This window comes from Neorhizobium sp. DAR64860/K0K1, assembly GCF_050500205.1.
GTDB lineage: Bacteria > Pseudomonadota > Alphaproteobacteria > Rhizobiales > Rhizobiaceae > Neorhizobium > Neorhizobium soli.
Genome location: NZ_CP191459.1, coordinates 3,057,207 through 3,112,393 on the forward strand (window position 1 = coordinate 3,057,207; position 55,187 = coordinate 3,112,393).

59 protein-coding genes and 1 tRNA gene (2 of these 60 cut by a window edge) are annotated in these 55,187 nt (G+C 60.4%); 31 read left to right on the top strand and 29 right to left on the bottom strand.

Features of this window, described 5'->3' with window-relative positions; all coding sequences use genetic code 11:
- The 7 genes from ACQY1J_RS19360 to ACQY1J_RS19390 form a co-directional block, all read left to right on the top strand.
- Positions 1-1,051: the 3' portion of an imelysin family protein gene (locus ACQY1J_RS19360; protein ID WP_430250600.1), read on the top strand. It extends 56 nt beyond the left edge of the window; the window shows 1,051 of its 1,107 coding nt (coding positions 57-1,107); its start codon lies beyond the left edge, outside the window; it ends in the stop codon at positions 1,049-1,051.
- A gap of 3 nt (positions 1,052-1,054) precedes the next feature.
- Positions 1,055-2,140, top strand: a complete 1,086-nt coding sequence (locus ACQY1J_RS19365) for a DUF1513 domain-containing protein (protein WP_430250601.1) — start codon at positions 1,055-1,057, stop codon at positions 2,138-2,140.
- Positions 2,141-2,177: 37 nt separating this feature from the next.
- Complete coding sequence (locus tag ACQY1J_RS19370; RefSeq protein ID WP_430250602.1) at positions 2,178-2,630, top strand: TspO/MBR family protein; 453 nt, start codon at positions 2,178-2,180, stop codon at positions 2,628-2,630.
- A 70-nt stretch (positions 2,631-2,700) separates the two neighbouring features.
- The gene (locus tag ACQY1J_RS19375; protein WP_062454073.1) at positions 2,701-3,150 is read left to right on the top strand and encodes a PaaI family thioesterase; all 450 of its coding nucleotides are present in this window, start codon (positions 2,701-2,703) and stop codon (positions 3,148-3,150) included.
- On the top strand, positions 3,147-3,785 hold the full coding sequence (locus tag ACQY1J_RS19380; protein WP_430250603.1) for a 5'-methylthioadenosine/S-adenosylhomocysteine nucleosidase: 639 nt from the start codon (positions 3,147-3,149) through the stop codon (positions 3,783-3,785). Before ACQY1J_RS19375 ends, ACQY1J_RS19380 begins: the two co-directional genes overlap by 4 nt.
- Before the next feature lie 40 nt (positions 3,786-3,825).
- The gene (guaA, locus tag ACQY1J_RS19385; protein ID WP_430250604.1) at positions 3,826-5,415 is read left to right on the top strand and encodes a glutamine-hydrolyzing GMP synthase; all 1,590 of its coding nucleotides are present in this window, start codon (positions 3,826-3,828) and stop codon (positions 5,413-5,415) included.
- Positions 5,416-5,480: 65 nt separating this feature from the next.
- Positions 5,481-6,071, top strand: a complete 591-nt coding sequence (locus ACQY1J_RS19390; protein WP_174195475.1) for a YqaA family protein — start codon at positions 5,481-5,483, stop codon at positions 6,069-6,071.
- A gap of 256 nt (positions 6,072-6,327) precedes the next feature.
- Here ACQY1J_RS19390 and ACQY1J_RS19395 read toward each other — a convergent pair whose 3' ends face one another.
- Positions 6,328-6,492: a hypothetical protein gene (locus ACQY1J_RS19395; RefSeq protein WP_092663836.1), complete on the bottom strand. Its 165-nt coding sequence runs from the start codon at positions 6,490-6,492 to the stop codon at positions 6,328-6,330.
- 170 nt (positions 6,493-6,662) lie between these two features.
- On the opposite strand from ACQY1J_RS19395, the gene ACQY1J_RS19400 reads away from it, so the two are divergent.
- From ACQY1J_RS19400 to ACQY1J_RS19410, 3 genes are all read left to right on the top strand, one after another.
- Complete coding sequence (locus ACQY1J_RS19400) at positions 6,663-7,016, top strand: ArsC family reductase (RefSeq protein ID WP_113166936.1); 354 nt, start codon at positions 6,663-6,665, stop codon at positions 7,014-7,016.
- 5 nt (positions 7,017-7,021) lie between these two features.
- Complete coding sequence (gene ybaK / locus ACQY1J_RS19405) at positions 7,022-7,495, top strand: Cys-tRNA(Pro) deacylase (protein ID WP_430250605.1); 474 nt, start codon at positions 7,022-7,024, stop codon at positions 7,493-7,495.
- Positions 7,496-7,587: 92 nt separating this feature from the next.
- Positions 7,588-8,841 (top strand): aminopeptidase, encoded by a 1,254-nt coding sequence (locus ACQY1J_RS19410; RefSeq protein ID WP_430250606.1) that lies wholly within the window; start codon positions 7,588-7,590, stop codon positions 8,839-8,841.
- 43 nt (positions 8,842-8,884) lie between these two features.
- Here the strand turns inward: ACQY1J_RS19410 and ACQY1J_RS19415 are convergent, their stop codons facing one another.
- The 3 genes from ACQY1J_RS19415 to ACQY1J_RS19425 form a co-directional block, all read right to left on the bottom strand.
- Positions 8,885-9,220 carry a hypothetical protein gene (locus ACQY1J_RS19415; RefSeq protein ID WP_430250607.1) on the bottom strand — a complete coding sequence of 112 codons (336 nt, stop codon included), beginning with the start codon at positions 9,218-9,220 and terminating at the stop codon, positions 8,885-8,887.
- A gap of 123 nt (positions 9,221-9,343) precedes the next feature.
- Complete coding sequence (xseA, locus tag ACQY1J_RS19420; RefSeq protein ID WP_430250608.1) at positions 9,344-10,957, bottom strand: exodeoxyribonuclease VII large subunit; 1,614 nt, start codon at positions 10,955-10,957, stop codon at positions 9,344-9,346.
- Between the two features lie 71 nt (positions 10,958-11,028).
- A complete protein-coding gene (locus ACQY1J_RS19425; protein WP_430250609.1) occupies positions 11,029-12,834 on the bottom strand; it encodes a hypothetical protein in 1,806 nt (601 codons plus the stop codon).
- 152 nt (positions 12,835-12,986) lie between these two features.
- Here ACQY1J_RS19425 and ACQY1J_RS19430 point away from each other — a divergent pair, with 152 nt between their 5' ends.
- Together ACQY1J_RS19430 and ACQY1J_RS19435 are read left to right on the top strand one after the other, a co-directional pair.
- Positions 12,987-13,997: a glycosyltransferase gene (locus ACQY1J_RS19430; protein ID WP_430250610.1), complete on the top strand. Its 1,011-nt coding sequence runs from the start codon at positions 12,987-12,989 to the stop codon at positions 13,995-13,997.
- Positions 13,994-14,374 carry a GtrA family protein gene (locus ACQY1J_RS19435; protein WP_062454083.1) on the top strand — a complete coding sequence of 127 codons (381 nt, stop codon included), beginning with the start codon at positions 13,994-13,996 and terminating at the stop codon, positions 14,372-14,374. Before ACQY1J_RS19430 ends, ACQY1J_RS19435 begins: the two co-directional genes overlap by 4 nt.
- Before the next feature lies 1 nt (position 14,375).
- On the opposite strand, the gene ACQY1J_RS19440 is transcribed toward ACQY1J_RS19435, so the two are convergent.
- A complete protein-coding gene (locus tag ACQY1J_RS19440; RefSeq protein ID WP_430250611.1) occupies positions 14,376-15,362 on the bottom strand; it encodes a Gfo/Idh/MocA family protein in 987 nt (328 codons plus the stop codon).
- 192 nt (positions 15,363-15,554) lie between these two features.
- Here ACQY1J_RS19440 and ACQY1J_RS19445 point away from each other — a divergent pair, with 192 nt between their 5' ends.
- Genes ACQY1J_RS19445 through ACQY1J_RS19455 form a run of 3 tightly spaced genes read left to right on the top strand, consistent with a single transcriptional unit; the run spans position 15,555 to position 17,816 of the window.
- Positions 15,555-16,505, top strand: coding sequence for an aldo/keto reductase (locus ACQY1J_RS19445; RefSeq protein WP_430250612.1), 951 nt, complete (start codon positions 15,555-15,557; stop codon positions 16,503-16,505).
- Between the two features lie 36 nt (positions 16,506-16,541).
- The gene (locus ACQY1J_RS19450; RefSeq protein WP_430250613.1) at positions 16,542-17,537 is read left to right on the top strand and encodes an aldo/keto reductase; all 996 of its coding nucleotides are present in this window, start codon (positions 16,542-16,544) and stop codon (positions 17,535-17,537) included.
- Between the two features lie 54 nt (positions 17,538-17,591).
- Entirely contained in the window at positions 17,592-17,816 is a 225-nt protein-coding gene (locus ACQY1J_RS19455) for a DUF3072 domain-containing protein (RefSeq protein WP_062454087.1), read from the top strand.
- 107 nt (positions 17,817-17,923) lie between these two features.
- Here ACQY1J_RS19455 and ACQY1J_RS19460 read toward each other — a convergent pair whose 3' ends face one another.
- A complete protein-coding gene (locus ACQY1J_RS19460; protein ID WP_430250614.1) occupies positions 17,924-18,541 on the bottom strand; it encodes a hypothetical protein in 618 nt (205 codons plus the stop codon).
- Between ACQY1J_RS19460 and ACQY1J_RS19465 the strand changes: the two genes are divergently transcribed.
- Entirely contained in the window at positions 18,534-18,764 is a 231-nt protein-coding gene (locus ACQY1J_RS19465; protein WP_197978149.1) for a hypothetical protein, read from the top strand. The two genes, ACQY1J_RS19460 and ACQY1J_RS19465, sit on opposite strands and share 8 nt — an antisense overlap.
- Here ACQY1J_RS19465 and pheT read toward each other — a convergent pair.
- The 6 genes from pheT to infC all read right to left on the bottom strand — a co-directional run bounded on the left by pheT (position 18,761) and on the right by infC (position 24,272).
- Positions 18,761-21,196, bottom strand: coding sequence for a phenylalanine--tRNA ligase subunit beta (gene pheT, locus ACQY1J_RS19470; protein ID WP_430250615.1), 2,436 nt, complete (start codon positions 21,194-21,196; stop codon positions 18,761-18,763). The genes ACQY1J_RS19465 and pheT overlap by 4 nt on opposite strands.
- Positions 21,193-21,636, bottom strand: coding sequence for a GFA family protein (locus ACQY1J_RS19475; protein ID WP_430250616.1), 444 nt, complete (start codon positions 21,634-21,636; stop codon positions 21,193-21,195). Before ACQY1J_RS19475 ends, pheT begins: the two co-directional genes overlap by 4 nt.
- Positions 21,637-21,664: 28 nt before the next feature.
- Positions 21,665-22,747, bottom strand: a complete 1,083-nt coding sequence (pheS, locus tag ACQY1J_RS19480; RefSeq protein ID WP_062454092.1) for a phenylalanine--tRNA ligase subunit alpha — start codon at positions 22,745-22,747, stop codon at positions 21,665-21,667.
- A gap of 140 nt (positions 22,748-22,887) precedes the next feature.
- Positions 22,888-23,292, bottom strand: coding sequence for a 50S ribosomal protein L20 (gene rplT, locus ACQY1J_RS19485; RefSeq protein ID WP_062454093.1), 405 nt, complete (start codon positions 23,290-23,292; stop codon positions 22,888-22,890).
- Positions 23,293-23,334: 42 nt separating this feature from the next.
- On the bottom strand, positions 23,335-23,538 hold the full coding sequence (gene rpmI, locus ACQY1J_RS19490; protein WP_046793986.1) for a 50S ribosomal protein L35: 204 nt from the start codon (positions 23,536-23,538) through the stop codon (positions 23,335-23,337).
- A 197-nt stretch (positions 23,539-23,735) separates the two neighbouring features.
- On the bottom strand, positions 23,736-24,272 hold the full coding sequence (gene infC / locus ACQY1J_RS19495) for a translation initiation factor IF-3 (RefSeq protein ID WP_062454094.1): 537 nt from the start codon (positions 24,270-24,272) through the stop codon (positions 23,736-23,738).
- Between the two features lie 219 nt (positions 24,273-24,491).
- Between infC and ACQY1J_RS19500 the strand changes: the two genes are divergently transcribed.
- Positions 24,492-25,292 carry an alpha/beta hydrolase gene (locus ACQY1J_RS19500; protein ID WP_062454095.1) on the top strand — a complete coding sequence of 267 codons (801 nt, stop codon included), beginning with the start codon at positions 24,492-24,494 and terminating at the stop codon, positions 25,290-25,292.
- A gap of 135 nt (positions 25,293-25,427) precedes the next feature.
- Positions 25,428-26,042: a transglutaminase-like cysteine peptidase gene (locus ACQY1J_RS19505; protein ID WP_062454096.1), complete on the top strand. Its 615-nt coding sequence runs from the start codon at positions 25,428-25,430 to the stop codon at positions 26,040-26,042.
- Positions 26,043-26,167: 125 nt separating this feature from the next.
- Here ACQY1J_RS19505 and mbfA read toward each other — a convergent pair whose 3' ends face one another.
- Positions 26,168-27,151, bottom strand: a complete 984-nt coding sequence (gene mbfA / locus ACQY1J_RS19510; RefSeq protein WP_174195456.1) for an iron exporter MbfA — start codon at positions 27,149-27,151, stop codon at positions 26,168-26,170.
- A 254-nt stretch (positions 27,152-27,405) separates the two neighbouring features.
- Between mbfA and ACQY1J_RS19515 the strand changes: the two genes are divergently transcribed.
- Together ACQY1J_RS19515 and ACQY1J_RS19520 are read left to right on the top strand one after the other, a co-directional pair.
- Complete coding sequence (locus ACQY1J_RS19515) at positions 27,406-28,512, top strand: TRAP transporter substrate-binding protein (protein ID WP_430252010.1); 1,107 nt, start codon at positions 27,406-27,408, stop codon at positions 28,510-28,512.
- 161 nt (positions 28,513-28,673) lie between these two features.
- Positions 28,674-29,774: a TRAP transporter substrate-binding protein gene (locus ACQY1J_RS19520; protein WP_113109343.1), complete on the top strand. Its 1,101-nt coding sequence runs from the start codon at positions 28,674-28,676 to the stop codon at positions 29,772-29,774.
- Between the two features lie 93 nt (positions 29,775-29,867).
- On the opposite strand, the gene ACQY1J_RS19525 is transcribed toward ACQY1J_RS19520, so the two are convergent.
- Positions 29,868-30,035, bottom strand: coding sequence for a hypothetical protein (locus ACQY1J_RS19525; RefSeq protein WP_430250617.1), 168 nt, complete (start codon positions 30,033-30,035; stop codon positions 29,868-29,870).
- Between the two features lie 143 nt (positions 30,036-30,178).
- On the opposite strand from ACQY1J_RS19525, the gene ACQY1J_RS19530 reads away from it, so the two are divergent.
- Both ACQY1J_RS19530 and ACQY1J_RS19535 read left to right on the top strand, forming a co-directional pair.
- Positions 30,179-30,796, top strand: coding sequence for a TetR/AcrR family transcriptional regulator (locus ACQY1J_RS19530; RefSeq protein WP_430250618.1), 618 nt, complete (start codon positions 30,179-30,181; stop codon positions 30,794-30,796).
- A 47-nt stretch (positions 30,797-30,843) separates the two neighbouring features.
- Positions 30,844-32,085: an MFS transporter gene (locus ACQY1J_RS19535; RefSeq protein WP_430250619.1), complete on the top strand. Its 1,242-nt coding sequence runs from the start codon at positions 30,844-30,846 to the stop codon at positions 32,083-32,085.
- A 40-nt stretch (positions 32,086-32,125) separates the two neighbouring features.
- On the opposite strand, the gene ACQY1J_RS19540 is transcribed toward ACQY1J_RS19535, so the two are convergent.
- Entirely contained in the window at positions 32,126-32,647 is a 522-nt protein-coding gene (locus ACQY1J_RS19540) for a GNAT family N-acetyltransferase (RefSeq protein ID WP_062578715.1), read from the bottom strand.
- Positions 32,648-32,665: 18 nt separating this feature from the next.
- Complete coding sequence (locus ACQY1J_RS19545; protein ID WP_430250620.1) at positions 32,666-33,241, bottom strand: helix-turn-helix domain-containing protein; 576 nt, start codon at positions 33,239-33,241, stop codon at positions 32,666-32,668.
- Between the two features lie 176 nt (positions 33,242-33,417).
- Between ACQY1J_RS19545 and ACQY1J_RS19550 the strand changes: the two genes are divergently transcribed.
- The 3 genes from ACQY1J_RS19550 (at position 33,418) to ACQY1J_RS19560 (ending at position 39,727) form a co-directional block, all read left to right on the top strand.
- Entirely contained in the window at positions 33,418-34,665 is a 1,248-nt protein-coding gene (locus ACQY1J_RS19550; protein WP_430250621.1) for an MFS transporter, read from the top strand.
- Positions 34,666-34,737: 72 nt separating this feature from the next.
- Positions 34,738-36,561, top strand: a complete 1,824-nt coding sequence (gene lepA, locus ACQY1J_RS19555) for a translation elongation factor 4 (RefSeq protein ID WP_062454104.1) — start codon at positions 34,738-34,740, stop codon at positions 36,559-36,561.
- A gap of 220 nt (positions 36,562-36,781) precedes the next feature.
- Positions 36,782-39,727 carry a PAS domain-containing protein gene (locus ACQY1J_RS19560; protein WP_430250622.1) on the top strand — a complete coding sequence of 982 codons (2,946 nt, stop codon included), beginning with the start codon at positions 36,782-36,784 and terminating at the stop codon, positions 39,725-39,727.
- 52 nt (positions 39,728-39,779) lie between these two features.
- Here ACQY1J_RS19560 and ACQY1J_RS19565 read toward each other — a convergent pair whose 3' ends face one another.
- The 3 genes from ACQY1J_RS19565 to ACQY1J_RS19575 all read right to left on the bottom strand — a co-directional run bounded on the left by ACQY1J_RS19565 (position 39,780) and on the right by ACQY1J_RS19575 (position 40,795).
- Complete coding sequence (locus ACQY1J_RS19565; protein ID WP_062454106.1) at positions 39,780-40,031, bottom strand: hypothetical protein; 252 nt, start codon at positions 40,029-40,031, stop codon at positions 39,780-39,782.
- Positions 40,032-40,186: 155 nt separating this feature from the next.
- A complete protein-coding gene (locus ACQY1J_RS19570) occupies positions 40,187-40,480 on the bottom strand; it encodes a hypothetical protein (protein ID WP_062454107.1) in 294 nt (97 codons plus the stop codon).
- A gap of 126 nt (positions 40,481-40,606) precedes the next feature.
- Entirely contained in the window at positions 40,607-40,795 is a 189-nt protein-coding gene (locus tag ACQY1J_RS19575) for a YegP family protein (protein WP_062454108.1), read from the bottom strand.
- 77 nt (positions 40,796-40,872) lie between these two features.
- On the opposite strand from ACQY1J_RS19575, the gene ACQY1J_RS19580 reads away from it, so the two are divergent.
- The 5 genes from ACQY1J_RS19580 to ACQY1J_RS19600 all read left to right on the top strand — a co-directional run bounded on the left by ACQY1J_RS19580 (position 40,873) and on the right by ACQY1J_RS19600 (position 44,427).
- Positions 40,873-41,754, top strand: a complete 882-nt coding sequence (locus ACQY1J_RS19580; protein ID WP_430252012.1) for an NAD(P)-dependent oxidoreductase — start codon at positions 40,873-40,875, stop codon at positions 41,752-41,754.
- Between the two features lie 16 nt (positions 41,755-41,770).
- Positions 41,771-42,082, top strand: coding sequence for a SelT/SelW/SelH family protein (locus ACQY1J_RS19585; RefSeq protein WP_062454110.1), 312 nt, complete (start codon positions 41,771-41,773; stop codon positions 42,080-42,082).
- A 91-nt stretch (positions 42,083-42,173) separates the two neighbouring features.
- A tRNA-Leu gene (locus tag ACQY1J_RS19590) sits at positions 42,174-42,260 on the top strand.
- A 405-nt stretch (positions 42,261-42,665) separates the two neighbouring features.
- Positions 42,666-43,526 (top strand): hypothetical protein, encoded by an 861-nt coding sequence (locus ACQY1J_RS19595; RefSeq protein ID WP_430250623.1) that lies wholly within the window; start codon positions 42,666-42,668, stop codon positions 43,524-43,526.
- Between the two features lie 52 nt (positions 43,527-43,578).
- Positions 43,579-44,427, top strand: coding sequence for a hypothetical protein (locus ACQY1J_RS19600; RefSeq protein WP_430250624.1), 849 nt, complete (start codon positions 43,579-43,581; stop codon positions 44,425-44,427).
- Between the two features lie 65 nt (positions 44,428-44,492).
- Here ACQY1J_RS19600 and ACQY1J_RS19605 read toward each other — a convergent pair whose 3' ends face one another.
- The 4 genes from ACQY1J_RS19605 to ACQY1J_RS19620 form a co-directional block, all read right to left on the bottom strand.
- Positions 44,493-44,861 (bottom strand): hypothetical protein, encoded by a 369-nt coding sequence (locus ACQY1J_RS19605; RefSeq protein WP_062454111.1) that lies wholly within the window; start codon positions 44,859-44,861, stop codon positions 44,493-44,495.
- A 103-nt stretch (positions 44,862-44,964) separates the two neighbouring features.
- Positions 44,965-45,813 carry an NlpC/P60 family protein gene (locus tag ACQY1J_RS19610; RefSeq protein ID WP_430250625.1) on the bottom strand — a complete coding sequence of 283 codons (849 nt, stop codon included), beginning with the start codon at positions 45,811-45,813 and terminating at the stop codon, positions 44,965-44,967.
- Positions 45,814-45,861: 48 nt separating this feature from the next.
- Complete coding sequence (locus ACQY1J_RS19615) at positions 45,862-46,215, bottom strand: MarR family transcriptional regulator (RefSeq protein WP_184654226.1); 354 nt, start codon at positions 46,213-46,215, stop codon at positions 45,862-45,864.
- Between the two features lie 73 nt (positions 46,216-46,288).
- Positions 46,289-47,683 (bottom strand): leucyl aminopeptidase family protein, encoded by a 1,395-nt coding sequence (locus ACQY1J_RS19620; protein ID WP_430250626.1) that lies wholly within the window; start codon positions 47,681-47,683, stop codon positions 46,289-46,291.
- Positions 47,684-47,838: 155 nt separating this feature from the next.
- Between ACQY1J_RS19620 and ACQY1J_RS19625 the strand changes: the two genes are divergently transcribed.
- Complete coding sequence (locus tag ACQY1J_RS19625) at positions 47,839-48,690, top strand: tetratricopeptide repeat protein (RefSeq protein WP_162734904.1); 852 nt, start codon at positions 47,839-47,841, stop codon at positions 48,688-48,690.
- A 100-nt stretch (positions 48,691-48,790) separates the two neighbouring features.
- Here the strand turns inward: ACQY1J_RS19625 and ACQY1J_RS19630 are convergent, their stop codons facing one another.
- The 6 genes in view from ACQY1J_RS19630 to ACQY1J_RS19655 are tightly spaced (at most 48 nt apart) and all read right to left on the bottom strand, a layout consistent with a single transcriptional unit that may run on beyond the window.
- A complete protein-coding gene (locus tag ACQY1J_RS19630) occupies positions 48,791-49,729 on the bottom strand; it encodes a type II secretion system F family protein (protein ID WP_062580105.1) in 939 nt (312 codons plus the stop codon).
- Positions 49,730-49,777: 48 nt separating this feature from the next.
- A complete protein-coding gene (locus ACQY1J_RS19635) occupies positions 49,778-50,791 on the bottom strand; it encodes a type II secretion system F family protein (protein ID WP_430250627.1) in 1,014 nt (337 codons plus the stop codon).
- A 35-nt stretch (positions 50,792-50,826) separates the two neighbouring features.
- The gene (locus ACQY1J_RS19640) at positions 50,827-52,323 is read right to left on the bottom strand and encodes a CpaF family protein (RefSeq protein WP_062454118.1); all 1,497 of its coding nucleotides are present in this window, start codon (positions 52,321-52,323) and stop codon (positions 50,827-50,829) included.
- A gap of 27 nt (positions 52,324-52,350) precedes the next feature.
- The gene (locus tag ACQY1J_RS19645) at positions 52,351-53,640 is read right to left on the bottom strand and encodes a CtpF protein (protein ID WP_113109332.1); all 1,290 of its coding nucleotides are present in this window, start codon (positions 53,638-53,640) and stop codon (positions 52,351-52,353) included.
- Between the two features lie 25 nt (positions 53,641-53,665).
- The gene (locus ACQY1J_RS19650; RefSeq protein WP_062578688.1) at positions 53,666-54,382 is read right to left on the bottom strand and encodes a CpaD family pilus assembly protein; all 717 of its coding nucleotides are present in this window, start codon (positions 54,380-54,382) and stop codon (positions 53,666-53,668) included.
- Between the two features lie 13 nt (positions 54,383-54,395).
- Positions 54,396-55,187: the 3' portion of a type II and III secretion system protein family protein gene (locus ACQY1J_RS19655; RefSeq protein WP_184654230.1), read on the bottom strand. The gene runs 765 nt beyond the window's last position; the window shows 792 of its 1,557 coding nt (coding positions 766-1,557); its start codon lies beyond the right edge, outside the window; its stop codon occupies positions 54,396-54,398.

The following is a 55,187-nucleotide window of genomic DNA, read 5'->3' on the forward strand; positions in this document are numbered from 1 at the left end:
ACAGGATGCCGACAGCGTTCCGGCAGTCGAGCTTCCGGCAGCTTCCGTCACGAAAGTGATGACTGCGGCGGTCAACGGCTTTATCCGACCGGGCTATGATGCCTTCGAGACCTCAGCGCAGGATATGGCCGACAAGAGTGCTGCGCTCTGCAAGGCGCCTTCGGTCGCCAATCTCAATGTCGTCAAAACCGCATTCCGCGAACTCGTCGTCAGCTGGGGGTCGATCGAGATCGTCCGCACCGGACCGATCATCGAGCAGAACCGGTTCGAGCGGGTTCTGTTTTATCCCGACCGCAAGAGCACCGGGCTGAAGCAGGTGCAGGCTGTGCTTGCCAAGAAGGACGAGACCGCGACGGACCCGACGACGCTTGCCTCCAAAAGTGTTGCGACGCAGGGTCTCGGGGCACTCGAATATCTGCTTTACGGCACCAATGCCGATAGCGATCTGCTGGCGGCCGAGAATGCATTTCGCTGCCGATATGCCGCCGCAGCCGCGCAGAACGTTGCCAATGTCGCAAAGGAAGTGGCCGGTATCTGGGACGCGCCGGATGGCATCGCCAAGACGTGGGAACAGCCGGGACCCGACAATCCAGCCTTTCGCACAGGCGGCGAGGCGATAACCGCATTGCTCGGTATTCTGGTCCATGGCGCGGAGGCCGTGCGCGACCAGCGGATCGAGACATTCTACAAAGGTGCCGGCAAGGCGACGTTTCCGAAACAGGCGCTATTCTGGCGTTCGCAAAACACCTGGGACAGCCTGCACGGCAATCTTGATGGATTGTCAAAGCTGCTCGCCACGTCGGGCATGGTCGAGCTGCTGCAGGAAAAGGACCGACCGGTCGTCGCGGCAACGCAGGCCAGATTGCAGTCGATGATCGCCACGGCCCGCACCGTCATGCCCAATATCGAAGTGGCGGTCGAAAACCCCAGCGAACAGGCGAAGCTTCAATCGCTTCTCGACGGCGGCAAGGACGTGATCGCCAAGCTGAACGACGGTTATGGCGGCGCGATCGGGCTTTCCTCCGGCTTCTCGTTTGCAGACGGCGACTAGGCCATGACCTGGCGCGGCGAAACGATCGATCGACGCGGCTTCCTGAAGGCCGCCGGCATCGCCTTTACCGCGGCCCTTAACCCGGGCTCGCTGATGGCGCTGGAACGGGCGGACGCGGTTTACGCGGCGGGTTTTCGCGCACCCGACGGGTCGTTCGGCATTGCGACCGTCTCGGAGCGCGGCGAGATCATCGACCGTGTGGCGCTTCCCGCGCGGGCGCATGGCATGGCCTTCAGTGCTACGACCGGTCGAACCGTTGCCTTTGCCCGACGGCCGGGCACGTTCGCCATGGTGTTCGATGCAGCACGCCGGGCAGAGCCTGTCATGATCACGGCGCCGGAGGGGCGACACTTCTACGGGCACGGGCATTTTTCGCCCGACGGCACCAGGCTTTACGCGAGCGAGAACGATTTCGACGGCAATCGCGGCATGATCGGCGTCTACGATGGAAGCGACGGCTTCCGCCGCATCGGCGAATTCGATGCCCATGGTGTTGGCACCCACGACATGACCGTCTCCGACGACGGATCGATGCTGGTCATTGCCAATGGCGGTATCGAGACGCATCCGGATTTCGGCCGCACCAAGCTCAATCTCGACCGCATGGAGCCATCACTGGTGCTGCTGGATGCAAGATCCGGCGCGCTGATCCAGAAACACCTGATGCCGCCGTCGCTATCCCAGCTTTCCACCCGGCATCTGGATATTGCCGACAGTGGCCGGATCTGGTTTGCCTGCCAGTGGGAGGGTGCCCGCAACGCATCGCCGCCGCTTGCCGGATGGTTTTCGAAGGGCGAAGACATCGCATTCCTCGACCTGCCCGAACAGACGACGGTCCGGCTTGGCAATTATGTGGGCGCGATTGCAGTCAATCGTCGCGAGGCGCTGGTCGGCCTGACATCGCCGGTCGGCGGTGCGGCGGTGACGCTGGATGCAAGGACCGGCAAGGTGCTCAAGGAAGAGACGGTGCGGGAGGCTGCGGGCGTGGCAGCGGCCGCGCATGGCACCGCGGTCTCGACCTATGACGGGCGTTTCAACGAGACAAGAAGCCGGATAGCCTGGGATCAGCATATCGTTCGCATCGGATGATCTTTCCGGCCGCTCCAACCGCTCTATCTGGAGGCTCATGCGCAAACCTATCGTCTTCGGTCTCTTCATCATCGCGTCGGTCGCCGTCGGCGTGATCAGCGGCGTCAGCAACATTCCCGGCGAGTGGTACCAACAGCTGAACAAGCCGTTCTTCAATCCGCCGAACTGGATCTTCGGACCGGTCTGGACGGTTCTCTACGGCATGATCGGCGCAGCGCTTGCCTCGACATGGTACGACCAGAACAACACTCGAAGGCTTGTCGTGTTTGCGGTTCAGGCCGTGTTGAACCTGCTTTGGTCTCCGGCCTTTTTCGGAATGCAGAACCCGGTTCTCGGCCTCACCATCATCGTACCGATGCTGGTCTTCATCCTGCTGTTCATTGCGATGAGCTGGCGGCCAAACCGCACGGCCGCGCTCCTATTCGTGCCCTATGCGCTGTGGGTCGCGTTTGCGACGATGCTCAACCTCTCGATCGTGATGCTCAACTGACGAGCTGAGACCAAAGCGGCTTGCCGATGCCGGCCCGGCATGGCACCTTGCCTCGATCAAAGGGGCAGGCATGAGCATTCTCGAAACAGGCGATTTTCGCGAGCGTATTCGCCAGAGTTTTGACCGGCAGGGCGCAATGGCAATGCTCGATGCGGAGCTCACCCGGGTCGAGCAGGCGATGATCGAGATCGAGCTGCCCTATAGCGAGAAGCTGACCCAACAGCATGGCTTTCTGCATGCCGGCGTGATTTCCGCGGCCCTCGACACAGCCTGCACCTATGCCGCCTACACGACGATTGCGCCTGACGCCTCGATCCTCACCATCGAGTTCAAGGTGAACCTGTTGTCGCCGGGACGTGGAGAGCGGTTTCTGTTTCGCGGCGAAATTACCAAGCCGGGGTCAACGATCATCGTCGCGGACGGGCGGGGCTATGCGATCAGTGACGGGCCGGCAAAACTCATTGCGTCCATGACCGCATCGATGATGGTCATCCGCGGCAGGCAGGATATCGTCGGATGAATTTCGAACTTAAGGCAGTTTCTGGCAGGCAGATCATGTTCGTCATGGCCGTCGATGCCGAATATGGTCCGCATCTCAAAACCCGTATCAAGCCGCTGATGACCGGCGTCGGCCCGGTGGAGGCGGCGGCCGTCTTGTCGCGCGCGCTGACACGGCTGGAGGCGGAAAGCCGGTTGCCGGATCTGGTCGTCTCACTCGGGTCCGCCGGATCGCGCAGTCTCGAGCAGACGGAGGTCTACCAGGTATCCTCCGTTGCCTATCGCGACATGGACGCCTCCCCGCTTGGTTTCGAGAAGGGACGCACACCGTTTCTCGATCACCCGGCGATCGTTCCGATGCCGCTTCGCATCCCCGGCATTGCGGAAGCGTCGCTTTCGACGGGCGGCAATATCGTTTCGGGATCAGCTTATGATCTCGTGGCCGCCGACATGGTGGACATGGAGACCTTTGCCGTGCTGCGATGCTGCCAGGTTTTCGGTCTTCCACTGATCGGTCTGCGGGGCATTTCCGACGGCAAGGCGGAGCTGAAGCATGTCGACAACTGGACGGAATATCTCCATGTCATCGACGAGAAGCTTGCAGAGGCCATCGACCGGCTTGAAAACGCCCTTGAAAGCGGCGATTTGGCGCTCTGAAGCAGTTGCACAAAAGCCAGTTTTTCTCTAAAGGCTCGCCATGACCCAGACAACGCCCTTGGTAGCTCATCCCGACAGCATACTCATCATCGATTTCGGCAGCCAGGTGACGCAGCTGATCGCGCGCCGCGTGCGCGAAGCGGGTGTGTATTGCGAGATCCACCCGTTTCAAAGTGCAGCGGACGCCTTCGACAAGCTTGCGCCGAAGGGCGTGATCTTTTCCGGCGGCCCGGCATCGGTCACGACAGAGGGAAGCCCGCGCGCACCGCAGGCTGTGTTCGACAGCGGCGTTCCAATCCTCGGCATCTGCTATGGCCAGCAGACGCTGGCAACCCAGCTCGGCGGCGTCGTCGAGGGTGGCCATGCCGCGGAATTCGGTCGTGCGGACGTCGAGATCAAGAAATCCAGCCCGCTGTTTGATGGGTTCTGGGAACAGGGCGGCCGCTATCCCGTGTGGATGAGCCACGGCGACCGCGTCACGCAGTTGCCCGATGGCTTCGAAGTCATCGCCACATCCGAAAACGCACCGTTCGCGATCGCTGCCGACGAGAGCCGTCGCTACTACACGACGATGTTCCATCCGGAAGTGGTGCACACGCCTGATGGCGCCAAGCTCTTGTCCAATTTCGTGCACAAGATCGTCGGCCTCAAATCCGACTGGACCATGGCGGCCTACAAGGCCGAGATGATCCGCAAGATCCAGGAACAGGTGGGCACCGAGCGCGTCATCTGCGGCCTGTCCGGCGGCGTTGATTCATCCGTTGCCGCTATCCTGATCCACGAAGCGATCGGCGACCAGCTGACCTGCATCTATGTCGACCACGGCCTGATGCGCCAGGGCGAGACCGAACAGGTCGTCGGCATGTTCCGCGACGCCTACAATATCCCGCTTGTTGCCGTGGATGCATCCGACCTGTTCCTGACGCAGCTTGCCGGCGTTTCCGACCCTGAAGTCAAGCGCAAGACGATCGGCCGCCTGTTCATCGAGGTTTTCGAGTCGGAAGCCGCCAAGATCGCCTCCGACGGCAAGGGTGCGCCGCGCTTCCTTGCCCAGGGCACGCTCTATCCTGACGTCATCGAGAGCGTTTCGTTCTCCGGCGGCCCGTCGGTCACCATCAAGAGCCACCACAATGTTGGCGGCCTTCCTGAGCGCATGAACATGCAGCTGGTGGAGCCACTGCGCGAACTGTTCAAGGACGAAGTTCGCGCGCTGGGTCGTGAACTCGGCCTGCCGGAAAGCTTTATCGGCCGCCACCCGTTCCCGGGTCCAGGCCTTGCCATCCGCTGCCCCGGTGCGGTTACCCGCGAAAAGCTCGATATCCTGCGCAAGGCGGATGCGATCTATCTCGACGAAATCCGCAAGGCCGGTCTCTACGACACGATCTGGCAGGCATTCGCCGTGCTGCTGCCGGTGCAGACAGTGGGCGTCATGGGCGACTACCGCACCTACGACTTCGTCTGCGCACTGCGCGCCGTGACCTCGGTCGATGGCATGACCGCCGACTTCTACCCCTACGACATGAACTTCCTCGGTCGTGCGGCCACCCGCATCATCAACGAAGTGCGCGGCATCAACCGCGTTGTCTACGACGTGACCAGCAAGCCGCCCGGCACGATCGAGTGGGAATAGGCCTTTAGTGACCGGCCGCATCACTCAGCGGCCTGTCACCTCCCAATCCCTTCCCGGATATCCCTATGCTCCGCAGCCTCTATGACTGGACGATGGCGCTCAGCGCCCGCAAGTCCGCAAGCGTGTGGCTTGCAGTCATCGCTTTCGTGGAAAGCTCGGTCTTTCTGGTGCCGGCGGATGTGCTGTTTCTGCCCATGGCGCTTGCAAGGCCCGAGCGCGCCTGGCGCTACGCCCTGATCGCCACGACATTTTCGGTGCTGGGTGGCATTGCCGGCTGGTGGATCGGGTATTTCGCGTTCGATGCGATCGCCGTGCCGATTCTCGAATTCTGGGGCAAGCTCGATACGTTCAACGAGCTGAAATCCGGCATCACCTATGAGACGATCCTGCTGATGCTGGTCACCTCAGGCTTTGCGCATCTGCCGCCGATCAAGGTGGTCACGATCCTGTCCGGTGCCGTGCATGTCAATATTTGGCTGTTCATCGCAGCGGCCGTGGTGACCCGCGGTGCCCGCTTCTTTCTTCTGGCATGGCTCCTGCGTCGCCATGGCGAGAGCATCCGGCATTTCATCGAGAAGCGGCTCGGGAAGCTGGCGCTGATAGGCGCCGTCGTGCTGATCGCCGTCTATTGCGCCTACAAGATGCTGATGAGCTGAGTTGGCGCGACGCCAGCTACGGCTATGCGATCAGGCAGTGTGTGCAGGCCTGGCCTACTACAATTATTTCTGCGGGGAAGTTTTTGGCTTGATCGCCTTTCGGCTTGCGAAACAAGCCATGCATTAAGCGGGATGGTGACCTGCTCTGGCTAAAGGGCTCCGCCGGGTCATATCATCAGTGCTTATCGTGTGGCGAAGGATACCGCCACACATGTCCGGCAGGAGCTTTCCCGCCGGGCGGTCTTTGGAAGTATGATTAGCGAACCTTGCGGAAAGCCTGAGGATCGATGCCGAGGATCTCGAGGTCACGGGCGTGCGGACGACGGTTGTTCTCGACAGCAGCGGATGCGGAGACGGCAGCGCCGAACAGTGCAAATGCACGACCGAATGCGCCAACGCGGTTCTTGATAGATGCAGACATTTGATCTCTCCTTGTGATGTTCCTAAAATAGGCTGCACATTGTGCCTATACAATCGACAAGCTCACAGAGGAGGCATGCGCCAATCACATGGCACGAACCTCACGGCATCCATGCCTTGCCTAAACCGAGGTGTCGTTGCTATCGATCGTCATCAACTGAAGAGGTTTTCATGGCGATCACCATCTATGGCATCAAGAATTGCGACACGATGAAAAAGGCCCGCGCCTGGCTGGATGAGAAGGGCGTTGCCTACACCTTCCACGACTACAAGGCGCTCGGTATCGATCACGATCATCTTGCCGACTGGACGGCGCGCGCCGGGTGGGAACAGGTGCTGAACCGCGCAGGCACCACGTTCAGGAAGCTGCCCGAGACCGACAAGCTGGATCTCGACCGGGAAAAGGCGATTGCGCTGATGACGGCTCAGCCATCGATGATCAAGCGGCCGATACTGGAAGCGGATGGCGAGCTGGTTGTCGGCTTCAAACCGGAAACCTACGCCGCGACATTCACCGAGACCTGAATTTCATGTCCAAGGCGACCCGCGCAACCGAAGTCCTCGAGAAGGCTGACGTGAGCTTCACGACGGTCACCTACGACTATGATCCAAACGCCGAACGCATCGGCCTTCAGGCAGCCGAGGCGATCGGCGAAGAGCCTTGCCGGGTCCTGAAGACGTTGATGGCGGAGGTGGACGGCAAGGCGGTCTGCGTTGTCATCCCGTCGGATAGAGAAGTCTCGATGAAGAGGCTTGCTGCGGCCTTCGGTGGCAAGTCTGCGGCCATGATGAAACCGGCCGACGCGGAACGGATAACCGGTTATCGTGTCGGCGGCATCAGCCCGTTCGGACAGAGGAAGCTCGTCCCGACGGCCATCGAAGCGACGGCTCTCGAAGAGGTCCATGTTTTCATCAATGGTGGCCAGCGAGGACTTCAGGTTCGCCTTGCCCCAAAAGACGCACAATCGGCATTGAAAGCGATAGCGGCGGCCCTTGTTGCGTGAAGCAAGGGGACTATGATCGTGACCGATCGACTTCAAATTCACCTCAGTTACCCTAAGTCGTGTCAGCAGATATTCCAAGAACAGAGGCCATTATGACAATCGTGCCGAATTTCCAGACCGCCATCGATCCGCAGAAACTTGAAAAGCTTGCCGAAGTGGCGGTCAAGGTTGGCCTTGGGCTCGCGAAGAACCAGGATCTCGTCATCACGGCGCCGATTGCGGCCTTGCCGCTGGTGCGGTTCCTGACCCGCCACGCCTACAAGGCCGGTGCCGGCCTGGTCACCACGTTCTATTCCGACGAAGAGACGACGCTTGCGCGCTACGAATTTGCGCCCGATGCGAGTTTCGACAAGGCATCGGACTGGCTCTACGAGGGCATGGCGAAGGCTTACGCCAATGGTGCCGCGCGGCTGGCGATCTCCGGTGACAACCCGATGATGCTCTCCGAACAGGATCCCACCAAGGTGGCGCGGGCCAACAAGGCCAATTCGATGGCCTACAAGCCAGCGCTCGAAAAGATCGCCAATTTCGACATCAACTGGAACATCATTTCCTATCCCAACCCGGCTTGGGCACGGCAGGTGTTTCCGGACGTGCCGGAAGAGGTGGCGGTGCGCAAGCTGGCCGACGCGATCTTTGCCGCCTCTCGCGTCGATCTCGACGACCCGGTCGCTGCCTGGGCCTCGCACAATGCAAACCTCAAGAAGCGCTCCACATGGCTGAACGGCGAGCGTTTTTCGGCGCTTCATTTCACCGGTCCGGGCACCGACCTCACGGTCGGACTGGCTGATGGCCATGAATGGCATGGCGGTGCGTCCGTCGCGAAAAACGGCATCACCTGCAATCCGAATATCCCGACCGAAGAAGTGTTCACCACGCCCCATGCTCTGAAGGTGGAAGGCTATGTTTCCAGCACCAAGCCGCTGTCGCATCAGGGCACGTTGATCGATGACATCAGAGTGAAGTTCGAAGGCGGCCGGATCGTCGAGGCAAGTGCCGCCAAGGGCGCGGAAGTGCTGAGCCGGGTTCTCGATACGGATGCGGGTGCACGCCGGCTGGGCGAAGTGGCCCTGGTGCCGCATTCCTCGCCGATTTCGGCAAGCGGCATCCTGTTCTACAACACGCTGTTTGACGAAAACGCGTCCTGCCATATCGCGCTCGGCCAGTGCTATTCGAAATGCTTCCTCGACGGCGCTTCGCTGACGCCGGAGCAGATCAGGACCCAGGGCGGCAATTCGAGCCTCATTCACATCGACTGGATGATCGGATCCGACAAGGTGGATATCGACGGTATCAGGGCCGATGGCTCCAAGGTGCCTGTCATGCGCGCCGGCGAATGGGCCTGACTCACGAACGGCGAGGCCCGGCTGGACCGGGCCTTTGTCATCACTAGCGGTAGTAGACGACCTTGCCGCCATTGGCAGCGGTTTCCACCGACAGGACGTTGTGGATGGCAATGCCGCGGGCTTCGAGCGAGCGCATCAGGCTGCCGTCGGCGCTGACTTCCGCCTGCGCCCTTCGCATGATCAGCTCGTTGCCTGAACCCGACCACTCGGAATATCCATCCTTGCGGCTGGTCAGCGAACCGGACTGGATGGCGATGACGTTGTCGTCATAGGCCTTGCCGAAGATGATCTCGGATGCCCTCGTCTGGCCGGCAAGTGCCGGCGTGCCGAGAGCTGCCGCCGAGAGGATCAGCAACGAGGTCGCGAATGCTTTTTTCATGGCCATGGTCTCCGTTTGCAACTGCCGAGGAAACGCAGCTTGCAACGCCGTGTTCCGCTAAGGTCTCTTCATGAGAAGATAGGAAGTCTTGGCGGGTATTTGAATGGCGCTGTCGCCCAAGGGTTAGAACAGCGTTCCCTGCTTGGCAGGCTGGTCGCCTGCTTCCGGCTTCGGCAGCTTCTTTTTCGGCTGAGGTGGCCGTGTGGAGGACGACGGATCGTCACCAGGTGCCTCGCCGCCCGTGACGGCTGAGATACGGCCGTCGGCGAATTCCACGGAAATCGCCCTTCCCTCGCCTATGCCCGCGGCCCGTGTCAGCGGGTGATTATCCTCATCGCGGATCACCGCAAAACCGCGTTGCAGCACGTTCTTGTAGGAGAGCGACTGCAGGACGCGATCCTGCGCCGAGATGGCCGAACGGCTGCGCGCAAGCGTGTGCGACATGGCGGTATCGGCATGGCGCCCGAACGATACGAGATGTTGACGCTCGCGCTGGATCTGGCCAAGCAGCCGCGCCGGCAGCGACTTCAGCGACGCCTCGAAACGCGACAGACGCCCGCGTTCGCTCAACGCTCGGCGCTCAAGGCACCGATCGGCCCGCAGCAGCCGGTCGTTCAAAGCCTGGCGTTGTTGCTGGAGCCTGCCTGTCAGGAGATCGAGGCGCAGACCGGAGGAGACACGCTCGAAGGCGCGGCGCTTGACCACCGTCGTGCGCTCCAGCCCCCGACCAAGGCCAGCCGCGGCTTCGTCGAACCGTCTGCGCGGAAGTGCCAGCAGTTGGTCGAGCGACGGAAGAGCGCGAACAAGCGCCCGCAGCGACTGTTTGCGGTGGTCCATCTGGCGCGCTGCGCAGCCCCGCAGCCGGGCGGCCAGGCTGGCGAGTTGCGCATCGAGATCCGCCTTGACGGGAACGGCCATTTCGGCGGCGCCGGTCGGCGTCGGTGCGCGAACATCGGCGGCGTGATCGAGGAGCGTCCAGTCGGTCTCGTGGCCCACGGCCGAGATCAGCGGTATCCGGCTTTCGGCTGCTGCGCGCACGACGATCTCGTCGTTGAAGCTCCAGAGATCTTCCAGACTGCCGCCGCCGCGGCCGACGATCAGGACATCGGGTCTTCGGATCGCATCGCCAGGGCCGAGTGCGTTGAACCCGCGGATGGCAGCGGCGACTTCCTCGCCCGATCCCTCGCCCTGAACCTTGACCGGCCAGAGGACGACATGGACGGGAAAGCGATCGGAAATGCGGTGCAGGATATCGCGGATGACGGCGCCGGTTGGCGAGGTCACCACGCCGATGACGCGCGGCAGATAAGGCAGCGCCTGCTTGCGGTCCTGATCGAACAGGCCTTCGGCACCGAGCTTGCGGCGGCGCTCCTCAAGCAGCGCCATGAGCGCGCCGGCGCCGGCCGGCTCGAGGTTTTCGATGACGATCTGATATTTCGACGACCCCGGGAATGTGGTGATCTTGCCGGTCGCGATCACTTCCATGCCTTCTTCCGGCCGGAACCGAAGGCGCGAGAAGGTGCCCTTCCAGATGACCGCATCGATGCGAGAGCGGTCGTCCTTCAGCGAGAAATAGGCATGACCGGAAGAGTGCGGACCGCGATAACCGGAAATTTCTCCCCGCACCCGTACATGATCGAACGCATTTTCCATGGTGCGCTTGATCGAGCCGGAAAGCTCCGACACGGAAAATTCGGTAAGGTTCGTCGGCGATTCTTGGGCGATAGGGCTCGTCATACCCTTTGTTCTAACCGAAGGCTGCGCCGATTTCATCCGTCTTTCCGGATCATCCGACGCTTAATCTCGCCCTAGTCTCGAACAACCCGATAGATCATGAACCCATCCAGCGGGCCTGTGGCCACAGGCTGCAGGTATGGTGGGACGTCACTCCGGGCGAGCGCGGCATAGAGGCCGTCAGGTTTCATCGCGATCAGCCGCTCGGTCTGCGGATCGCTCTTGCAGAAGGTGAGAGCCGTGACACCGGCACCATCGATAAAGGCCTTGGCTTCAGCTGGTTGCGCGAGGCCGATATGCAGTTCGGTCAACATGCCGCCCTGATTGCGATGATAGGGCGCAGAAAGCGCGCGATGTCCGGTGAAGCGAATGATCTCCGCGCCGCTGTTGGATGGAGACGCGACGACGCCGACCGGCAGCGTGTTCAGCGCCGCCCATGCCTGCGGCCCGCCGCATTCGCCTTCTTCACCTGCGTTATCGGTGGAGAGGATATTGAGGTCGACGGAGCCGACGCCCTCTTTGATGAGAATGCCGGCCACGCCCCAGACGACCGGGACGGAAGCAAGGACCGTGACGATATAGGCTGCAGCAAGGGATGGATTGTTGCGGTCCGCATTGGCACGGACGCGGATATCGGCAATCAGCAGGGACAGCGGCAGGATGCTGAGAAGGTTGGAGAAGATCGTTCCGCGAACCTGAATGGCAGCAACGGCGAAGGAAACCAGGAGCAGAACGAGAAGCACGACGTGGGTTTCGACCTTGCTGCGGCACGCGATGCGGGCAAGGCAGACGAGGATGGCGAAAAGGCCCACGGCATAGAAGCCGCCGACGAGCTCGGGCGTGTCGCGCGTTTCAGCCACGATCGAGCGTGCCTCGGATACGCCGTTCAGCCAGAGTTCGACAAGCAGCGGATCAAGGTTTGCCAGCGGATTGCCGAGGCATTCCGGCGCAATTGCGCGGGCTGCAGCAAGAAGGGCGACGCCGGCCGCCCCCAGCATGGCGAAACGCAGCAGCCGTTTATCAGGCAGGGGCAGGCTTGCCAGAATGAACAGGCCGGCGCCACCGATCGCCGTCAGCGAATAAAAGCCGAAGGAAAGATTATCGCAGGTGACGACCGCATAGCGATAGGGCGGCACGGTGGCGAAAAAGGCGGCGGAGATCGCAAGCGTGAGGCAGAGGCCGAACGCTTTGGCGGCCCCGGCGAACGACCTGCCGTGCCAGGCCCATTGCAGCACGACGCAGATGCAGGCGGCAGCGACGAAAGGGACCGTTTCGGCACCGACGGCGATCGCCAGCGCCGCTGCAATGCCGGCGACGGCATAGCTTGACCGGCGATATTGCGGATCGACCAGCATGGCTGTGACCCACGTGGCAAGCGCCAGTTGGACATTGTGGTGATCGAGCGCGCCCGGCTGAAATTTGATGTTGGTGAAGACGAAGATCGCGCCGATGCCGAGCACCAGATGCAGGGTGACCACCCCGCCGATGCGGCGGCCGGCAAGGCCGAGCGGGACGAACAGGAGGAGCGAGACGAGAAGCGGCCAGACCGTTGCCGCGACGCCTTCGGCCAGCGGCATTGCCATGAACAGCGAGAAAAACTTGATCAATGTCGCGATCGGCAGATCGACCAGACGTGACCAGTGCATGAGCGTGCCGTCGGCGAGGCCGAGCCGGTACTGCATCATGTCGAACCAGCTCTGACCGCCAAGGAGATCGCGGACTTCGACCAGCCGCATGATGTCGTCGTTGTCGGCACCGATCAGATCGGTCGCGGTGGGCAGCTTGATGACCAATGCCATGATCGAGATTGCAAGCCAGTAGATCATCACCACGGGCGCAAGCCTCGACGATATCGCACCGCGCCCGCTAACGACCTGCATGTCTTCCCCACCTCCGACCATGATTTCCGGGGCTTTCGCATTTTCGCCCCGAAATATTCCAGCCCGAAACCTAGCCTTAACCTTCCCAAGAAATAGTAAAGCGGTGAAGCGGCGCGTGCCGTCTGCGGTCTTCTTTGTATCGAGTGAAAACCATGACCGATGCCCTGACGGGTGATCTGAAGATCGCCGTTCTTCTGCCCTGCTACAACGAAGCATCGACGATCGAAGCGGTGGTGAACGGCTTTCGCCACGCCCTGCCCGATGCGCGCATCTACGTCTACGACAACAATTCGACCGACGGCACTGCGCTGAAAGCCATGCTGGCCGGTGCCGAGGTGATGCGGGAACGACGCCAGGGCAAAGGCCATGTGGTGCGCCGCATGTTTGCCGATATCGACGCCGACATCTATCTGATGGCGGATGGTGACGGCACCTATTCCCCGAAAGACGCGGAGGAGCTGATCCGCACGCTATTGACCGAGCGCGCCGACATGGTTGTCGGCACCCGTCGCGGCGTTCACGCGGATGCGGGGCGCCAGGGCCATGCGACCGGCAACCGGCTGTTCAACATTCTCTACCGGACGATCTTCGGACGCGACTTCACCGATATCTTTTCCGGTTACCGCGCCTTCTCACGTCGCTTCGTCAAAAGTTTCCCGGCCGTCTCCGGCGGGTTCGAGATCGAGACGGAAATGTCGGTGCATGCATCCCGTCTGAAACTGCCGATCTGCGAGATCGAGCTGGATTACGGACGCCGTCCGGAGGGATCGCATTCCAAGCTTTCGACCTTCCGCGATGGCGCAAAGATCCTCTGGATGTTTGCGATGCTGATGAAGGAAACACGGCCCTTCGCATTCTTCGGCACGATCAGCGCCGCCTTCATGGCGGCAAGCCTCGCCTTCATGGCGCCGGTGCTGGTGGAGTATTTCGAGACGGGCCTGGTCGAGCGGATGCCGACCTGGGTGTTCTCGCTGGTGCTGATGCTGATCTCGTTCCTGGTGTTCACGGCCGGGCTCATCCTCGATTCCGTATCACGGGCGCGGTCCGAACAGTTGCGTATCCATTATATGAGCATGCCGCAACGCGTCCATGCTCCGGTCTCGCTTCAGAAGGCTGCTGGCGGCCGCCGCAAGACTGCCAAGGACGCCAAGAGCGCCGCATGAAGCGACTTTTCTGGTTCCTGGCTGCCGGCGGCTGCGGCTTCGTCATCGATGCCGGACTGACGTATTTTCTCATCGCGGTTGCGGGCTTCGGTCCGTTTGCGGCCCGTATTCCGGCGATCATGGCCGCAATGAGCTTTACCTGGCTGATCAACCGCAACAGGACGTTTGAACCATCACCGCACTCGCTTGCGCAGGAAGGCTTTCGATACTGGGCCGTGGGCATTACCTCGGCCTGTATCAACTACGCCGTTTATTCCCTGCTGATGTGGCGGGCGCCGTTCCTGCAGCCGATTGCGGCGATCGTATTCGCCTCGGCTGCAGCAACGGCCTACAGCTATTTCGGGTATTCCCGCTTCGTCTTCCGCCACAAGAACTAGGTCAGACCGTCTCCCAGCCGTCGGTTTCACCGGCGCGGTAGATCGCATCGATGAAGCGCTGGTTGAGAAGCGAGTTCTCGAGCGTCACGATGTCCGCCGCCTCGCCCATGGCTGCCTTCGCGAAGGCTTCTGCCTGGCGGCGATACTGGCGGCTGTCGGGGAAGCGGAAGATCTGCGAGACACTGTGCTTCTGGTTGGTGAGTTCAATCTCTTCGGCGCCCCAGCGATCCGCATTGAAGGGAGACTTGACCTCGATCGTGCCCTCTGTGCCGTGGAACACCATGAGCTGGCGACCCGCCATCTGGGTCGAGATGTAGAAGCTCATTTCGAATGTCTCGAAGGCCGCCTTGACGCTTGCATAGATATCCGTGCCGAAATCCGGATCTCGCGCTACCGTGGCCTGGACGCGTAGAGGTTCGAGGCCGGTCGCAAAGCGGGTCGCGATCGTCGGGTAGACGCCGATATCCGGCAGCGCGCCGCCGCCGAGTTCCGGAATGTTGCGCATGTTGTCAGGATCACGGTTGAAATAGCTGAAGGCGCCCTGGACATGCTTGAGGTCGCCGATGGCGCCTTCTTTGAGGAGATCGCGCACCTTGTGCCAGACGGGCGCGTAGGTGACCATGAAGGCTTCTGAAATCAGGACGCCATTGTCATCCCTTGCAGCGATCAGTCGCTCGATCTCGCTCGCCTTCAGCGCGATCGGCTTTTCGCAGAGAACATGCTTGCCGGCCTCGGCCGCCTTGATCGACCATTCCACATGCTGGCTGGTCGGCAGGGGGATATAGACGGCATCGATCGTGTCGGAGGCCAGCATCTCGTCATAGGAGCCGAACGCATGCGGCACGCCGAACCGATCGGCAAATGCGCGCGCCTTGGCAAGGTCGCGGCTGGCAACGGCGCTGACCACGCAGTTTTCGGCGTCCAAGAGTGCGGGAACGACAGCGTCCCGTCCGATTTTCGCCGTCGACAGGATTCCAAAACGCAACATAGCAGTGCCTCCACACATTCACAGACAGTCATTGGGAGGCTAACCTAGGGCCGCTTGGTCGGGCGGGCAACTGTCGTTGTTGGCAGTGCTGAAACCTTGTGCCCGCTTGTCGGTTTGACAGTCGATCCAATCAGCCTAGTTTCGTCCTTCAGCACTCATCGCTTCCCCACGTCATCTATTCTGGAGACCATCATGGACATGCGCTTGCTCGGCCGTACCGGACTTTCCATCTCGCCCGTCGTTTTCGGCGGCAACGTGTTCGGCTGGACCGCGGACGAAAAGACTTCTTTCGAGATGCTGGACGCGTTCTTCGAGGCGGGGTTCAACACGATCGACACCGCCGATGTCTATTCCGCATGGGCGCCAGGCCATCAGGGTGGCGAGAGCGAGACCGTGATCGGCAACTGGCTGAAGCGCGGCACGGTGGCCCGCGACAAGGCTGTCATCGTCACCAAGTTCGGTTACCCCACCATGGGCGACGACAAGAAGCTGAAGGCAAAGTGGGTGGTGGAAGCCGTCGACAAATCCCTGCAGCGGTTGCAGACCGACTATATCGACCTCTACCTCTCGCATTTTCCCGATGACGACACGCCGCACGAGGAGACACTTGGCGCTCTTTCCAAACTGAAGGATGCGGGCAAAGTGCGGTCGATCGGCTGCTCGAACTTCAGTGCCGAACAGCTGCAGGCTTCACTCGACGCTGCGGACAAAAACGGCCTACCCCATTACGACGTGCTGCAGCCGGAATACAATCTCTACACCCGCAACAAGTTCGAAGGCCCGCTTGCGGACCTTTGCATCGCCCAGGACATCGGCGTCATCAGCTATTACGCATTGGCGGCGGGCTTCCTGACCGGCAAGTATCGCAAGGCCGAAGATGCCGAAGGCAAGACGCGCGGCAACCGCATGCCCGACTATATCAACGACCGGGGTCTGAAGTTGCTTGCAGCACTCGACCAGGTGGCCGCGGAAACCGGCGAGAGCCTGGCTGCGATTTCGATCGCATGGGTTGCCGCACGGCCTGGCATTACCGCGCCGATCGCCAGCGCCACCAGCCTGAAGCAGCTTGAGGCGATCCTTGCGGCCGGCAGGCTCACACTCAGCGAGGCGCAGATGGCACTCCTCAACGAGGCCGGTGCCTGATCGATCCTTCCTTAAAGTTTAACCTGGAGAATTCCCGTGCAGACACGCAAGCTTGGAACTGAACTGACGGTCTCGGCGATTGGCCTTGGCTGCATGGGCATGAGCCATGCCTATGGCGGGCAGGATGAAGCGACATCGATCAAGACATTGCACCGCGCTGTCGAGATCGGGGTCAATTTCTTCGACACGGCCGAAGTCTATGGGCCCTACGTGAATGAGGAGCTTGTCGGCAAGGCATTGAAGCCGTTCCGCGACAAAGTGGTCATCGCCACCAAATTCGGGTTCAAGATCGATCCCGCCAAAAAGGACTCGAGCGCGATGTCCGGTCTCGACAGCCGGCCGGAGCAGGTGCGGGAGGTTGCCGAAGCCTCGCTGAAACGCCTCGGCATCGACGTCATCGATCTCTTCTACCAACACCGCGTCGATCCTGACGTGCCGATCGAGGATACGGTCGGAGCGATGGCGGATCTGGTCAAGGCAGGCAAGGTGCGCGCGCTCGGGCTTTCGGAGGCAAGCCCTGATATCATCCGGCGTGCTCATGCGGTGCACCCGATTGCGGCGCTGCAAAGCGAATACTCTCTCTGGACCCGCGATCCCGAGGGCGATGTGCTCGATACCTGCCGTGACCTGGGGATCGGCTTTGTGCCGTTCAGCCCGCTCGGTCGTGGCTTCCTGACCGGCAAGATCCAGAACACATCGGAATTCGGCGAAGGCGATCTGCGCCGCACCATGCCGCGCTTCGAGGCTGAGAATATGGAGGCGAACCTGGCGCTGGTCCGGCTTGTCGAACAGATGGCGTCGGAAAAGGGCATCACGGCAGCGCAGCTTGCTCTTGCCTGGGTACTCGCCAAGGGTGACTTCATCGTGCCTATTCCCGGTGCCCGCAAAATCCCCAATCTGGAGCAGAATGCCGGAGCGGCCGACGTCGTGCTGACCGCCGACGATGTGAAGCGCCTCGACGACATGCTGTCTCCCGACAAGATTGCCGGCGCCCGTTATGGTGGACAGGCAGCATGGACACCGCGCCGTTGATGGAACTTCGTTTCACCGAGAACGTTTAAGGAACATCCAAACGGTGAGGAAACTATGAGCGACATACACAACCCGAAGACTGACCCGGATCCCGCATCGAACACCGAGAAGGACCCGGATGACTGGGTCACCGGTGACGAGCCAATGACCGGCGCCCAGGGCTCCTATCTCAAGACCCTCAGCGAGCAGGCGAAAGAGCCTGACGCTTTCGCCGAGGACTTGTCCAAGGCCGAAGCCTCCAAACGCATTGATGCGCTCCGCGAAAAGATGAAGATGTGAGTATTTAGCCCTCCGCAGGTTCTGTTGTTGCAGAGCCTGGGGAGGGTCTCGTCGAGTCTGAAGAACAGGCAGTGCAATCGGTCGTGCATTCCTATCTCGATGAGGCACTATCGCCTCAACTTCGGAAAGCCCTGGTACCATTCCGAATGGTCGCCGCCATGGTTGGCCATTCCTTCCTTGGTCAGGAGCCCGCGGGGCTGGGCATAGCTCGTGATCCGGCGCACCGGCCGCTCATGCCACTGGATATTGAAGGCCCAGAGTTTCGGGAAAAAGCAGAGCGAGGCATAGGGAAGGTGATCGTGGATCCACCAGGCCAGCTTTCGCCAGTCGCCTTCCTCGCTGACATTGTCAATCAGCCATGGGACGACGACGCAGGCCGTTGCGCCCATGCAGCCATCGGCATCGCGAAGATCCCAGATATGATCCGCAGACGAGGCGGCATTGGTGGCGCAGTTTAATCCCCTGATATTGCCGAAGGCGTTGACTTCAGCTGCGCGGTAACCTGAGCGCACATGCAGCCGGCCGAATGTCGCCTGCAGCGGTTCCAGCAGCTCCTGACAGAGACACCGTCCTGCCTCGATCGCGAGATCAGGATCATCAGGGACATTGGCCATGCCATAGACTGCGGCAATCTCGGAAAACAGGAAATCGCGGAAGAAGAAGTTTTCCGACAGCCTGACCCTGCCAAGCTCCTCCAGCCCCTTCATGGAATTTGGCTTGCGCACCGGCCCTTCCTTCACGATTCTTGTGAAGTTACCACGCCCGTTTGAAACCCACAAAACCAATACCAAAAGCGAAAAGGCCGCCTTTATCCAGGCGGCCTTTGCAGGATTTTCGGCTCTCCTCGATCTGCATGAGGAGAGCTACATCTATGTTCAGGACGTCCGCGCCGCATCCTATGGATATGGCGGCAGGACACAGGAATGGCGTTACCAGCGCGCCAGTTAGGCGCGCAGCACGCCGCCGGTCACCTTGACGACATTGGCGACGATCTTGGCGGTGAGTGCCTCGAAATCCTCGTCCGTCAGTGTCTTGTCGACCGGCTGGATCAGGATCTCGATCGCGACCGACTTCTTCCCCTCGCCCACTGACGCGCCTTCGAAGACGTCGAACACGTTGACGCCCGAGATCAGCTTGCGGTCGGCACTGGTTGCGGCCTTCACGATCGCGCCGGCTTCGACGGTCGATTCCACCACGAAGGCGAAGTCGCGCTTTACGGTCTGGAACGGCGATAGTTCCAGCGGCGGCTTGGTGCGGGTCGCCTTCTTCTTCGGCTCGGCCATGGCGTCGAGATAGACCTCGAAGCCGCACAGTGCGCCTGACACATCGAGCGCGGACAGCGTCTTCGGATGGAATTCGCCGAACGTGCCGAGCACGATCTTAGGACCCATCTTGATCGTGCCGCAGCGGCCCGGATGATACCAGGCGGGACCACCCTGTTCGACCTGCACGTTCGACATGGGCAAGCCGCAGGCTTCGATCACGGCCAGCGCATCGGCCTTGGCGTCATAGACATCCACCGGCTTGCCGCCGCCCTTGGCACCGTTCGACCAGAGGCGCCCCGCGCCATTGATCGAGGCCGTGCCGCGGCGGATACCGCCGGCAACGCGACGCTGGCCTTCCGGCGTGTCGTTCTCGTAGGTGCCGGAGACTTCGAAGATCGCCACATCGCTCAAACCCTTGTCAGCATTGCGCTGGGCAGCGGTCAACAGACCCGGCAGCAGCGAGGGACGCATATCCGACATATCCGCGGCGATCGGGTTGGCGAGCTTCAGCGACGGCGCGCCGCCACCGAACAGCTTTGCCTGCGCCTCCGGAATGAACGACCAGGTGACCGCTTCCAGCATGCCGCGGGCAGCGAGTGCACGCTTTGCCGTGCGAGTGCGAATCTGCAACGTGGTCAGGATCTTGCCGTTGACGCTGCCGATGCTTTCGAGCGGCTCCGGCTTGATGTGATCGACGCCGTGGATGCGCATGACCTCTTCGACGAGATCGGCCTTGCCATCGACATCCGGACGCCAGGACGGGACCTTGACCGACACTTGTTCGCCTGAACCTTCGACCATGAAGCCGAGGCGATCGAGGATCTGGCGGCTTTCGTCGGACGAGATCTCAAGGCCGGTCAGGCGCTTGACTTCAGCGAAGGGGAAATCGACGACCTTCGGCTCATATGCCGTGTAGCCGACGACCTTTGCTTCGGCTGCCGTGCCGCCACAGAGTTCCAGCACCAGTTGCGTGGTGCGGTCGAGGCCGGGCAGCATATAGGCTGGATCAACGCCGCGTTCGAACCGGTAGCGGGCATCGGTGATGATGCCGAGCGCGCGGCCGGATTTCGCGATGTTGATCGGGTCCCACAATGCCGATTCGATCAGAACATCGACGGTGTTCTCGTCGCAGCCGGAATGTTCGCCGCCCATGATGCCGCCGATCGATTCGACGCCGTTGTCATCGGCGATGACGACGTTGCTGGGCGTAAGCTTGTACTCGCGGGTATCGAGCGCCAGGATCGTTTCGCCCTCGCTCGCGCGGCGAACGACCAGATCGCCCTTGACCTTGGCGGCATCGAAGACATGCATCGGCCGGCCCTGGTCGAAGGTCATGTAGTTGGTGATGTCGACCAGAGCATTAATCGGACGCAGGCCGATCGCCTTCAGGCGCGTCTGCATCCATGCCGGGCTTGCGCCGTTCTTCACGCCGCGCACGAGGCGCAGGCCGAAGCCGGGGCACAGGTTTTCGTCGTCGAGATCGATCGACAGGCCGACCGAGGTCTCGCCTTCGAGCTTGAGCTGAGGCTCCGCGCGCGGCTTCAGCGTGCCGAGGCCGGATGCGGCCAGATCACGGGCGATGCCATAGATCGAGGTGCAATCGGGACGGTTCGGCGTCAGGTTGATCTCGATCATCGGATCGTCGAGGCCGGCATAGGCGGCGAACGAGGTGCCGACCGGGGCATCTTCGGGAAGATCGATGATGCCGTTATGGTCTTCCGACATGTTCAGCTCCTTTTCGGAGCACATCATGCCGTGGCTTTCGACGCCGCGGATCTTGCCGATGGCAAGCGTCACATCGATGCCCGGCACATAATCGCCCGGACGCGCGAGCGCACCGACCAGACCGGCGCGGGCATTCGGCGCGCCGCAGACGATCTGCAGCGGCTTGCCGCCGTTGACATCCGGACCGGCATCGACGGAGAGAACCTTCAGGCGGTCCGCCTCCGGATGTTTTTCCGCCGACAGGACCTTTGCGATGACGAAAGGCTTGTAGGCTGCCTTGTCATCGACATCCTCGACTTCCAGCCCGATCGCCGTCAGGCGCTCGCAGATCTGCTCGAGATTGGCATCGGTTTCAAGGTGATCCTTGAGCCAGGAAAGCGTGAATTTCATCGGTTTTCTCCTGAAGGTCTCTGCACGGTCATGGTTTCCATCCGTGGCAGGCCGTCATCGACATGGAAGAAAGGAAGCTCTTCGCGCACGTAACCGTGCACGCTGGGCGGATAGTTTTCCGGCGCATCCATGGCGCCGAGCATAAAGTAGATCCGGTCGGCGAGCCGCTCATCGGTATAGGCAATCGGTGCGCCGCAGGTCGCGCAGAAGCTGCGTTTGACGGGTGCTATGCCGTAGCTCGATCCGGTCTCGCCTGCGAAAGTCACGTCGTCGGTTTCGAACCCGACAAATGCCGCGACAGGCGCACCGGTTGCTTTCCGGCAGTCGGTGCAGTGGCAGTAACTGGCGTAGATCGGGTCAGCGATGACCTCAAAGCGGATCGCGCCGCAGCGGCAGCCGCCACGATGCACCCTCTCTTGTCGCGTCACCATCTCACTCATGGGGCAATCCCGTCCGCAATGGTTCCGGTTACTGGCTCAACCCACCAAACAATGTCGGCATGTCGAGCGGGCGGAAACCGTAGTGGTTCATCCAGCGGACGTCGGCATTGAAGAAGTCGCGCAGGTCCGGCATGCCGTATTTCAGCATGGCGATACGATCGAGGCCCATGCCCCAGGCAAAGCCCTGGTATTCATCCGGATCGAGCCCGCCGGCGCGCAGCACGTTGGGATGGACCATGCCGCAGCCGAGGATTTCCATCCAGTCGGTGCCTTCGCCGAATTTCACGATCGGGCCTGAACGGTCGCACTGGATATCGACTTCGAACGACGGTTCGGTGAACGGGAAGAAGGACGGGCGGAACCGCATCGTCACCGACGGCACTTCGAAGAAGGTCTTGCAGAACTCTTCCAGCACATAGCGCAGATTGCCCACATGCGCCTTCTTGTCGACCACGAGGCCTTCGACCTGGTGGAACATCGGCGAATGGGTCGCGTCGGAATCCTGGCGGTAGGTCTTGCCGGGAATGATGATGCGGATCGGCGGGTCCTGCGCTTCCATGGTGCGAACCTGGACCGGCGAAGTGTGGGTGCGCAGCACCTTGCGCTCACCCTTTTCATCCGGCTGGAAGAAGAACGTGTCGTGCATTTCGCGGGCCGGGTGGCCTTCCGGGAAATTCAGCGCGGTGAAGTTATAGTAATCGGTCTCGACATCAGAGCCCTCGGCGATCGAGAAGCCCATGTCTGCAAAGATCGCGGTGATTTCGTCGGTGATCTGGCTGATGGGATGGATACGGCCGCGCTCGGCAGGAGAAGAGCGCACCGGCAGCGACACATCGAGCGTCTCGGCCTTCAGACGCGCGTCGATCGCTGCGTCCTTCAGCATCGTCTTGCGGCTGGTGATCGCCTCGGTGACCTCGGTTTTCAGCGCGTTGATCGCCGCGCCGCGGGTCTGGCGTTCTTCCGCAGACATGCCGCCGAGCGTCTTCAGGAGCTCGGAGACGGAGCCTTTCTTGCCTAGCGCGTTGACGCGCACGGCTTCGATCGACGCCTCATCGCTGGCACCTTCGATTTCAGCCAGAAGCGAGGTTTTCAGATTTTCCAGATCGGACATGATGTGTTCCGTTGATGCTCGGACAATGAAGCGAATGCGGGCGGACAAAATATGGAAGCCGACAAAAGAAAAACCCGCGCCAGCTCACTGCCAGCGCGGGTTCCCCAAAATCTATCAGCTACAAGCTTGGGAAGCGCTGGTTACTTGACCGCGCTTTCAAACTCGTTCTTCGTGCCGGCGTCCTTGAGGTAGGCCAGAGCCGTCTTGGAAGCTTCGACGAGAGCGCCGAATGCTGCAGGTTCATGGATTGCCAGGTCAGACAGGACCTTGCGGTCGACTTCGATGCCAGCCTTGTTGAGGCCGTCGATGAAGCGGCCGTAGGTCAGGCCGGATTCGCGCACAGCGGCGTTGATACGCTGGATCCAGAGAGCGCGGAAGTTGCGCTTCTTGACGCGACGGTCGCGCGTTGCGAACTGACGCGAACGATCGACTGCTGCCTTTGCGGCGCGGATGGTATTCTTGCGGCGGCCGTAGAAGCCCTTGGCTGCCTTGAGTGTCTTGGTGTGCTTGGCGCGGGAAGTTACGCCACGTTTTACGCGTGCCATGTCATGATCTCCTTAAAACTGTTCCAAATCGTCGAATGAGTCTTAGAGACCGTTCGGCAGGTAGTTCTTGATAACCTTCTTGCCGTCAGGCTCAGCGAGGATCATCGTGCCGCGTGCATCGCGGATGAACTTGTTGGAACGCTTGATCATGCCGTGGCGCTTGCCAGCAGCGGCGGCAACGACCTTACCGGTCGCGGTTACCTTGAATCGCTTCTTGGCAGCCGATTTCGTCTTCATCTTGGGCATTTTGCTACTCCATAATTGTATCGGAACCGCAGACGATGCGAATTCCAAGCATTTTGAACTGCCACGGCATGCCCTGCCGGACCGTTCGGACGCGCGCTTATAACCGCAGAGGATCGAAAGCGCAATGGGATAAGAAGAATGGCGTGACAACGCCGATACCCTTACCTTCTAAAGGCACGGGGCGATTGGCGTGGCGCTTACTTCGGCGCCAGCACCATCATCATCTGGCGGCCTTCGAGCTTGGGCTCGGCTTCCACCTTGGCGATTTCGACAGTGTCTTCCTTGACCTGCAGCAGAAGCTTCATGCCGAGTTCCTGGTGGGCCATTTCGCGGCCACGGAACTTCAGCGTCACCTTTACCTTGTCGCCTTCTTCAAAGAACCGGTTCATCGCCTTCATCTTCACCTCATAGTCATGGGTGTCGATGTTCGGGCGCATCTTGATTTCTTTGATTTCGACGATCTTCTGCTTCTTGCGCGCTTCGGACGCCTTCTTCTGGTTCGCGTATTTCAGCTTACCAAGATCGAGGATCTTGCATACCGGCGGATCGTTGTTCGGCGAGATCTCGACGAGATCGAGTCCGGCGTCCTCGGCCATCTTGAGGGCCTGGTCGGTCGGTATCGCACCGAGATTCAAGCCTTCGGCATCGATAAGCTGGACCTTGGGAACGCGGATTTCCCGGTTTGAGCGCGGGCCTTCCTTGACGGGGGCATCGGCTTTGAATGGTCTGCGAATGGTCGTGTTCTCCTAGATAATTTCAGCACGCAGCAACGACAATTCCTCGCTTGGCTGCAGCCGAAAGCGGAATGTCGTCATCACTGGATAGATGTCAATACCATATACGCGGGGAAAAATCACCTGCTGCAATCGTCTGACAATGTGATTTATAGATGCCCACCTTTCAGGATGCCTCTGTTTGACGCAATCGGAGGCTGCGACGTCAAGGAGACCCACATGTCAGCGACCGCCCCATCAGACCTTATCCGCATTCCGGTTGGCACCGCAGAGACAATGCGCGAGATCGCAATTCTCGTCAGGCCGGCATCCGCTTCCAACGACAACGCGGCTTTCGTCTGGCTCGGCGGCTACCGATCGGACATGACGGGCACCAAAGCCGTCGAACTCGACGCGCTGGCCGAGACGCTCGGCACCGAGTGCATCCGCTTCGACTATTCCGGCCACGGCGTCTCCGGCGGCGCGTTTCGCGACGGCACGATTTCCCGCTGGCTGGAGGAGGCTCTTGCCGTGCTCGACCACACGAAACCCAAGAGCGTAGTGCTGGTCGGCTCGTCGATGGGCGGCTGGATCGCGCTTCGTGTGGCTCAAGAGCTTAAGAAGCGTGGCGGGTCGCCCAAAGTCGAGGGTATGGTGCTGATTGCCCCCGCCCCCGATTTTACGGGGGAGCTGATCGAGCCACACCTGACGGATGAGCAGCGGCAGTCGCTTGCAGTCAACGGCTATGTCGAGGAACCCTCCGAATATAGCAGCGAACCTGATATCTACACCCGCGACCTGCTTGAGGATGGAGCACGCAACCGAGTACTGACCGGCATTATCGAAACCGGTTGCCCTGTGCATATCCTTCAGGGAATGAACGACCGCGACGTGCCTTATGAACACGCGCTGAAACTCATGGAATTCCTGCCTGCCGACGACGTGACGCTGACGCTTGTACGTGACGGTGATCACCGCCTTTCCAGGCCTCAGGATATCGAAAAAATGAGGGGTGCAATCATGGGCCTGATAAATAAATGAGTAAATTTTGGGCTGATGCGAGAATGCAGCATTGTTAACCATAAAGCAGTTTTAATGAAGATTAACAAAACCTGAACGATTGACTTGACCCCCATTCGGCCCTTAACTTTTCGTTAGGACTTTAAGGGACGGGTCATGATGAAAGCCTTGCTGGTACGGCGCTTTGCGGTGATCCTTTTGTGCGCGCTGGTGCCTGCGGGCGCCGCAATGCCGGCTCCGCGGTCGATTGCATCGATGGTGACCGGTGACGTGACGTCGCAACCGATCGGCCATTTCGAGTTCTGCCAGCGCCTGCCCGCGGAATGTTCTCTGAAGAGCCGGTCGGCGCCCGCTCCCAAACTCAACGAAGACAGCTGGCAAACGGTTCGCCGGATCAACCTGGAAGTCAACGAGCGCTATATCGCCAAGACCGACATGGATGCTTACGGTCGGGAAGAGTTCTGGACCTATCCGACCATCTTCGCCGACTGCGAGGATTTCGCGTTGCAGAAGCGCAAGGAACTGGCCGAAGCAGGCTTCAGTTATTCCGACCTTCTGATGACGGTCGTGCGCAAGCCGGATGGAGAAGGTCACGCCGTTCTGACGCTTCGCACTGCGGATGGAGATTTCATTCTCGACAATCTTGATAACGATGTCCTGCCCTGGACAGCCACGCATTACACGTTCCTGAAGCGCCAGGCTTCGTTCAACGCAGGGCGTTGGGTCACCATCGAAAATGGCCGCGACCTTCTCGTCGGCGCTCTCCGGTAAAGCCATCCGTTCAGACGACGGTCCGCATCATCTAGCCGAAATGACAAGACCCGCCCTGCTTTGCAGCGGCGGGTCTTCTTTTTTGCTGTCGATGCGCCGGCTGCGGCGAACCGATAACCTGCGCCTTATCCGTTGCCGATCAGGATACCGGCAGCCAGGACCAGCGAGCCGCCGAACACGACCTGGAAGACAGCCTTGAAGAACGGTGTCTCCATGTAACGGTTCTGGATGAAGGCAATCGCCCAGAGTTCGAAGAAGACGATGATCGCCGCAACGATGGTGGCCGTCCAGAAATGCGGAATGAGATAGGGTAGTGTATGGCCGAGGCCGCCGATCGCGGTCATGATGCCTGAGGCAAATCCGCGCTTGATGGGGGAGCCGCGACCGGAAATCTTGCCATCGTCGTGTGCCGCTTCGGTAAAGCCCATCGAAATACCCGCACCGACCGATGCGGACAGACCGATCAGGAAGGTCGACCAGGTATCGCCCGTGGCGAATGCTGCCGCAAAGATCGGCGCCAGTGTCGAAACCGAACCGTCCATAAGGCCGGCAAGCCCTGGCTGGACATAGGTCAGGATAAACTGACGCCGGGCAGACAGGTCTTCTTCCGAACGCGTTTCCTCGGTTACGTGCTTTTCGCTGAGCATCCGGGCGATGTCTTCATGCCCGTCCTCCGCCAAGGCCAGATCGCCCAGGAGCTGCCGCGTCGAGGCATCCGATACCCTTTTGGCGGCCTCGCGATAGAACCGTGCCGCCTGGCGCTCCATCGCTTCCGTCTGTTCGCGGATCTTGTCGAGCGGCAGATTGCGCATGAGCCAGTCTGGCTTGCGGGCGTAAAATCCCTGCACATGCTCTCTGCGGATCAGCGGAATGTTCTCGCCGAAGCGGGAGCGAAACATCTGGATCAGCATGTTCTTGTGCGTCTGCTCGACCTCGGCCATGTCCTCGAACACCTTTGCGGAGCTCGGATATGCCTCTTTCAGGTTCTTCGCGTAGGAGAGATAGATGCGCGCATCCTCCTCTTCCGACGAGATGGCAAGAGCGAGGATTTCCTCTTCGCTCAGCGACAAAAACGCCCGGCGGGACCCAGGCACCAAACGAGTGAACATCGAAGCTCCTTATTAGAATAATTCTAACCTAACTTTTTTGTGTGAAAGTTCAAGTCACTCCAAACCGTGCCCTTCGATCCGTTTGAGAAAAAAATTCGCGCGCAATATTCGCAAACCAATGCTGCAGCGCAGCGCAACTTCCTGCACTTTTTACTTGCCGGTGACGAAATGATCGGATTAAGAGCAGACGCCGGTGAGGACCGGTGAAATGAAGTTACCGGCCGTCAAGGGCCAGTCAGAAAGGCATGACCCGTATGAACCGCAGACATTTCTTTCGGCAGGCAGGGACCGCCGGAATCGGCGCAGTTGCAGCCGGGGCTTTGGCCGCTCCCGCGATCGCGCAGGAAAGCCCCAAGCTCACCTGGAGGATGACATCCTCCTTTACCAAGAACACCGACATCCTCTGGGCCGCATCCACCGATATCGCGCAAAGCGTCAAGGAAGCGACGGACGGCAACTTCACCATCCACACATTCGCGGCCGGCGAAATTGTGCCCGGCCTTCAGGCGGCAGACGCTGTTTCCAACGGAACCGTCGAAATGGCGCATACCTGCTCCTACTATTACATCGGCAAGGATCCGACATTCGCGCTCGGCACGTCGGTGCCCTTCGGTCTCAATGCCCGCCAGACGAACTCCTGGTTCTCGATCGGCGGGGGCAACGACCTGCTCAACGAATTCCTCGGCACCTACAATCTCTATGCGCTGCCGGCCGGCAATACGGGTGCCCAGATGGGTGGCTGGTTCCGCAAGGAGATCAACACGATCGATGACCTGAAGGGTCTGAAGATGCGCATCGCAGGTCTTGCCGGCCAGGTGATGACGAAGCTTGGCGTCACGCCGCAGCAGATCGCCGGCGGCGACGTTTATGCGGCCCTGGAAAAGGGCACGATCGATGCGACCGAATTCGTCGGTCCGTATGACGATCAGAAGCTCGGCTTCGTGAAGGTCGCGAAATACTACTACTATCCCGCATGGTGGGAAGGTGGCCCGGCCGTCCACGCCTTCTTCAACCGCGACAAGTTCAACAATCTGCCGAAGAGCTACCAGCGCATTCTGAAAGATGCCTGCGCCAACGCCAACATGAACATGCTGGCTCGCTACGATGCCAGCAACGCCAAGGCGCTGCGCCAGCTTGTGTCGGAAGGTGCCGTGCTGAAGGCCTTCAACCAGCAGATCCTCGATGCCAGCTTCGCTGCGGCGCAGGAAACCTATTCGGAACTCACGGCCAAGAACGCTGCCTTCAAGAAGATCTACGACAGCCAGCAGGCCTTCAAGAAGGATGCCTACCTCTGGGCGCAGATCGCCGATTACACCTACGACACATTCATGATGATCCAGCAGCGCAACGGCAAGCTTTGATCATCAAGCGCACCTGCTCAATCGAGAACCCCGGCCCAGCCCGGGGTTTTCCTTTTGCGGCAAGGCAAACACTGTCGATTCCTCTTGTCGGAGCCGGGAGAAGAGCTTTAAGACCAAGACGGCTTGAACGAGATTTTTCAGACATCTCAGGAGGATATTTCATGGATCGCAGACGTTTCCTGCACAATGCTACCACTGCCGGCATCGGCGCCGCGGCTGCCGCTTTGGCCACGCCGGCGATCGCCCAGGAGCGTCCGAAGATCACCTGGCGGTTGACATCGTCCTTTCCAAAGAGCCTGAACATCATCTTCGATGCGGCGACCCAGATCGCCAACAGCGTCAAGAATTCGACGGACGGCAATTTCACCATCCAGACCTATGGCGCCGGTGAACTGGTGCCGGCTCTGCAGGCCGCCGACGCGGTTGCCAACGGCACGGTCGAGATGGCGCATACATGCTCCTATTATTACATCGGACAGGATCCAGCCTTTGCGCTCGGCACCGCCATTCCGTTCGGCCTCAATGCCCGCATGACGAATGCCTGGTTCCTGAACGGCGGCAATGATCTGATCAACGAGTTCCTTGCGCCGCGTGGCCTCTACGCGCTGCCGGCTGGCAATAGCGGCACCCAGATGGGCGGCTGGTTCCGCAAGGAGATCAACACGATTGACGACCTGAAGGGTCTGAAGATGCGCATCGCCGGTCTCGCCGGCCAGGTGATGCAGAAGGTTGGCGTGACGCCCCAGCAGATTGCCGGCGGCGATGTCTATGCAGCGCTCGAAAAGGGCACGATCGATGCGACCGAATTCGTCGGTCCGTATGACGATCAGAAGCTCGGATTCGTCAAGGTCGCCAAATACTACTACTACCCGGCATGGTGGGAAGGCGGCCCGGCCATGCATGCCTTCTTCAACCTCGAAAAATTCAACAGCCTGCCGAAGAGCTACCAGCAGATCCTGACCGATGCCTGCGCGGCAGCTAACATGAGCATGCTTGCCAATTACGACGCGCATAACGCAGTCGCTTTGAAGAAGCTGGTTGGCGAAGGCGCTATCCTGAAGGCGTTTAACCGCGACATTCTGGATGTGTGTTTCAAGGCCGCGATGGAAACCTATGCCGAGCTTTCGCAAAAGAGCCCAGCCTTTAAGAAGATCTACGATCACCAGCAGGCGTTCAAGAAGGATTCCTATCTCTGGGCGCAGGTGGCCGAGTACAGCTACGACACGTTCATGATGATGCAGCAGCGCGCAGGGACGCTCTGAGCATCGAGTAAAACGACGAAAGCCCCGCACGCGACGGGGCTTTCAAAACTGCTGAGAGCTTCGGCCTATCTCTTCAGACGGGCCTCAATGACCTTAGCTACCGGTATTCGGTCGATTGCTGCCGACATTGGTATTTGTCGACGCGGTCTTCCCGTCGGCGGTCTGGCCGTAATAGGTACCACCGAGGTGGCCGCCGGAACTGGTGTTTTCCACCTGGCGTTCTGCGCGCTTTACAGCCTGTTCTACGTCACTCTTGCTCATAATGTCCTCCAGCTTTTGGGGTTGGTGACGGTGTTTCCAACTCAACTCTCAAAGATCTGTTCCCGAAAAACCGACATCTCGCTTGACGACAACATAATCCGATCCTATTTGGAAACGATCATTTCCTAATTAGGCAATCCGCTATGACGACCGAAACCCTCAACGATACAGCGCGAATGGCAGGCCGCCCGCGCGAGTTCGAAATCGAGGCGGCGCTGGACAAGGCGATCGTCGTGTTTTCCGAGCAGGGTTATCACGCGACGTCGATTGCGGACCTCAAGGACGCGATGGGGCTGACGGCCGGAAGCCTCTACAAGGCGTTCAAGGACAAGAAGGCGATCTTTCTCGCCTCCTTCGATCGCTACAAGCAGGTGCGCAACACAGCCCTTGCAGACGCGATAGCCGTTGGTGGCAATGGCCGCGAACGCATGCGTCTTGCGCTGCATCACTATGCAAACTCGGCGCATGGCGAACTTGGCCGACGCGGATGCCTCGTCGTCGGCGCTGCCGTCGAACTTGCGCTTTTCGATCTCGAAACGGATCGGCGCGTGAAACTATCGCAAGCACGAATTGAAGGTCTGTTCGAAAACCTGGTTCGGGAGGGCCAGGCGGACGGATCGATTTCGGATCGGAGCGATCCCGAAGTGACGGCGCAGTTCTTCTACGCCGTGATTCAGGGTCTGCGGATCGCGGGAAAGGCCGGACAGGGCCAGGAACGCGCCATCGCCACCGTGGAAACCGCGCTTAAAATTCTCGACTGACAGCACGTCTCTTTTCTCCCTCCCTTTTCTCCTCCCAAGAGCCCACCATGACATCCCCAGTTCCTTCCCCCGCTCGTCGGGTTTCGCCGGACGCCGAAACGGCGGCCACATCGCCAAGTGCAGCGCCCACCCTCTCCCCGGTAATGGCCTTCACCATGGCCGCCGCGGCCGGGCTGATCGCCGCCAACCTTTATTACGCGCAGCCACTTGCAGGCCCGATTGCGGCATCGATCGGCCTTTCCGAAAGCGCAACCGGCCTGATCGTCACGCTGACGCAGATCGGCTATGGGCTCGGCCTGCTGTTCATGGTGCCGCTCGGTGATCTCGTCGAGAACCGCCGGCTGATCATCCTGATGATTGCCGCCACGAGCGTTGCCCTGATCGCGGCCGGGCTTTCGACGACACCGCTTCCGTTTCTCGCGGCATCGCTGGCGATCGGCATCACCTCCACTGCGGTGCAGATGATCGTGCCGTTTGCGGCAAACCTTGCACCGGAGGAGAGCCGCGGCCGGGTCGTTGGAAATGTCATGAGCGGGCTGATGATCGGCATCATGATGGCGCGACCCGTCGCGAGCTTCATTGCAGGATTATCGTCGTGGCATACCGTGTTCTTCCTGTCGGCTGCGGTGATGGTTGCCGTCGGTCTGGTGCTGTCCTTCCGCCTGCCCAGGCGCATGCCGAAGACGACGCTTAGCTATCCCGGCCTGATCGCTTCCATGGGAAGGATCTACACGACGCAACCGCTCCTGCGCCGGCGGTCCTTCTACCAGTTCGCCCAGTTCTTCGCGTTCAGCCTGTTCTGGACTGTGACGCCGCTTCTCTTGGCAGGGCCGGCCTTCCAGCTGGGCCAGGGCGCCATCGCAATCTTCGCGCTTGTCGGTGTCGCCGGTGCGGTTGCTTCTCCGATCGCCGGGCGGTTGGCCGACCGCGGCCTCGGCAAGCCGGCAACCGCATTCGGCATCCTCGCTGTCGTTGCCGCCTTCCTGATCACCCATGTCGCGCCTGAAGGTTCGACCTTTGCGCTGGTGATGCTGGGTTTGGCCGCCATCGCGCTCGATTTCGGCGTGTCGATGACGCTGGTGATCGGCCAGCGGTCGATCTACGGCCTTGATGCTGAGCTGCGCAGCCGCCTGAACGGCCTCTTCATGGCCACCTTCTTTGTCGGCGGAGCACTGGGTTCGGCAATCGGCGCCTGGGCCTTTGCCCAAGGCGGCTGGCTCGCCGCATCGGCGATCGGTCTCGCCCTGCCGGCCGCAGCCTTTGTTTATTTCCTCACGGAAAAACGATGACGAGATATGGCCCGCTTGTTTTGCGGGCCACTTACGGCGCTTACCCGATGCGCTTGTAAAACAGCGTTGTGCCGCAAAGGCCGCCTTGCGGCCACAGGGCGTAGTCGGGAATGACGCCGACGCGTTCCCAGCCGAACCGGGGATAGATGCGTTCCGCGTCGCTGCCGGTTGCGGTGTCCAGCACCAGAAGCGTGCGTCCCTGCCGTGCTGCTTCCGCTTCGACGGCCTCCATCAGCTTGCGCGAAAGGCCAAGGCCGCGGGCATCGTGATGGACGAGGAGTTTCATCAGGTCGCCCCGATGCGGCTGGTTCGGCTTCGACGCAAGACCGATCTGGACGGTGCCGACCGCCCGCCCCTCGACCTCTGCGACAGCCAGAATGATGGCACCCTTTTCCACCTCGTCTGCGATACCATTCCAGTATCCGGTGGCATCCTCAGGCGCGAATGGCAGCATGAAGCCCAGCGATGCGCCGCCATTGATGCAGTCGGACAGGATGTCACTGAGATCGGGGATCGCCTCGCGGGTGGCGTCGGCATCGAGAATACGGATGGTCGGGGTCATTGTTTGCTCCTGTGGCGGTCAGCGGCCGCGGTTGAGGATCACCGCGTAGCGGGCGGGGCGATCACTCGGATTGTGGAATTCGAAGGCGTCGCCGATATCCATGAACAGGCAGTCGCCGGGCATGAGACGGTGGGTCACGTCCGGAAGCACCATGTTCAGTTCCCCCTCGAACAGCCAGACATGCTGGGTCATGATCCGGCTTTCCTCCCGCGGCGGAAAACTCACACGTGCGCCGGCCGGAAATTCCACCTCGACGATATCGACCGGTGTCGGCATGCCTGGCGGCGAGACGGAGCGACGCAGATATCCGGTCGTCGGGTCGCGCCACAGCCTTTGCTCGGACTTCTTCGACAGAGGCGATGATGAAGGCTCGTCGGGCGCGAAGAAGGTGGAGAGGCTTTGCCCCAGTCCTTCGCAGAGCCTTGCCAGCAGCGCCGCCGTCGGGCTCGCCTCCGCCCGTTCTATGCGCGAAATCATCGCTCGGCTGACACCGGACCGCAGCGACAGTTCGTCCAACGTCAGCCCTGCGGAAGCCCGCAGCGCCTTCAGCCTTTCGCCAATCGCCAGTTCGATTTCGCTGTCTGAATTTTCCATTATCAGAGATATAAATTCTCTTTTGATGGAATCAAGCGATTTGCGAAGGCTGGATGAATTTTTAAAGGTGATGGCGTTTCCGCGATAGCGAATGTCCCATTCGATACGCTATGGATCGTCGACCAAAGCAGCCGCGACGGAAGCGCCGAGGGTCCATTAAAATCAGGGATTTCGCAATGAACGGACAAGCGGCTGTCTCGCCCTTTTCAATCGCCAGCATCGTCGTCTCGATGACGATCGCCGCGATCGGAAGCGGCATCATGTTCGCCTATGTGCCGTTCATGCTGACACGGTCGGAAACGCCCTGGGCGGCAGGTGCTGCGGTAACGGCCGTCGCATTCGGCGGCCTCGTCGGCTGCGTGCTGGGCGGACCGCTGATTAAGCGCGTCGGACATGCGCGGCTGTTTGCCTGCTCGATGGCGATGGTCATCATTGCAGCCGTGCTGATTGCCGCCGACCTTCCCGCCTATATCTGGATTTTTGCGCGCGGCATTTATGGCGCGGCCGCCAACGTCAATTTCATCATTGCGCAGAGCTGGCTCAACCACGCCGCCTCCAACGAATGGCGCGGCAAGGCGATGTCGTTCTTCTACATGGCCTATGTTCTGGGCCTTGGCTGCGGCAACTGGATTTTCGGCCAGATCCCGACCGACGGCAATCTTGCGCCGCTGGCGGTGGTGTTCTTTACCGCGCTTGCGATCCTGCCGATCGGGCTGACCCGTCTGCCGAACCCGCCCGCCCCGGCGCGCGTCAATGTCGATATCAAGATGGCCTGGAAGATCTCGCCGGTCGGTCTGGTCGGCGTGCTTGCCTCGGGTGGCCTTTCGATGGTGGTGCAGGGCTTCCTGCCAATCTATGCCTCCACCAACAACGTGTCGCAGACCGATGTCGCGATGCTGATGTTCGTGATGCAGACGGGACTGCTGTTCGTGCAATATCCGCTCGGTATCCTGTCGGACCGGATGGACCGACGCTTTGTGCTTCTGATCACCTGCGTGCTGATCGTGTTTGCCGGCTTCGGGGCGTTTTTCTCCTCCTTCTCGCATCTCTATATCCTGATGATCGTCTTCCTGATCTTCGGGGGTTCGGTGGAGACCGTGTATTCGGTGGCCAACGCTCATGCCAACGACCGCGCCGACCCCGGCGATTTCGTGCCGCTGTCCTCGACGCTTCTCGTTGCATGGTCGACGGCTGCGACGATCGTGCCGCTCATGGTCACGATGCTGACACCTGTCCTGGGCGGAAAAACCTTCATCGTCGCGGCGATGGCGGTGGCTGTCGTCTATGGCCTGTTCGTGCTGCAGCGTCTCAAAGAACGCGGTCCGGCACCCGAGGCGGAGCGGGAGAGCCACGAAGTGCGCAGCGCCCAGCTTCCGAATGCAGCGGCGCTGACCGAACCCGGGGCTGTAAATCCCGGAAATTAACGCCTTTCATCCTCAACGAAAGGTTATCTTCCCTCTTTGCGGCAGACACGGGCGCTGCTATATGCGCGAGCCATGAGCACCAATTCCCGCACGCCGCTTGACCATATCCGCAATTTCTCGATCGTGGCCCATATCGACCACGGCAAATCGACGCTCGCCGACCGTCTGATCCAGACGACCGGCGGCCTTGCCGAACGCGACATGTCCGAGCAGGTTCTCGATTCGATGGATATCGAGCGCGAGCGAGGCATCACCATCAAGGCACAGACCGTGCGCCTGCACTACAAGGCGAATAACGGCGAGACCTACGTTCTCAACCTGATCGACACACCCGGCCATGTCGACTTTGCCTACGAAGTGTCGCGCTCGCTGTCAGCCTGCGAAGGCTCGCTGCTGGTCGTCGATGCCAGCCAAGGCGTCGAGGCGCAGACGCTTGCCAACGTCTATCAGGCGATCGACAACAATCACGAGATCGTCACGGTCCTCAACAAGATCGACCTGCCGGCCGCCGAACCCGACCGCATCCGCGACCAGATCGAGGAAGTGATCGGCATCGACGCCAGCCAGGCCGTGCTGATCTCGGCAAAGACCGGCCTCGGCATTCCAGACGTTCTCGAAGCGATCGTCCACCAGCTTCCCCCGCCAAAGAGCGAGATGGGCGACAAGGGTCCGCTGAAGGCGCTGCTGGTCGACAGCTGGTACGACACCTATCTCGGCGTCATGGTTCTCGTGCGTATTCTCGATGGCGTGCTGACCAAGGGTCAGACCATCCGCATGATGGGCACGGATGCCAAGTATCAGGTGGAACGCGTCGGCGTTCTGACGCCGAAGATGCTGGCCGTCGATAGTCTCGGCCCGGGCGAGATCGGTTTCTTCACCGGCTCGATCAAGGAAGTGGCCGATACGCGCGTCGGCGATACCATTACCGAAGACAAGAAGCCGACCGCCAAGGCACTTCCGGGCTTCAAGCCTGCGCAGCCGGTCGTGTTCTGCGGCCTGTTCCCGGTCGATGCGGCCGATTTCGAAGACCTGCGTGCCGCGATGGGCAAGCTGCGCCTCAACGACGCTTCGTTCTCGTTCGAGATGGAATCGTCTGCGGCTCTGGGCTTCGGTTTCCGTTGCGGCTTCCTCGGACTGCTGCATCTCGAAATCATCCAGGAGCGTCTGGAACGCGAGTTCAACCTCGATCTGATCGCAACCGCACCTTCCGTGGTCTATCAGCTGACCATGACCGACGGTTCCGAGCGCGAGCTGCACAACCCGGCCGACATGCCTGACGTCGTCAAGATCTCCGAAATCCGGGAGCCGTGGATCAAGGCGACGATCCTGACCCCGGACGACTATCTCGGCGGCATCCTGAAGCTTTGCCAGGATCGGCGCGGCATCCAGACCGAGCTTACCTATGTGGGCAAGCGCGCCATGCTGACCTACGAACTGCCGCTCAACGAAGTGGTGTTCGATTTCTATGACCGCCTGAAGTCGATCTCCAAGGGCTATGCCTCGTTCGACTATCACTTGCACGGCTATCAGGAGGGAAACCTCGTGAAGATGTCGATCATGGTGAATGGCGAGCCTGTCGACGCGCTGTCGATGCTGGTTCACCGGACCGCTGCCGAAAAGCGCGGCCGCGACATGTGCGAAAAGCTGAAGGACCTGATCCCCAGACACATGTTCAAGATCCCGATCCAGGCAGCTATCGGCGGCAACGTGATTGCCCGCGAGACGATTTCCGCGATGCGCAAGGACGTGACGGCGAAGTGCTACGGCGGCGACGCCACCCGCAAGCGCAAGCTGCTCGACAAGCAGAAGGAAGGCAAGAAGCGCATGCGGCAGTTCGGCAAGGTCGACATTCCGCAGGAAGCGTTCATTGCAGCGCTGAAGATGAAAGACGATTGATTTGCACAGGGGCTGGTTCGAAACAACCGGCCCTTTTTACTCGCCGATTGCTCGGTCAGCCGGATCATTTCGGGACAGGAATCAAAAGATCTGGGCCGGACCGCAATAAACGAACAGATCGCGCCGTCCAAAGTTTGATAATCTGCAAAAATTGCTTTGAAAACCGCCGATTGACGGCATATTACCGGCGCCTATTCCATCACACGCATTTGGTGACGTCATGAACTATCAGGTCGTATCCGCGCATTGGCCTATTGGCGGAGGCGAGACCGGCGAGCTCATACGCCAGTTCGACTGGACGAAGACGTCTCTCGGGCTGATCAAAGACTGGCCTTCGCATCTGCGGATCAAGGTCAACTCGATGGTCAATTCGCCGATCCCGCAGGTTTTGATGTGGGGCGACGATCATGTGATGATCTACAATGACGGCTACAAGGAGATTGCCGGGGATTATCATCCACGCGCGCTCGGCGACAAGGTTTCCGCTGTCTGGCCGGAAATCTGGGAATGGAACAAGACAATCCTTGAAGCCGGCTTTCGGGGAGAGGTCCAGTCCTTCCGCGACCAAGTCATGGTGCTGAATCGTCATGGATCGCCTGAGGATGTCGTCTTCGACCTCTTCTACACGCCGATCTACGACGAAACCGGCAAGGTCGACGGTGTCCTGTGCACGGTGCTCGAAAACACCGAGAAGGTGCACGCGCTGAACGCCTTGGCTCAGAGCCAGGAAGAGCTCAGCCGCCTTACCAACGCGCTCCCCATCCTCGTCGGGTTCCTCGACCGCGACCATGTCTATCGCTTCGCCAATGACGGTTATCAGGAGTGGTTCGGACTAGCCGCCAGCGACGTCATTGGCAAGCATGCCGCGGAGGTGATCGGCAACGCCTATTACGCTGCCCGCATACCATTGCTTCAAAAAGCGCTCTCCGGCGAACGGGTGATCACGGACACGGTGATCAAACGTCCTGACGGAGAAGAACGGACAGCCGAAATCCGCTACGTTCCGCGCTTCACCTCCAAGGGTGAGATCGACGGCATCTATGTGCTGATCATCGATATCGAGGACCGCAAACAATCCGAGAACGCACTTCGTCGCAGCAATGAACGGTTCCGGGCCGCGGTCGCGGCCATCCATGGCGTGCTGTGGACCAACACCGCCGACGGCCGGATGCTGGGCGAACAGACGGCCTGGGCCACGCTGACCGGCCAGCGTTTTGAAGAATACCAGGACTACGGCTGGGCAGATGCCGTGCATCCCGACGATCGGGAAGGTTCGGTCGCCAGCTGGCAGGCGGCCGTCGCGTCCAAATCCACCTATGTCTGGGAACATCGCGTCCGCCGCCATGACGGCCTCTATCGTACCTTTGCCATCCGCGGCGTGCCGATCATCGGTTCCTCGGGCGACATCGAGGAATGGGTCGGTGTCCATACCGATATCACCGAGCAGCGGGAAGCCGAATCGAACCTGCAGGACCATGCCAGCAACCTGGAACGGCAGGTCCGCCACCGCCTGCGGGCAGAGGAACAGCTAAGACAGCTGAACGAAAGCCTGGAAGCCCGCGTCGAATCGGAGATCGCCGAGAGGCGCCAGGCCGAACGGGCATTGCAGCAGGCGCAGAAGATGGAATCGATCGGTCAGCTGACCGGGGGCGTTGCGCATGACTTCAACAACCTGTTGCAGGTCGTTGCCGGCAATCTTCAGCTCCTGGCCAAGGACATTGTCGGCAATGCGCAGGCGGAACGGCGTGTCGGCAATGCGCTTGCCGGCGTCAGCCGCGGTGCAAAGCTTGCCAGCCAGTTGCTGGCTTTCGGCCGCCGGCAGGCGCTGGAGCCACGCGTCATCAACATCAGCCGCTTTATTGCCGGAATGGACGATCTGCTGCGCCGGTCGCTCGGTGAGGCGGTTGAGGTCGAGGTAATTGCCAGCGGCGGGCTCTGGAACACCTATGCCGACCCGACACAGGTCGAAAACGCGCTTCTGAACCTCGCAATCAACGCACGTGATGCGATGGAGGGGTCCGGCAAATTGACGATTGAGGTGGGTAACGCCTTTCTCGACCAGGATTACGCCCGCACCCACGTGGAAGTCACGCCCGGTCAATACGTGATGCTGGCCGTGACCGACACGGGCGCCGGCATGGCGCCAGATATTCTCGATAAAGTGTTCGAGCCGTTCTTTTCCACCAAGCCAGAGGGCAAGGGAACCGGATTGGGACTGTCCATGGTCTACGGCTTCGTCAAGCAGTCCGGCGGGCATGTGAAGATTTACAGCGAGGTGAACGAGGGCACGACCGTGAAGGTCTACCTGCCGCGGTCCGTCGCCGATGAGGACCGCGAAGTGGTCGTCCAGGCCGGCCCGGTCGTCGGCGGCTCGGAAACCGTGCTGGTCGTGGAAGACGACGAGGCGGTGCGCAACACTGTTTTCGAGACGCTGACCGATCTCGGCTACCGCGTCCTGACGGCAAAGGATGCACAGGCCGGCCTCAACGTGGTCGAGAGCGGCATTCCAATCGACGTCATCTTTACCGACGTCGTGATGCCGGGCCCGCTGAAGAGCCGCGAAATGGCGCGTCGCGCAAAGGAGCGCCTGCCGCATCTCGCGGTGCTATTCACCTCCGGCTACACTGAAAATTCCATCGTCCACGGCGGCATTCTGGATGCCGGTGTCGAGCTCTTGTCCAAACCCTATACCCGCGAGGCTTTGGCGCGCCGTATTCGCCATGTCATCGCCAACCAGAAGCAGGTGGACCAGGCGACCGCGCCCAGGGCGGAAACAGTCAAGCCCGTTGCCGAAGTTGCCGCCGCGACGCCGAAAACGCTGACGATCCTGCTGGTCGAAGACGACTTTCTGATCCGGGGAAACACGGCCGAGATGCTTGCCGAACTCGGCCATCAGGTAATCGAGGCCGGGACGGGAAAAGAAGCGCTGGTCGAGCTCGAAAGCAATTCGATCGATGTCCTGATCACCGATATCGGCCTGCCGGATACAGTCGGCGGTGATCTGGCGGTGCGTGCCGTGGCGGAAAAGCCCGACCTGACCGTCGTGTTCGCAACGGGAGAGAGCCACAAGCCGGACAACGCGCCACCCGGCTCCCGCCTTCTGCAGAAGCCTTATAACGAGATGGACCTTGCGGCGGTTCTGGCAGGCGTCAACGCGAGTTCGTAGTCCGGATCCCCGCATGGCCGGGGCCTGTTGCCTGCATCACGCCCCGGCGCCTTCAATGTTTCGCCGGGAGGAAGGGATGCGGAAGGTCCGCCGGTGTGATCCAGACGCAGCCGTCGAATGCCACTTCCCCATGGTCCAGTTTGCGGCTGGCGATCGTCTCCATCAGGGAGAGCTTTGATCGCACGCTGCCGATTCCGTCATCGTTGAGGACCCGGACCGCCTGGCAGGTGGGGCCATCCCGCATCACGATCAACGTATGATGGCTGTTCTCGACGATTTTGTTTTCGATGGTAACGAGCTTCATGCTCTCTCCTTCGACTGACGGATGGGGTTGAGGCCCCATCGAAGGGTCGGCAAATTTGGTTAACAAAGGGTTAACGACGCGGGGGCGTCCCCCGCAAACGAAAAACCGCCCGTCCTTGCGGACGAGCGGTTCGATCGATGGTCTTTCCCTGCCTGTTACGGCTGGGTCGTACCGCCTGTTGCCGGTGCAGCAGGAGCCGGTGCGGCCGGAGCAGGTGCTGCTGGCGTTGCCGGAGCAGGTGCTGCCGGTTCCGTGACAGCAGGCGGCGTTGCGGTCGAGGATGTCGTGGCAGGATCGGTGGTCGAGCCACCCATCTGCGACCAGACAAACGCGCCGACGACGATAACTGCCAGAATGGCTACCCAGCCCATCCAGGAAGAGCTTTTGCGCGTCTCCGGGGTGGTGCGAAGGTCAGGGCGGGTGTTATTCGAGTTTGGATCGTAAGCCATGTTTGTTTCCTCCGTTTCAGCAGAGACAATGCGACCACAGGGAATTTGTTCCAAAGATCTGCGGATCGGACATTGTGTCTGCGCTAAAACCTTACGTTGGAATGCGGCAGACGAACGTTCAAACCGTCAAACGGTGGCGGTTGTACCGTCTTCGGTTGTGGCACCAGGCGCATTCTTCTTGATCGATTCGATCGCGTTGATTGCCGACGCCTTCTGCTTGTATCCTTCAGAGATAAACATCGTTTCGCCGTTCGACGCTTTGAAGCGGAAACGGAACTCGCCAGTCTTGTCCTTGTAGACCTGAAACTTGTACAATTTAGCCTCCCTCAGCTGACCCTAAACAAGAAGATGCCACTGGATAAGGGATGGAACAAGAGGGATATGCGCCTGCCATGAAGGAAACGGATTTGAACAAAGAGCGTGTCGGTATCGTCGGTCTTGGACTGATGGGAAGCGCCATGGCGACGCGCCTTGCACAACAGGGCTTCACTGTCACCGGATGGAGCCGAAGCGACGCTTTTGGTGCGCGGCAGAGGGCTCTCGGCATTGATGCCGTTGAAGACCTTTCCTCCCTAGCAGAGCGTTCCGACGTCATCATTCTTGCCCTGATCGACGATCAGGCGGTGCATGATGTGCTTAACACACTCGCGGCTACGGACCTTACGGGCAAGCTGATCGTCGATACCAGCACGGTCAACCCTATGACTCTGCGGAGCCACCAGGAGGCCATCGGTCGATCGGGCGCCGCCCTCCTCGACGCGCCGATCGCCGGCGGCCCGGAGATGCTGCTTCAGGGAAAGGTCGGGCTTTATATCGGCGGCTCGCCTGAAGACCACGAGCGCTTCCGGCCCGTTGCGGAAACGCTTTCCGACCGTGCGCTGCATGTGGGGAAACTCGGAGATGGCGCATCGGCCAAGCTCGTCAACAACATGATGCTGATGGGACTGTGGCAGAATCTCAAGGAGGCACTGCTGCTAGGCAAGAGCGCCGGCCTCTCATCAGCGAAGATCCTAGAAATCCTTGCGGGAAGCCCGGCTGCGAGCCCGGCGATGAAGAGCAGGCTTCCTGTCATTTCAGGTGAGACGGACACGGTCGGGTTTCCTGTGTCGGGTGCGGTGAAGGATGCGCGGCTGGTGCGCGATTTTGCAGAGGAGCTCGGGATCTCCATCCCTGCGATCTCGGCGTCGCTTGCAAGCTTCGAGGCGGCGCTCGCCGCAGGCTATGGCGCCGCAGACCTTGCGACCATGGTCAAACTGGTTGCCGACGCGGATTAAACAGGAGTTCAGTTGCATGCCCGACAAACCGCATATCACCATTTTATACTGCACCCAGTGCAACTGGCTGCTACGGGCGGGCTGGATGGCGCAGGAACTGCTGCAGACATTCGGTGATTCGCTGGGCGAGGTCGGGCTTATCCCGGGCACCGGCGGAGCATTCGAGATCCGTATCGACGGCGCGTTGATCTGGGAGCGCAAACGCGATGGCGGTTTCCCTGGTCCCAAGGAATTGAAGCAGCGGGTTCGCGATATCCTCGACCCCGACCGGGACCTTGGCCATATCGACCGACACCAAGCCAAAACCGAAGTCGACACCGCGGGTTAGGACGGTTTTCGAAAGTTTTTCGGGGCCTGACATGAAAACTTCAAAAACCCTGTTGACTTGACCCGGTGTCCCTCGTACATCGCTCTCCGTCGCCCAGATGGCGGAATTGGTAGACGCGCCAGCTTCAGGTGCTGGTACCCGAAAGGGTGTGGAGGTTCGAGTCCTCTTCTGGGCACCATTCCCATTTTACTATTGGCTTTAGTTATAAGCCACTGATTGTGCAGGTCTTGTTCTGTCTGCGTCTCCGCGGCGCATGACACGCGCAATGCGTAACCATTGCCCCCAGGGTATGGATGGTGCGTATGAGGTCTTGGAAAGACTGTTCAAGGTTATTGATCTGCCAGTGAGGTTTGGTCCTTGCCCTCTGCTCTGTCGAGGGCCTCACCAACGCGCGTCCGGTGATCATTGTATGGATGCTCAACGTCGCAACACGGACTGAGATACAATCTCGGATCAGCTCCCATCCTCCAAGATCCAGATAAGCCTCAGGACAGCCTATGCACGTAACGCATGCGGCAGCAACGATGCTCGGTCTTCAGTCGTCGAATGCAACGCAATCGCCATTTAACGACCAGGTGTCCCTATGGAAAAATTGCTTTTCTCGATCACTGCGAATGGTAGCCCGGAAGTTCTCGAGCGTCAGATTTCGGCAATCGATCGTTTCTCGCCTGGGTCGTTTATCTGCGTTCATCATGCGCGGGGCTCGACATTTCGAGGAGGCGATGTCCCTCAAAGCAGCGGCTCCTGCAACGTCTTCATCAATCCAAATTCCTATGAGATCAGGCCGCAGGAGGGCGTTTTACATGCCCATGTCAGCAACTTCCAACATGCCGTTGCGCAGTCTCTAGATTTTGACAAGATCGTCCTTTTCTCAGCGGAGGACCTGCTCATCAAATCCGGATTAGGCGAGTATACGAAGCGGTTCACAACGGGCGCTCAGACCGAGCTCTATGAAAGCATAGAGACCGCGAACAACTGGTCTGTGTTTCGGCCTGAGGTTTTAGACTCGGCCGGTATGAAACACTTCCTGTCCCTGCTTGGGCTTCCGCTCTTCGCTGGCGGGCAGGCGGAAGGTCAGTTCTTCAGCCGACGTGTCTTCGCCCATCTGGAGCGCATGTACATGGAATCGTTTCCGATGGATCCGTGCGGGTTTCCGACGGAGCAGATCCTACCTCCAACGCTTAACATGTGGCTGGGTTTTACCGGCACGAACGTCTCACTGCCCATCACGTTCACGGCTGCCAACGCTCAGATGGACATATCGGAAGCTGTTCTTCACCAACTCAAGACGGGCGACGGAGCTCTCCACGCGCGCGCTAAACCAAGGGCCCTGCGGCCGGTTCATCTCGGAGCGTGCGTGTTGAAAAACGTCTATGCGGTCAGTTTGCCGGCTGATCGATACGAAGCCTGGGAGAACGTGATGTCCCAATCGGAAGATGGTTAAGTCGCCGCAGTGTTCCAACGCCATCGTCAATTTTTCTGAGCTAGGCCCGTTGATGACCAAAATCCTCTTTTCCCTGCCGGTCCATGAAATGCCCGCCATCGTGCGGGATCAAATCGCAAACATTAATTACTTCTGCCCCGGCTCAACAATTGCCATCCACATATCAGCGGGAGCCGCCGCGCTGCAGGACGAGTTTCGTCGGGAGTGCGACCTTCCGAATGTCCTGATCAATCCTAGTTCATACGAGACCAGATGGAACGCGGGCCTCCTCCATACGCATATCAGCAACTATCTCTACGCGCTTGAGCGGGGCGCCGACTTCGATCGCGTCGTTCTGATTTCATCCAACGAACTTCTCGTGAAGCCAGGGCTTAGTGAGTATGTGTCCAAGTATGCAATGGGGTCTCATGTCCAGATCTACGACCTTGCTGCCGATTGGGGAGGTTTCCGCACCGACGTCGCGAGCGATATGTCCGTCCGCAACTTCGTCGCCAGTCTCGGGCTAACGTCGTACTTCGCTGGGCAGGCGGAAGGCCAGTTCTACAGCAATCGCATATTCGCTCGGATTGCGCGCCTATTCGTCGAGAATTTTCCTATGGCTCCGTGCGGGTTCAATAGCGAAGAGGTCATCCCTCCTACCGTCGCAGCGAGCCTTTCAATGGCGGGCGTAAACTACGCTCACCCGATTACCTTCTGCGATTACTGCACGGCCATTAAAATTACGCCGGAGTTGATCGACCAGATTAGATCAGGCAACGGCGCGGTCTACGCTCAGCGCGTACCCCGGTCGATGCGCTCTCCACATATCGGTGTATCAACCTTCGACGGGATATTCAGCGTCAAACGCGTCCCTCGCGAGGAATGCGAATTGCGCCAGTATATCCGCGGGCTGATGACCTAGCGACTGCCTCTCAGCGTCAACCCCAATCCGAGAGAGACGTGTGAAGCCTCGCAAACACCTCCGCTCTACTTCGGAAGATGCCGCGGGTTGATGCCTGGGACCCAGTGCGTATTCGGCATCTGCGTGCCCGTATAGCGAATGCCGTTGTTCGTTTCGCAGTGATACAGCCGCCGCGGCACGTCATCCCAGAAGCGGGCGCCCGGCCCTGACCTCAATTCCGAGACGTAGCCGATATCACTGGTGCACGAATAGGAATCGGGATCCGACTTGACGAGGCTTTCCGTCGGTTTCACGCCGGGCAGGTTCTTGAAGAAGGTCTGGGGCGACTGGGTGAACACGTCGCCTTCCGCAGCCATCGTGTCATCAGGAACAAGGGCCGTTACGACGACCCCCATCAGCATCGCGGCTGGTAAAATCCATGCACCCTTCAGCATTTTTCTGTCCCTGTCGGCACTCTATCACCTTCACGAAATAAGAGGTGCAACGCCACGGTGCCAGCGGATGCGATCCCACATTTGCGTGATCGTTGCGCCCGGATCATGGAAAGCGGCGGTAATCGGTCGGCTGTCCGTAGAGCCAGCCTATCCGCTCCACAGCGGCTTTGAAATTTTCGCGCGCCACAGTCATCGTGTGGCCGTTGGCGTGGAGCAGGGTTTCCGGGTCTTCCATGATTCCGACATGGCCCTTCCAAAAGACGAGATCGCCGCGGCGGAGATCCTCGGCATCGATTCTCCCACCAAAGGCTGCCTGCATGTCGCTGTCACGCGGTACCGGTTTGCCGATCATCGCCATCGACAGCTGGACGAGGCCGGAGCAGTCGATGCCGAAGCCCGTGCGCCCGCCCCAGAGATAGGGCGTTTCCAGGAACCGGAGAGCGACCGCGACATAGTCGTCGCCGGCAACTTCCGAGATCGGCAGGCAGTGGTCGGCAATTACGGCGCCGCCGCCGGCCAGCGTGAAATAGTGGGTGCCGCGGGTTTCGCTTTTGCCGACGATCGTCACGCGGCTGCCCATCGACAGTGCGCGAAGCGGCGGCTTGCGCAATTCCGGGCCCGGATAGACGAAGGTGCGCTGCGTCACAATACGGTGCGTCGCCTGCTCGACCACGTCGAGCATCACGTCCGGGAGGTAGCCGACATAGCCATCCTGATCGGCCTGGACCCAGACGAAGCCGTCCTTGCGGTCGAAGACACGCACGGTTTCTCCGAACAGAAGTTGCGTGTCGATCCCGCTTTCCAGATCCGGTGATGGGCGAAGCGGGGCAACGGGGACGGCGATTTGCGCCGCGACGCCCTGCACGAAGCGGGGGGCATCGACGCGACCTTCGAGCGCCACATCGGCAAGATCGGCACGGAAGGCATGGAGGCGTCTGTCGAGATCGGTCATCTTTTTGTGTTCCAGGGTCAGATCGGAGTTATCAGCAGGTTCGTCGCACTATGCGGCAGCTGTGCGGCGGCTTTCACGGATGATGAGGTCGCCGAGATTTTCGAGGTAGAGGGCGCCGGCCACGGTCCGCTTAATCACGACATTGCGGCGATCGCGCTCGTCTCTCACTCGATCGACAAGACCGAGCGCACCCATCGTATCGAGTGCGCGGGTGACTACCGGCTTGGTGACGGCGAGGGTGGCGGCCAAGCCACGCACCGTGTGGGGCGGCGGCACGAGATAGATATGCAAGAGGATCGACAACTGGCGCAGGGTAAGATCCCGCTCGTCGCGCTTCACCTGTTCCAGCGAAACGCGATGCCAGAGGCCGAGTGCCTGCGTTGCGGTTAAGTCTGCGGCCATCCCGCCTCCAAGATTGCGTGTCGCGTCCATCTTAGGTGCGAGATCTTACCGCTTCGTTTGATGCCCCGCGATCTTACCTCGCCGCCATATCCTTGATGACCTTGTAGAGCGCCCGGATCGCGAATGCTTCGCCGCCGACGGAAGCATGCGGCTTGTCCGCTGCAACCCAGGCATAGATATCAAAATGCACCCAGCTCTTTGCGGCCGTGACGAAGCGTTTGAGAAACAGCGCCGCGGTAATCGCACCGGCCATGCCGCCGGAGGGCGCGTTCGTGATGTCGGCGGCGCGGGACCGGATGTCCTTGTCGTAGCCCATCCACAAAGGCAGTCGCCACATCGGATCCGCCTGCGAGCCTGCTGCTGCCGTAAGTTTGGCTGAGAGCGCCTCGTCGTCGGTGAAATAGGGGGCGAGTTCTGTGCCGAGCGCGACGCGTGCGGCACCCGTCAGCGTCGCCATGTCGATCAGCAGGTCCGGCGGGGTCTCGTCCGCATAGGCGAGCGCGTCGGCCAGCACGAGCCGGCCTTCCGCATCGGTATTGTCGATCTGGACGGTGATGCCCTTGCGGCTCTTGTAGATGTCGCCGGGACGGAAGGCGTTGGATGAGATCGAGTTTTCAACCGCGGGCACCAGAACCTGAAGATCGATCGCCAGGCCTGCATCCATGATCATCAACGCAAGACCCATGACATTGGCGGCACCGCCCATGTCCTTCTTCATCAGCGCCATGTTGGCGGCGCCCTTGATGTCGAGACCGCCGGTATCGAAGCACACGCCCTTGCCGACCAGCGTGACCCGCGGATCGCCCTTTTTGCCCCAGCGCATCTCGAGGAGACGCGGCTGCGAGGCGCTGGCGCGACCGACCGTGTGGATGAGCGGGAAGTTCTGTGTCAGCAGGTCATCACCGACGATCGTGGTGACGGTTGCGCCGTACTGCGCGCCGAGCGCCCGGAAGGCTGCGTCCAGTTCGTCCGGCCCCATCTCGTTGGTCGGGATGTTGACGAGATCGCGGGCGAGGAACACACCGGCAAGCTGGCGCTCGAGATCTGCCGCATCCGCAGAAGCTCCAATGGCGAGGCGGACATCCTTCGACTTTTCAGTCTTGTAACGGCTGAAGCAATAGCTGCCGAGACCAAAACCGAGCGCGAACTGCTCGGGCGATACGCCCTCGCCTTCCAGATGCCAATCACCTGGCGGAAGCAGCTTTGACAGCTTCCCCGCGATGAAGGGTTGCTCCGACGGGTTCTTGCCCAGTCCGAACACCGCGCCGGCGACGCCGCCTTCCTTGCCCGGCAGCAAGGTGAATGCGCCGGCTTCGGCCTTGAAGCCTGCAGCCTTCGCCCAGTCGGTGACCGCCGCGTCGAGACGACCGTTCTCCAGATCCGCGGGCGTGACGGCGTGGACGGGCCGGGTCGTAGCGCCCTTCTGGCTGAACAATACTGGACGGACGGTATGCTGGTATGGGGTCATGGCAACCTTCGCAAGGATCTGGAAACGTTCATTTTAACGGATCGTTAGGGTTAACAGTTTATTCCTTTCTTTCAAATGTGTTCGCAAAGCGCCGACGACAATCGGGTGCTAGACCGGACGACGATTGAACGACGCCCCCAACGAGATCGCCATCGATGACTGCATCTGTCGCCACCCCGTCTCGCTCGTCCCGGCTGTTCGCGCTCGCGCCGCTTGCGCAGGCAACCGCAATCGTTCTTCTGGCACTGTCTGTGACGGGGTGTACCACGAGCAAGCGCGACACGCTGACGACGGGCTCGATTCCCCAGAGGATCTCCGCTGCGCCGCTGGATGGCATGAACGCAAGCGAACTCGCTGAAGCGGAACGCTCCATCGGCGCTGCTTATGTCAAGAACCCGAGCAACAAGGATATCGGCCTGCGCTACGCCAACGTTCTCGGCATGACCGGCAAGAACACCCAGGCACTCGCCGTAATGCAGCAGGTGGCGATTGCGCATCCTGCAGATCGCGATGTCCTTTCCGCCTATGGCAAGGCACAGGCAGGCGCTGGCCAGCTCGAACAGGCACTCACCACGATCAACCGCGCGCAGACTCCTGACCATCCCGACTGGCGCCTCTATTCGGCGGAAGGTGCCGTTCTCGATCAGCTCGGCCGCTCGCAGGAAGCTCGCGCGAAATATCGCCAGGCCCTGAACACACGGCCGAACGAGCCGACGGTCATGTCCAACCTCGGCATGTCCTATGTTCTCTCCGGCGATCTGAAGACTGCCGAAAGCTACATGAAGAACGCCTCGCAGCAGCCCGGCGCCGACAGCCGCGTGCGCCAGAATCTGGCGCTCGTCGTCGGTCTCCAGGGCCGGTTCGCAGAGGCAGAGGGCATTGCCCGCCGGGAACTTTCCCAGCAGCAGGCCGATGCCAACGTGACCTACCTGCGCTCCATGCTCTCCCAGCAGAACTCCTGGCGCAAACTCGCTGACAGCGACAAGGGCACGACGGCGGTCAACTGATCCAGTCGGCTTCGACAATTTCAGCGAAACAGAACCGCCATTTCCATCGGGATGGCGGTTTTTGCTTTTGAGCCAATGCGGGCGGTTCTCAGGCTGCCGGTCAGAACCGGTCGGAGACCTGGATGCCAGCCGGGCCGAGGATAACGGCGATGAGGACCGGCAGGAAGAACAGGATCATCGGGACGGTCAGCTTTGGCGGCAGCGCCGCAGCCTTCTTTTCCGCATCGTTCATGCGTTCGTCACGGCCTTCCTGAGCCAGAACGCGCAGAGCCTGCGCGATGGGCGTACCATAGCGTTCGGCTTGGATCAGCGCCTGCGCCACGGCCTTCACAATATCAAGCTGAGTGCGGATGCCGAGGTTTTCGAGAGCCGTGCGCCGATCCTGGAGGAAGGACAGCTCCGCCGTGGTCAACACCAGTTCTTCCGCCAGTTCAGGCGATTGGGTGCCGATCTCCTCGGCCGCCCGGCGCATGGAGGCTTCGATCGAGATCCCTGACTCGACGCAGATCAGCATCAGGTCGAGCGAATCGGGCCAGGCTCTCTTGATCGAATGCTGCCGCTTTTTCATACGGTTGGAAATATAGATGTTGGGAGCGTAGAAGCCCAGATAGCCGAACCCGATGGCCGCCAGCATGCGGATGGCAATCGGTTTGGATTCCAGATTGCCAAGCACGAAGATCCACACCGCGGCTGCTGCGAGGAAGCAGAACGGCAGGATGAAACGCGCCGCCAGGAACAAGTTGAGGGCGTTCTGGGTGCGCAGACCTGCGGCGCGCAGCTTGTTCACCGTATTGGCATCGACAAGCGCTTCGCGCAGATTGAACCGGTCGACGATGTGACTTGCAGAGCGGTTGTTCTGGGTGCGCAGCGATGCCTTCGACAGATCGTTCATTCTTGCGCGCTCGCGGGCACGGATCGCATCACGCTCGGTCGAGACTGCTTTCATGCGCTTGTCGAGCGTTCCCTTTTCCATGAAGGGGATCGCCAGCGTGTAGCAGGTCGCAAACACTGCGACGGCGACCAGAAGCGCAAACAACATGGCCGGATCGGTTAAAGTGGCGGCGAGATCCTTCACGTGCGGTTCTCCTCAGATCTCGAAGTTGATCATGTTGCGCATCACGAAAATTCCGATGCCCATCCAGACTGCGGAGAAGAGCATGATGATATGGCCGCGTGGGTCTGTAAAAAGGATCGATATGTAGTCCGGCGAGGTCAGATAGACGAGCGTCGACACGACGAAGGGCAATGAGCCGATGATCCACGCGGAAGCCTTGGCTTCCATCGACAGCGCCTTCACCTTGGCCTTCATCTTCTTGCGCTCGCGCAGGACGCGCGAAAGATTGCCGATCGCTTCGGAAAGATTGCCGCCAGCCTGGCTCTGGATGGCGATGACGATGGCGAAAAAGTTGACTTCCGAAAGCGGCATCGTCTGCAGCATGCGTGCGCAGGCTTCGGGGATGCTGAGGCCGATCTGCTGGGAGTCCACCACGCGCCGGAACTCGGTCTTAACCGGCTCCTGACCATCCGACGCGATCAGCCGGATGGCATCATTGAGCGGCAGTCCCGACTTGATCGAGCGAACCATGACATCCAGCGAATTGGCGAACTCGTCCAGGAACTTGGCCTGACGGCGTTTGATCAGGAAACCGACGACCCAGCGCGGAAACCCAAGGCTCGCCGCAAACGCGGCACCGGTGGCGCCAAGCAGCGGCAAGCCGGCGATCAACGTCACCAGAAAGACGAAAAGTCCGAACACGGCGCTGTAGACGTAGAAGCGTGGGACGGTGAGAGACAGACCGGTCTGCGGCAGCCGCGCCTTCAGGCTGCGGTCGCCCATCTTCTTGTTTTTTTCCTGCTGCTGCTTTTCGAGGTCCTTGAGACTGTCCTGGACCGACTTGCGGCGCTTGGAAAGCTCCTGGACCCGATCCCGCGATGCCTTCATGCGGGTCAGGTCGGTTTCCGCACTCTTGACCCGGCTCAACCGCGCATCGGTCTTTTTCTCGACCTCGATGCGGGAAAACAGCAGCGCATAGCAGACCGCACCGGCGGCTACAGCCGCCAGAGCGATGATCAACACAACGGTCAAATCCAGTCCGAACATCCGTCGCTCCCGCGAGACCTATCTCTGATCCGCTCTCAAGATTTTACCATTTCCATCGCGTCGAGAGCTGCCGCCAGACGGCGCTCCTCGCCGAAGTAGCGTGCGCGATCCCAGAAATGCGGCTTGGCAATACCGGTCGATGCGTGGCGGCCGATCAGGCGACCATTGGCATCCTCGCCTTCGATTTCGTAGCGCATCAGGTCCTGGGTGACGATCACGTCGCCTTCCATGCCGATCACCTCGGTAATCTGGGTGATGCGGCGGGAACCGTCGCGCAGACGTGCCGCCTGGATGATGATGTCGACCGATCCGGTGATGATCTCGCGAACGGTCTTTGCCGGCAGGGTGAAGCCGCCCATGGCGATCATCGATTCCATACGGCTCAGGCATTCGCGCGGCGTGTTGGAGTGGATCGTTCCCATCGAGCCGTCGTGACCGGTGTTCATTGCCTGCAACAGGTCGAAGACTTCAGGTCCGCGCACTTCGCCGACGATGATGCGTTCCGGGCGCATACGCAGGCAGTTCTTGACGAGGTCGCGCATGGTGATCTCGCCCTCACCTTCGATGTTCGGCGGCCGGGTTTCAAGACGCACGACATGCGGCTGCTGCAATTGCAGTTCGGCCGTATCCTCGCAGGTGATGACGCGCTCGTCCTTGTCGATATAGCTCGTCAGGCAGTTCAAAAGCGTGGTCTTGCCCGAACCGGTACCACCGGAAATGACGACGTTGCAGCGGACGCGGCCGATGATCTGCAGAACAGTTGCACCTTCAGGCGTAATCGCTCCGAACTTGACCAGCTGATCGAGCGTCAGCTTGTCCTTCTTGAACTTGCGGATGGTGAGGGCAGGCCCGTCGAGCGCCAGTGGCGGCGCGATGACGTTGACGCGCGAACCGTCCGGCAGACGGGCGTCGCAGATCGGCGAGCTTTCGTCGACGCGGCGGCCGACCTGGCTGACGATGCGCTGGCAGATCGACAGGAGCTGCGCGTTGTCGCGGAAGCGGATCTCCGACTCGATCGTCTTGCCGCCGACTTCGATAAAGGTCTGGCCGGCGCCGTTGACCATGATATCGGCGATGTCGTCGCGGGCCAGAAGCGGCTCCAGCGGACCATAGCCCAGCACGTCGTTGCAGATGTCCTCGAGCAGTTCCTCCTGCTCGGAAATCGACATCGCGAAATTCTTGATCGTGATGATGTCGTTGACGATGTCGCGGATTTCCTCGCGCGCGCTCTCGGCATCGAGCTTGGCAAGTTGCGACAGATCGATCGTATCGATAAGTGCTGAAAAGACCTGGCTCTTGGTATCGTAATACTGTTCGGTGCGGGCCTGGCGACGGCGACCGGCAGGCGGTGGCGCAAGCGGTGGCGGTGCGACGGCTTGGCGTACTCCGCCTGTATCGCGCACGGGCTCGGCCAGAATCTCCGGTGCTGTGGATTTCATGGCCGATTGCGGCGTCATGGCAGGCGGCGCAGAGACGGGCGGCATCAAGCCGACGCTCTTCCCAGAACCTTCGTTTCCGCGCTTTCCAAACATGATTTGATCCAGTCCCTAAACGTCTGACTATTTGCGGCCGAGAATTTGCATGACCTTGCCGAGACCGCCCTTTTTCGCCTTCTTCATGGCCACCCGACCGGTGACGATGTGAGCGATCTGCGAGAAGGTTTCGGCCATCGGAGATTTTGCGTCGATCTCCGAGATCATCCGACCGCTGTTTGCGGCATTGCCGAACAACTGCGCATCGAAAGGCAGGATGGCGATCGGTTCGATTTCAAGCGGCTCGACGAAATCGGCAGGCGCAATCTCCGGGCGCTTCGGCATGCCGACCTGGTTGAGGATGAGATGCGGAGCGCGGTCGTTGGGACGCAGCTTCTTCAGCGCATCGATCATGTTCTTGGTGTTGCGCAGGTTGGCAAGGTCGGGAGCGGCGCAGATGACCACCTCGTCCACCGACGCGAGAACCGAACGGGTCCATTCCGACCAGCCATGCGGGATATCGAGAACAGCCACGGGCGCCGAGCGCTGCAGGACCTCGATGATCGGCTGGAAAGCCATGCTGTCGAAATCATAGGCCCGGTCGAGCAGCGAGGGGGCGGCCAGAAGCGAGAGGTGTTCGGAGCATTTGGTCAGGAGGCGATCGAGAAAAACTTCGTCGAGGCGCTCGGGTGCAAACACCGCTTCGGCAATACCCTGGGCCGGATCCTGATCGAAATCGATATTGGCGGTCCCGAACGGCAGGTCGAGATCGGCAAGAATGGTTTCGGTGGAGAACAGGCTGGAAATGCCGAATGCGCAGTTATGCGCAATGGTCGATGCACCGACGCCACCCTTGGCGCCGACAAAGGCGATCGAACGGCCCAGAGGTTCGGCTTCCGGATCGACGAAAATGGCCGAAATCGATGCCAGCATGTCCGCCATCTCGACAGGACCGACAAGATATTCCGATATGCCGTTGCGGATCAGTTCGCGATAAAGCGGGATATCGTTATAGCGCCCGATGACGATCACACGGGTCGTCGGGTCGCAGACTTCCGCAAGCGGTGTCAGCTCGTGCAGCAGGTTTCTTGGCTCCGCATCGGTCTCGAGAATGACCAGATTCGGGGTTGGTGACGACGCAAACATGTTGGCGGCTGCAGCAACGCTGCCGCTTGTGACACGCAGATTGACTTTTGCCATGCGCCGGTCGCGGCCCATGCGGTCCATCATCCGCTGCATGGTGTCGCTTTCGCAAAAGGCGTGGATGGAAATGCGTGGAAGAGGCCGCAGGGCCTCCATGTCGCCGTTCCGCTCCGGCTCGGCGCCCGAGATGTCCTCCTGGCCGGAACCGCGAATTTCGTAGTTGATCGCGCTCATGGTTCTCTCCGGTTCAAGGCCGCCGTCAGTTGCCGTTGATGTTGATCGTCGTGCCGCTGCCACTGTCGCTGCTTGTCGTCTCGCCGCGGTAACTGCGGATCACACCGGCGCGCTGCGTGGCATCGATCGGCGTCATTCCGCGTGGAGCAATCAGGTCCGACGGGTTGGCGATCTGGGCGGCCAGATTGTTTTGCGAGGCGCAGCCGAAATTGTACCAGTTGCTGTTGTTGTAGGTATCGTTCGACAGGTCTGCCGGCCATTTGCCGCACTGGCCGGTCATCGCCTTTGTCGTGACGAAGGAAAGCCGGATCGGGGCCGCATCGCCGGTCGGCGAGGCTCCATAGCTCGTCATCAGGATGCGCTGCGGCTTGATGCCGTTGGCGATTAGGGTGCGGCGAACGTCGCCAGCCAGATGCGATGCAGCACCGGCATTGTATGAGCCCTGCGGAACCTGGACCTGGATGACGCCGGCAGGCGAGGATACGAACCGCTGTGCGAAACCCTTCACCGTGTCGCGCAGTCCGATCGTCAGGCGAACGTCGCCCGATCCAATCGGAATATCCAGCGACGATTCACCCTCCGCCAGAACGATCGGATGGCGGGTGCGGTAGTCGTCTGGAACCGAGCCGGTCGTCATGTTGTTGCCGCAGGAGGACAAAAGCGCGGCAAGTGCCGCAATGCCCAGGGCAGACCTGATTTGGCGACGCTTTGCAGCGGAGGCCGATGTCGATGTGATGGTCATGATCGATCCCCGCTTACTTGTAGATGAAGCCGACGGAGCCATGATACTGGCTGCCACCGCTTTTGGCCGGCTCATTGCGGCCGTAGATCTTGTTGACGCGGTTCAGGAAGAAGGAAGCCGCGTCGTTCTCAGGATTGAAGTTGTCATCCGGGCGAGCGATCTCGTTGCGGGCCACCGGCCTCACGAGATAGGGCGTCGCGATGATGACGAGTTCGGTCTCGTTGCGGATGAAGTCCTTGCTGCGGAACAGCGTACCGAACACCGGAACCTTGGAGATGCCCGGGAAGCCCGACATCGCCTGGCGGACGTTATCCTGGACAAGACCTGCAATGACGATCGAGCCGCCGGAGGGAAGCTCGACCGTGGTCGAGGCTTCGCGCTTGCGGATCGACATGTAGGTGTTGCCGGGAACACGCAGGTCCAAGTCGTTGCCCGTCGTTGCGGAACCCTCGTAGGTTGGTTCCGAAACGTTGGTTTCGATATTCAGACTGATACGGCCAGGTGACAAAACGACCGGCTTGAAATTCAGTTCGATGCCATAGTCCACTGACTGAACTGTTCGCGATACGGTCGTCCCTCCATCCTCTTTGCTGACCTCCTGGTCCGCCGGAAGACGGTACTCGCCTCCAACGTAAAATTTGGCCTGCTGGCCCGAAATTGCAGTCAGGCTTGGTTCAGCAAGCGTCCGCATGACGCCGGCTTGTTCCATTGCATTCATGTAGGTCGAAATGCTTGCGGCACCGATGGACCCCGCGAGGCCGCCCGAACCGAAGGTGTTGACCGCATTGCCGAGGTTGGTTGGATT

Bases quoted from the DNA above. Each gene is read 5' to 3' on its own strand.
- ACQY1J_RS19365 (WP_430250601.1), top strand. From the start codon at position 1,055: ATGACCTGGCGCGGCGAAACGATCGATCGACGCGGCTTCCTGAAGGCC.
- ACQY1J_RS19370 (WP_430250602.1), top strand. From the start codon at position 2,178: ATGCGCAAACCTATCGTCTTCGGTCTCTTCATCATCGCGTCGGTCGCC.
- ACQY1J_RS19375 (WP_062454073.1), top strand. From the start codon at position 2,701: ATGAGCATTCTCGAAACAGGCGATTTTCGCGAGCGTATTCGCCAGAGT.
- ACQY1J_RS19380 (WP_430250603.1), top strand. From the start codon at position 3,147: ATGAATTTCGAACTTAAGGCAGTTTCTGGCAGGCAGATCATGTTCGTC.
- guaA (WP_430250604.1), top strand. From the start codon at position 3,826: ATGACCCAGACAACGCCCTTGGTAGCTCATCCCGACAGCATACTCATC.
- ACQY1J_RS19390 (WP_174195475.1), top strand. From the start codon at position 5,481: ATGCTCCGCAGCCTCTATGACTGGACGATGGCGCTCAGCGCCCGCAAG.
- ACQY1J_RS19395 (WP_092663836.1), bottom strand. From the start codon at position 6,492: ATGTCTGCATCTATCAAGAACCGCGTTGGCGCATTCGGTCGTGCATTT.
- ACQY1J_RS19400 (WP_113166936.1), top strand. From the start codon at position 6,663: ATGGCGATCACCATCTATGGCATCAAGAATTGCGACACGATGAAAAAG.
- ybaK (WP_430250605.1), top strand. From the start codon at position 7,022: ATGTCCAAGGCGACCCGCGCAACCGAAGTCCTCGAGAAGGCTGACGTG.
- ACQY1J_RS19410 (WP_430250606.1), top strand. From the start codon at position 7,588: ATGACAATCGTGCCGAATTTCCAGACCGCCATCGATCCGCAGAAACTT.
- ACQY1J_RS19415 (WP_430250607.1), bottom strand. From the start codon at position 9,220: ATGAAAAAAGCATTCGCGACCTCGTTGCTGATCCTCTCGGCGGCAGCT.
- xseA (WP_430250608.1), bottom strand. From the start codon at position 10,957: ATGACGAGCCCTATCGCCCAAGAATCGCCGACGAACCTTACCGAATTT.
- ACQY1J_RS19425 (WP_430250609.1), bottom strand. From the start codon at position 12,834: ATGCAGGTCGTTAGCGGGCGCGGTGCGATATCGTCGAGGCTTGCGCCC.
- ACQY1J_RS19430 (WP_430250610.1), top strand. From the start codon at position 12,987: ATGACCGATGCCCTGACGGGTGATCTGAAGATCGCCGTTCTTCTGCCC.
- ACQY1J_RS19435 (WP_062454083.1), top strand. From the start codon at position 13,994: ATGAAGCGACTTTTCTGGTTCCTGGCTGCCGGCGGCTGCGGCTTCGTC.
- ACQY1J_RS19440 (WP_430250611.1), bottom strand. From the start codon at position 15,362: ATGTTGCGTTTTGGAATCCTGTCGACGGCGAAAATCGGACGGGACGCT.
- ACQY1J_RS19445 (WP_430250612.1), top strand. From the start codon at position 15,555: ATGGACATGCGCTTGCTCGGCCGTACCGGACTTTCCATCTCGCCCGTC.
- ACQY1J_RS19455 (WP_062454087.1), top strand. From the start codon at position 17,592: ATGAGCGACATACACAACCCGAAGACTGACCCGGATCCCGCATCGAAC.
- pheT (WP_430250615.1), bottom strand. From the start codon at position 21,196: ATGAAATTCACGCTTTCCTGGCTCAAGGATCACCTTGAAACCGATGCC.
- ACQY1J_RS19475 (WP_430250616.1), bottom strand. From the start codon at position 21,636: ATGAGTGAGATGGTGACGCGACAAGAGAGGGTGCATCGTGGCGGCTGC.
- pheS (WP_062454092.1), bottom strand. From the start codon at position 22,747: ATGTCCGATCTGGAAAATCTGAAAACCTCGCTTCTGGCTGAAATCGAA.
- rplT (WP_062454093.1), bottom strand. From the start codon at position 23,292: ATGGCACGCGTAAAACGTGGCGTAACTTCCCGCGCCAAGCACACCAAG.
- rpmI (WP_046793986.1), bottom strand. From the start codon at position 23,538: ATGCCCAAGATGAAGACGAAATCGGCTGCCAAGAAGCGATTCAAGGTA.
- ACQY1J_RS19500 (WP_062454095.1), top strand. From the start codon at position 24,492: ATGTCAGCGACCGCCCCATCAGACCTTATCCGCATTCCGGTTGGCACC.
- ACQY1J_RS19505 (WP_062454096.1), top strand. From the start codon at position 25,428: ATGATGAAAGCCTTGCTGGTACGGCGCTTTGCGGTGATCCTTTTGTGC.
- mbfA (WP_174195456.1), bottom strand. From the start codon at position 27,151: ATGTTCACTCGTTTGGTGCCTGGGTCCCGCCGGGCGTTTTTGTCGCTG.
- ACQY1J_RS19515 (WP_430252010.1), top strand. From the start codon at position 27,406: ATGAACCGCAGACATTTCTTTCGGCAGGCAGGGACCGCCGGAATCGGC.
- ACQY1J_RS19520 (WP_113109343.1), top strand. From the start codon at position 28,674: ATGGATCGCAGACGTTTCCTGCACAATGCTACCACTGCCGGCATCGGC.
- ACQY1J_RS19525 (WP_430250617.1), bottom strand. From the start codon at position 30,035: ATGAGCAAGAGTGACGTAGAACAGGCTGTAAAGCGCGCAGAACGCCAG.
- ACQY1J_RS19530 (WP_430250618.1), top strand. From the start codon at position 30,179: ATGACGACCGAAACCCTCAACGATACAGCGCGAATGGCAGGCCGCCCG.
- ACQY1J_RS19535 (WP_430250619.1), top strand. From the start codon at position 30,844: ATGACATCCCCAGTTCCTTCCCCCGCTCGTCGGGTTTCGCCGGACGCC.
- ACQY1J_RS19540 (WP_062578715.1), bottom strand. From the start codon at position 32,647: ATGACCCCGACCATCCGTATTCTCGATGCCGACGCCACCCGCGAGGCG.
- ACQY1J_RS19545 (WP_430250620.1), bottom strand. From the start codon at position 33,241: ATGGAAAATTCAGACAGCGAAATCGAACTGGCGATTGGCGAAAGGCTG.
- ACQY1J_RS19550 (WP_430250621.1), top strand. From the start codon at position 33,418: ATGAACGGACAAGCGGCTGTCTCGCCCTTTTCAATCGCCAGCATCGTC.
- lepA (WP_062454104.1), top strand. From the start codon at position 34,738: ATGAGCACCAATTCCCGCACGCCGCTTGACCATATCCGCAATTTCTCG.
- ACQY1J_RS19560 (WP_430250622.1), top strand. From the start codon at position 36,782: ATGAACTATCAGGTCGTATCCGCGCATTGGCCTATTGGCGGAGGCGAG.
- ACQY1J_RS19565 (WP_062454106.1), bottom strand. From the start codon at position 40,031: ATGAAGCTCGTTACCATCGAAAACAAAATCGTCGAGAACAGCCATCAT.
- ACQY1J_RS19570 (WP_062454107.1), bottom strand. From the start codon at position 40,480: ATGGCTTACGATCCAAACTCGAATAACACCCGCCCTGACCTTCGCACC.
- ACQY1J_RS19580 (WP_430252012.1), top strand. From the start codon at position 40,873: ATGAAGGAAACGGATTTGAACAAAGAGCGTGTCGGTATCGTCGGTCTT.
- ACQY1J_RS19585 (WP_062454110.1), top strand. From the start codon at position 41,771: ATGCCCGACAAACCGCATATCACCATTTTATACTGCACCCAGTGCAAC.
- ACQY1J_RS19595 (WP_430250623.1), top strand. From the start codon at position 42,666: ATGGAAAAATTGCTTTTCTCGATCACTGCGAATGGTAGCCCGGAAGTT.
- ACQY1J_RS19600 (WP_430250624.1), top strand. From the start codon at position 43,579: ATGACCAAAATCCTCTTTTCCCTGCCGGTCCATGAAATGCCCGCCATC.
- ACQY1J_RS19605 (WP_062454111.1), bottom strand. From the start codon at position 44,861: ATGCTGAAGGGTGCATGGATTTTACCAGCCGCGATGCTGATGGGGGTC.
- ACQY1J_RS19610 (WP_430250625.1), bottom strand. From the start codon at position 45,813: ATGACCGATCTCGACAGACGCCTCCATGCCTTCCGTGCCGATCTTGCC.
- ACQY1J_RS19615 (WP_184654226.1), bottom strand. From the start codon at position 46,215: ATGGCCGCAGACTTAACCGCAACGCAGGCACTCGGCCTCTGGCATCGC.
- ACQY1J_RS19620 (WP_430250626.1), bottom strand. From the start codon at position 47,683: ATGACCCCATACCAGCATACCGTCCGTCCAGTATTGTTCAGCCAGAAG.
- ACQY1J_RS19625 (WP_162734904.1), top strand. From the start codon at position 47,839: ATGACTGCATCTGTCGCCACCCCGTCTCGCTCGTCCCGGCTGTTCGCG.
- ACQY1J_RS19630 (WP_062580105.1), bottom strand. From the start codon at position 49,729: ATGTTGTTTGCGCTTCTGGTCGCCGTCGCAGTGTTTGCGACCTGCTAC.
- ACQY1J_RS19635 (WP_430250627.1), bottom strand. From the start codon at position 50,791: ATGTTCGGACTGGATTTGACCGTTGTGTTGATCATCGCTCTGGCGGCT.
- ACQY1J_RS19640 (WP_062454118.1), bottom strand. From the start codon at position 52,323: ATGTTTGGAAAGCGCGGAAACGAAGGTTCTGGGAAGAGCGTCGGCTTG.
- ACQY1J_RS19645 (WP_113109332.1), bottom strand. From the start codon at position 53,640: ATGAGCGCGATCAACTACGAAATTCGCGGTTCCGGCCAGGAGGACATC.
- ACQY1J_RS19650 (WP_062578688.1), bottom strand. From the start codon at position 54,382: ATGACCATCACATCGACATCGGCCTCCGCTGCAAAGCGTCGCCAAATC.